Origin of the sequence: Hymenobacter sp. H14-R3 (genome assembly GCF_030063445.1) — a bacterium.
Classification (GTDB): domain Bacteria; phylum Bacteroidota; class Bacteroidia; order Cytophagales; family Hymenobacteraceae; genus Hymenobacter.
The window spans coordinates 340,937-398,607 of sequence record NZ_JASITD010000001.1 but is presented as its reverse complement, the minus strand read 5'-3'; the positions used below and the strand labels follow the sequence as shown (position 1 = coordinate 398,607).

The window sequence follows — 57,671 nt, the reverse complement described above, 5'->3', positions numbered from 1 at the left end:
TTCTCTTTTGAGGGTATCAGCAAAGGGCAGGGCGAGGAGATTGAGAAGAAAATTAAGCTCATCCGGGGCAAGGTGGTAACCGACGCGTTGCTGTCGAATACCCGAACGCAAGTGCGTAAGTTTTACACTAACAAGGGTTTCCTCGATACCAAGGTGGTTATCCGCCAGGTGGCCGACTCAGCGCTTTCCAACAGCGTGGCCCTGAAAATAGACGTGGATAAGGGCCAGAAGGTCCGCATTCACGACATTGAGTTTGAGGGCAACGAGGCGTTTAAGGATGCCAAGCTGGCCAAGCAATTTAAGAAGACCAAGGCCCGCAAGTCTTATAAAATTCTGACTCCAGGTAAGTTTCAGCGGTCTGACTTTGAAGACGATAAGAAGAAGCTGGTTGACTTCTATAATGACCAGGGCTACCGCGATGCGGTAGTCGTATCCGATACCATTGAGCGGGACGAGAAAGGGCTGATTGTCAAGCTAAAGGTGAATGAGGGGCGTAAGTACTACTTCCGCAATATCACCTGGGCCGGCAACTACCTCTACGACAGCAAAACGCTGTCGTCGGTGCTGGGCGTAAAACGAGGCGCTGCTTATAGCAAGGAAAGCCTCGACAAGCGCCTGCACTACAACCCCACAGGGCAGGATGTAGAGTCGCTCTACATGAACGACGGCTACCTGTTCTTCCAGCTCGACCCGGTGGAAACCAAGGTGGAGGGTGACTCCATTGATATTGAAATGCGCATCACGGAGGGCGTACAAGCCCGGGTGAAGGACATCAATATTTCCGGCAACACCAAGACTTCGGACCATGTGCTGCGCCGCACGCTGCGCACGTTGCCGGGCGACAAGTTCAACCGCGAACTGCTCATTCGCTCGCAGCGCGAGATTGCCACGCTGGGCTACTTCGACCCCGAAAAAATTGGTATCAACCCCGTGCCCAACCAGGCCGATGGTACCGTAGATATCAACTACACGGTGGTAGAGAAGCCGTCGGACCAGATTACGCTTTCGGGCGGCTGGGGCGGCTACGCAGGCTTTATCGGTACGGTAGGCCTAGTGTTCAACAACTTCTCGCTGCGCAAGGCGGGCGATTTCCACAACTGGACACCGGTACCGGCCGGCGATGGCCAGCGCGTGGCCCTCAACGTGCAGGCCAACGGTTTCCAGTACCAGGCGTATTCGTTCAGCTTTACCGAGCCGTGGCTGGGCGGACGCAAGCCGCAGTCGCTGTCTTTCAGCCTAAACCGAAGCATTTCGCGCCTGGGTACCAATTTCGACGCCACGACTGGTCAATTCATTAAGGTAAACAGCGCCACTATTGGCCTGGGCCGCCAGCTGCGCGTGCCAGATGACTATTTCTCGCTCAGCAACTCGCTCTCGTTCAGTCAGTACCAGTTGCAGAACTACGCCATTTTTGCTGACTTTACCACCGGCCGGGCCAACAACATCACGTTCAATACTACGCTCTCACGCAATAGTATTGACAACCCGACCTACACGCGGCGCGGCTCGTCGCTCAGCTTGAGTGTGAACCTCACGCCGCCTTACTCGGCGTTTCCGGGCGCGCACCCGAATACCTACGAGTGGGTGGAGTTTCACAAGTGGATGTTTGACGCCTCGTGGTTTACGCCCATCGTAGGTAAGCTGGTGCTAAACACGCGGGCGCACTTTGGCTATATCGGTACTTATACTAAAGACCGAGAGCCAGGGCCTTTCGAGCGTTTCAAAATGGGTGGTGCGGGCCTGGGCTACGGCGGCGGTGGCTCGTTCCTGGTGGGCACCGACTACATTGGTCTGCGCGGCTACGACGACCCCAACGGTGCCTACGCCATTCCGACGGCCCAAACAGGCAAGAGCGGCGGCGTAGCCTACAACAAGTACGTGGCCGAGTTGCGCTACCCTGTGAGCCTTAACCCCGCCGCAACGGTTTATATCTTGGGCTTTGCCGAGGCCGGCAACGCGGCCGATATCTACAGCCAGTACAACCCTTACAAGCTGTACCGCTCGGCAGGCTTCGGGGCCCGAATTTTCATGTCGGCCTTCGGCTTGCTGGGCTTCGACTATGGCCGGGCGTTTGATACGGTAACGCCACCGCTCAACACCAATACGCCGCAGGACTTCAATCACTTCCACTTCATCATTGGCCAGCAGATTCGCTAGCTAGCTGCGGGGCTGAACGTTTTAGCCCTTTTTGTTGGTTTACCTAGTTGGTTGAGAAGCCAGCGGTGCTACCCTTCAGCTAACGAATAGACTAAACCGTTTGGCCCGTTCGTTGCTACTACGCTGCCGAAGCTGATTTCGGGCTGCTTTCTCCCTTTTCCTGCCCATGACCCACATTGCGCGTTCCCTGCTGGCGCTGGCGCTGCTTTTGGCCTGCGCTCCGGCTTGGGGCCAGAAATTCGGCTATATCGACACCGAGTTTATTATGGGCAAGATGCCGGAATACGCGCAGGCTCAAACGGAACTGGCAAAGTTGACCGAAACCTGGCAGAAGGAGATTGAAGTTCAGAAGAAGGACCTTGATAAGCTTTACCGCACCTACCAGGCCGAAGAAGTGGTGCTGACGGAGGCGATGAAAAAGAAACGCCAGGATGAGATTCTGAAAAAAGAGCAGGATATTAAAGCGTACGAATCCAAACAGTTTGGCTACGAAGGCCAGCTGTTTAAGAAACGCGTCGAATTAAATAAGCCTGCCCAGGACAAGATATTTGACGCCGTAGAGAAAGTGGTGAAGGCGCGGAAGCTGGACTTTATGTTTGACCGTAACGGCGACCTGACCATGCTCTACGCCAACCCCACGCACGATTACACCGAATTTGTGCTGGAGGAGCTGGGTCTGGGCTCGCCTACCCGCAACCAGCCCGGCCCTAAAGGCCCCGTAAAAACGGTGAAGCCTCCCAAGACGCCCACGGCCAGTGCCGACCCGGCCTTCGAGTCGGATTCGGGCACGCCCGACCCGGCCAGCACTACCGAAGCCGCTGGCGCTACCAAGGCCCGCCCTACTAAGGGCGCCAAGGCCACAAAGGCTGTTGCGGGCGAAAAGCCCTAACTGCCTTAACTTTGCAACCAGATTTTTTTTAAGACCCTTGACCTTCTTCGTAAACCGCGTGAAAAAACTTCACCTGACCTTCGCCACCGCACTACTCGTTGCCGGTTCTTTCTTCGCTTCCAGCGCCCAGGCGCAGGCCCCGCTCAAAATCGGCTTCACCAGCGTAGAGTACGTTCTGAGCCAAATGCCCGAGAGCAAGCAGATTGAGTCGGACCTGAAAACCTATGGTACTCAGCTCGAAGCGCAGCTGAAAAGCAAGCAAGCGGCTTTTCAAACCAAGCTCGATGCGTACCAGAAAGGTGGCGCGGCGATGACGCCCGTAGTGAAAGCCGATACGGAAAAGGAACTGCAAACCATGCAGCAGGGCCTGCAGGAATTTCAGCAGACGGCCCAGCAGTCGATGCAACAGAAGCAGCAGACGCTGTTGCGCCCAGTGCTTGATAAGATTCAGAAGAACATTGATGCCGTGGCTACCGAAAACGGCTATACCTATGTGCTGAACTCAGACTCGGGCAGCAACCCCATCCTGTTGCACGGCCCCAAGGACGGCGACATCTCGGACATTATCCTGAAGAAAATGGGCATTACGCCTACTGCGGCTGCTCCGGCACCTACCACGCAGGCTCCTAAAACCCAGGCTCCTATGGTGCCGCCCGCTCCCGCTGGCAAAACGAAGACCAAGAATAAATAACGCTCTGCCACTTAGTGGCCAAAAAGCCGGAGCCTGTGGCTCCGGCTTTTTTCGTGCCTATCTTCTTATAGAATAGCTACTTATGCAAGTACCGCCCGCTGCTGACCTCGACCCTGCCGAGCTTGACCCCATCGAAATAAACGCCGACCTGCTACCGACTGACGGAGAGGACGAGGAGGGGGAAGGTGATGAGCTATATGAGCACCACCGCTTTGTGGGCGACCGCAAGCAGGAGCCGATGCGCCTCGACAAGTACCTGCTCAACCGCCTAGCCAACGCGTCGCGCACCAAAATTCAGGATGCCATTCGGGCCGAAGCGGTGCAGGTGAACGGCCGCGCAAGCAAGTCCAGCTACCAGGTGCGGCCGGCCGATGTTATTACCATCGTTCTTTCGGAGCCGCCGCGTATTGGCAAGGTTATACCGCAGGAAATGCCTCTGGATATCCGCTACGAGGATGACGATGTGCTGCTGGTAAACAAGCCCCCGGGCCTAGTGGTGCACCCCGCCTATGGTCACTGGGAGGGCACACTGGTGAACGGCCTTGCTTACCACCTCGCCAACCTGCCCACGGGCCGCAACGGTGAAGTACGCCCCGGCCTGGTGCACCGCATCGACAAAGACACGTCGGGTCTGCTGATTGTGGGCAAAACGGAGTGGGCCATGACGCACCTCTCGCAGCAGTTTTTCCACCACACCATTGAGCGCGCGTACTTGGCCTTGGTCTGGGGCAAGTTTGAGGAAGATGAGGGGACCATAACTGGCCACATCGGCCGTAGCCTGCGCGACCGTAAGGTGCAGGCCGTGTACCCCGATGGCTCGCAGGGTAAGCACGCCATCACGCACTACCGCGTGTTGCAGCGCTTCGGCCCCGTCACGCTGCTGGAGTGCCGCCTCGAAACCGGCCGTACGCACCAGATAAGGGCGCACATGCAACACATTGGCCACCCGCTGTTTAACGATGCCGTGTATGGCGGCAGTCGCATCCGGGTAGGGCAGTCTATTGGTAGCTACAAGTCTTTTGTGGAGAACTGCTTTGCCCTGCTGCCCCGGCAGGCGCTGCACGCCCGCTCGCTGGGCTTTGTGCACCCCACTACCGGCGAGCACCTGAGCTTCGAGATGGAGCTACCCGCCGACTTTGCCGCCGTGCTGGCCAAGTGGGAAACCTGGGCAGCCGCCCAGTAACGCAAAAAGCCCCGACGTTGTAGCAGCGTCGGGGCTTTTCACTATTGGCCGTTAGGCGTTACTTCTTCTTAGCGGTCGTGGTTTTCTTAACCGTAGTAGTGCGTGGTACCCCTTTGATGATTTTCATCGCGTTGGTAGCATCGGCATTCGTGGGGTCAAGCTCCAACACCTTCTGGTAGTAAGGCGTGGCGGCTGCCTTGTCACCCTTTTTCAGGTTATAGTAGCCGAGGTAGTTGTTGCTTTCGATTATGCCACCGCGGTACTTGGTAGGGTCGGCGCTGGCTAACTCCAAATACTTCTCATAAAACGGCTTGGCTGTGCCTTTAGTCGATTCGGGGTCGAGGCCGAAGTTGGCTTCGGCACGGGCCAGGTAAGCCGGTACGTAGGTAGGCTTGGCCGTAATGATGATATTGTACACGCTGTCGGCCTGCGCGTACTGCTTGGTGCTGCTATACGCGCTACCCAAGCGGAACTGGTCGGCCAGGTCGCCGTAAGGCGTAGCCACAATCTGCTTCAGCGTCTTGATGGCGTTAGGATAATCTTTCTGCGAGTTATAGGCCGTATACAGGTCGTGCATCACCTCATTCTTCTTGGCCGGGTCGGTAGTGGTAGCTACCGACTTCTGCAGGATGTCGACGGCATCGCCACCCTTGCCCATTTTCAAGAGAATTTTGCTGCGATAAGCATTGTCCTCGGACAATACCTTGTCGGCGGGCGCAATTTTCAAAAACTGGTCCATTGCGGCCAATGAGCCGGGGTAATCACCGGTTTCATATAGGTTGAACGCCTTCAAGCGGTTCATAGTGAAGTTGTTGGGCTCTACGGCCAAAACCTTGTTCACCTCTACCAGCGACTCGGGGTACTTTTTGCTCAAGTACAGGAAGGAAGCATACTCGGCATCCGTAGTGCTCGACTTCTCAGCCATGCCCTTGTACTGCTCGAAGGTGCTTACCGCCTTTTCGTACTGGCCGCTCGAAAAATACATCTCTGCCAGCTCCTTGTAGGCCGGGGCATACTGCGGGTTGATGGCGATGGCCTTATCAAGGTTGGATTTTGCGTCGGCACCATTACGGCTACGTACGTTGAGCACCCCTTTTTTATAGAATGCTCCGGCATCCTGCGGATTGGCAGCCGTAGCGCGGTCGAAGCTACTCATAGCTTCGCCACCACCTTGGTCGGTGAGCAAGTAGATGTCACCACGGGCTACCATCAGCGTCGGGTCATCCTTGCCCTTGCTCAAGGCTTCAGCCGTCTTCACGTAGGTGAGGGGCTTGGTGATGTCTTTTACGTCTGATTCGCCGTAGGCCTGCGCAATCATAGTCAGCACCTTGGTATCCTTATTTTTGGTGGCTTTGGCGGCCGCCTCAAACTTGGCTTCGGCTTCAGCATTTTTACCTTTGGCGAGCAGGGCCCGTCCCTCAGCTACCATACCGGCGGGCGTAGCGCCCCCGGCCCGGTTGAAGTAGTAGGCGGCTGAATCAGGTATTTCGCGCATCTGATAGAGGCGGCCCAATTCAAAGTTGGCTTCGGGCGAGCTAGCGCCCCGCAACAGCCCGCGGGCTTCGTTATAGCGCTCCAGCTCAATAGCTTTCTGGGCAGAAGCAACATTCTGGGCGGTGGCGGCCGTAGCGCCGGCCCCTACGGTGAGGGCGGTCAGCAGCAGCGGTTTCCAAGGCTTAAGAGGCATAAGAAGGGAGGGAAAAGTTAAGATTAGGTGAAAGAGAGTGTGGCGTTATTACGCGATTAAGGCCAAGGTAGTTCCTATCGCTTGTTGGTGGTCACGATGCGGGCCTGCATATTGGCCGGCATCAGCCCCGATTTCTGGAAGATGAGCTGGCCCTTTTGCCCAGCAATGAAGGATACAAAACCCGAGCCTAAACCCGCGCGCGCCTCGCGCTTCACGGCATAAATATTACGGCGCAGCGGGTAGTTCTGCAACTCAGGGTGGGCCTTTAGCAACTCCGCCGATTTAGGGGCTAGGTATACCTGGTAGGGCTGAATAAAATCGTCTTTGGTGGGGTTGGGCCTGGCCGTAATGCCCGCCACCCGAATGCGCTTCAGAAAGCCCCGCACGGTGGGGTCGTCGAAGTCGGAAATCCAGTTTACGCCTACCACGCCCACTGCGTTGGGGTGCGTGGCCACGTAGTCGAGCAGCTTGGGGTTAGACTCTGCTGCGAAGGCCTTGGGGCTGAGGGCGGCCCCCATCAGCAGCGAGTCCTTGATAAAGCGGCTGGTGCTGCTGCGGTTGGCATCAAACACTACGTTTACGCTGCCCAGCTTCTTCTGGCCGCTTACCTGGCTCCATTGGGCCGTTTGGCCCCCAAAAATACCGCGCAGCTGCGCCAGCGTCAGCAAAGAGTCGGGGTTAGAAGGATGCAGAATGATGGCCAAGCCATCGATGCCGATGGTGGTGGTGATGGGTACCATTTGCTGCTTGTCCATCTCCACGACTTCGGCCGCGTTCAGCATGCGGGCGGCAATGGCCACTTTCACCTTGTCGTTGAGCAGGTCGAGAAAAACGCTGTCTTCGGGCTGGTACGCTACCTTGAGGTGAGCATCGACGTAAAGCTTCTGAAACGTATCGACCTGCGACTGCATCACGGGCGCAAACGTTTCGTCGACGCTGATGCCCACGTGGCCGCTGGTGGGCGTGTCCGTAAAGTCTTCGCTGGTACCAGCCGAGCGGTCGGGGTGGCAGCCCGGCAGCAGGCAGGCCGCCAGCAGCAGGGCCCCCAGCGCGGCGCGGCCGGGCTGGGGCGAGGGGTTAGTTGAGGTCGTCATCGGGCGGGGGCTGGCGAAACTGGGTGCGGAAAGTGCGCACCAGGCGGAAAATTCCATAGAGAACAAAGATGGCGGCCAGCGCGAGCCGCATGTTTGGGCCAATCTGCAACAGAGCGCCAGGCTGCGCGGGAGTAATCCAAAGAAAAACCCCGAGCCCAATGGGCAGCGCCGACCGCACAAGCGCAAATAAACGCGGCACCGATAGCGGGGAGCCCAGCCGGTCTTTGGTGGAGGGAGCAGGCATGTAGTAGGAAGTGAGGTGAATACCGATAACCCACGCCGAGCCCCGATTTGTTCGGGCCCGGCGTGGGCTGGCTATCAGACTGCAAAAAAGGCTATAAAACCCGGCTTTCCTACAACGCTAACTTGCGGCTATTGGTATTGAAAGGTAATCGGCAGGGTAAAGCGCACTGGCACGGCGTGCTTGCTTTGGTAGCCGGGCGTCCAGGCGGGCATCTGGCGCACTACGCGCAGGGCCTCCTCATCGAGGCCGTAGCCCAGGCCTTTGAGGATAGTTACCTCTGAAATTACACCATCGGCCCCTACCACGAAGGTCAGAAACACGCGGCCACCCACGCCCTCGGCCAGCGCCTTGCCGGGGTAGTGCAAATGGCTGCGCAGGTACTTGAGCAAGGCCGCCTGCCCGCCCGCAAATTCCGGCATCTTTTCCACGTATACAAAGGGCTCGGTCGAGGCCGGGGCAGTGGTAGCGGTGCCCGGGCCGTCGCTGTCAACTGCGCCGGGTAGCGCGGTAGGGTCGCCCAGTGCCGTTGCCCCTGGCGTGGCGGGGCCGGTGGGGCCATCTACTACATCGGTAGGCTGCGGGGGTGTGAGATGCGGCTGGGGCAATTCTACTTTGGTTACTTGGGTGGGGATGGCCGGGGCGGGGTGCATAGCCGCGGCCCGGGCGCGGGGTGGCGCCTGCACCGCCACCTTGGGCTTTTCGATAATTGTTGGTGGGGTAATATCTATCGGCATCAGGCAAACAGGATTAGAAACAATTGCCGCAGCCACCGGAGTAAAGTGCTGCACGGCCACCCAACCCAGCCCCAGCACCGCGCAGAAGGCCAGCGTGAGGCCCCCGGCCGAAGTAAGGTTGCGCTGGTAGTCGTGGCGCAACTGGTAGGCCCCGTAGGCCTGGTTGCGGCTTTCAAAAACAACCTCATCGAGGCTATCGGTTAAAAAAGATGGAAGCAGTGACATACAAAAAGGATGAAAAATGAGGGAAAGGCCACCAGTATCACCCGGCTACTAAACTGATGCCGACCCCGGTCTTTTTGCACATCATCCGCTCACTTATTTCTACAAAAAAGCCAGACGCTAAAACGTAAAAAAGCCCTGACTACCAAGTAGTCAGGGCTTTTTGCACAAGCTGGGTAGCTTATTGAATCTTGTAGGTTACCGGTACGGTAAACGATACCTTCACTGCCCGGCCGTTCTGCTTGCCAGGAATGAATTTTGGTAGCGTTTTGATGGCCCGCATGGTTTCGGAGTCAATCGTGCCGCTCAGGCCTTTCACGATTTTCACATCCGATACATCGCCGTTTTCATCAACTGTGAAGCTGGCGAAAACTTTGCCTTCTACCTGGTTGCGCAGGTCAGCAGCGGGGTAGCGCACGTTTTTCTGGATGGCATTTACAATGGCACCCATGCCGCCGCCACCGGGGAGGGCTGGCATTTGCTCTACGTAGGTGTAGACTTTGGTTTCTACTACCTCTTCTACCACTTTGTTGCCTTCGCCGCTCAGGCCGCTCAAGTCGGGGGCGTCCGTGTTACCTTTTACGGTTACGGTAGCTACCGTCTTGTCTTCCAGCTCTTTCTGGTCGGGCACCTCTTCCTTCTTCACTTCCTCATCCTTTTTTACCACCGGGGGGGTAAACTTGATGGTGGTCAGCTTGGGGGGCGGGGGTGGTGGCGCTTCGGGGGGCGGGGGCGGGGGCGGGGGCTTGGTGTTGTCCAGGGGAGGCGCGTCCATGAGCACGTTCTCCTTCAGGTTCAACACCTCCTTGGGCTTGCGGTCTTCCAGCATCTTGGCGATGGCCGGAATAAATACCAACAGCGCCAGAATGGCCGTGCCGATGACGATTGCCCGCGTTACGTTGCGCCCATAGACGCGACGTAGCTCAAACGCGCCATACGCTTTGTTACGCCCCTCGAATACGATGTCGTTCAAGCTAGCCTTGGCTAGCTGCGCATTATCCATCATAGCAGGTTCTGTTTTTTAATGAGGTCAATGTCCTTCTTTGAGATGTCAATCAGCGCATACTTCTTCTGATTGGTGATGTTCATCTCGTCCAGAATATCTACCATGTTCTTGTACTTCGCCTGCTTGCCATCGTTGACATAGGGCTCGATAAGAATGATAGGCTCTGGCTGTTGCTTCTGACGGGCGAGGAGTACCTGGCGGATACCGTTGGCCGAAAAATCGGTCACTTTAATCTCGGGTACGGCCACGCTTTTGTCATTAGGCTCGTTCAGGCCGAAGTAGTAAAACACCTTGTCGTCGGGGGCCAGGATGATAGTCACGGCCTGCGACGCTTTGATTTTGGTCTGCTCCTCGGGGTTCGGGTTCTTCTCCTTCACCGGCATCGTGAGCTGCATCACGTTGGGCTTGGCGAAGGTAGTGGTGAGCATGAAAAAGGTCAGCAGCAGGAAGGCCAAGTCTACCATGGGCGTCATGTCGATTTTGGTCGACATTTTCTTTGCCCGTTTCTTGCCTCCCTTACCGGAGTCGCCTTTTTGTTGGATTTCTGCCATGATTCAAAAAGGTTAGTTTACGGTCGTGGGCTTCATCTCAAGGCTAGTTTGCAGGTTAAAACGGTTGATGTCTTTTTCCTGCAATACCTTGATAATTGTCTGGATAGTCTTCACATCCGCGTCACCGTCGCCCTTGATAACCAAGTAGGTTGGCTTCTGAAACTGGGTGGCGTTGGCCTTACGGGCGGCTATCACCCAGTCAATCATCTGATTGTTGAGCGAGTCGTACGGAATGCCGGGAAGCGTAGGGTTGAGCGCCTTGCGTTGCTCGGTATCCTTGTCGAGGTAGCTACCTAGCTGGGCAATTGGCACTCCAAAGTTGGGAAGGAGGGCAAACTGCTTAACCTGGGTGGGGGTGAAACTGACGCCATATTTAGCGCCTACTTCCTTGATGATGGCTTCCTTAATAGGAGCCTTGTCGTAGCCGAAGAAGACCCGCTTTTTGGAGTCAACTATCAGCGTCAAGATGTCGCTATCGGGGGCGCGCAGGTCCGACGTCGAAGACGGCGGGTCCACTACCACAGCTTCATCGGGGCGAAACTGCGTGGTCAACATAAAGAATGTTACCAGCAGGAAGGCCAGGTCGACCATCGGCGTCATATCGAGCGACGGCGAGGTGCGGTGCGGTTTTACTTTAGGCATTGCCGGGAGAAGTTAAAATGACTGGACGGGCCAAATGCAAGGGGTTAAATCGGTGATACCATCAGCGGGTTGCGGGCCCAAAAGCCTGGCGAGAGCCGCTCACTGGTATTGATGCCGACAGCGTACCGATTGCACACGATACCCGAAAAAAAAATTGGGGCGGGGACGGCAAAACGCCTCCGCCCCTTTTTTTGTGCCAGCAGCTCCTTACGACTCCTGACCTTTGGTGCCGTGCTGGGCAGCGAAGGTTTGGATGATGCTGAAGCCAGCCTCGTCGATGCTGTAGGTCAGCTCGTCGATTTTGCTGGTGAAGAAGTTGTAGGCTACGATAGCTACGGCCGACGTACCGATACCGAGGGCGGTATTGATAAGGGCTTCCGAGATACCCGTTGCCAGGGCAGTAGCGTCGGGGTTACCGGCCTGAGCAAGTGCCGAGAAGGCCTTAATCATACCGAATACCGTACCGAGCAGACCTACCAGTGTGGCGATAGAAGCCAGCGTGGAGATGATAACGAGGTTCTTCTCCAGCATCGGCAATTCCAGGGCGGTGCTCTCTTCGATTTCTTTCTGGATGGCCAACACGCGCTGGTCGGTGTTCATCGTGGTTTCGCGGCCCATTTCCTGGTATTTCTTCAGGCCGGCGCGTACTACGTTGGCAACCGAGCCCTTCTGCTGGTCGCAGATAGCGATGGCACCGGCGATGTCGTTCGAGTTCAGCTTCTGACGAACGCCACGCACGAACGACTCGATGCTCTTACTGCCTTTAGCTTTGCTAATGGTGAGGGCACGCTCAATCGAGAACGTAATTACCATCAGCAACATCGACAGCAGAATTGGTACGATAATACCCCCTTTGTAAACAATGCCCAGGTAGTCGCCCGGTTTGGGGTTGTTCTCGGGGTTACCGCCTATAAAGTGGCTCGGGTCGCCAAGTACATACTTGAAGATAATAAGGCTAGCGACGTAAGCAAGCACGATAACGATGACCGAAAACAGCGAGGCACCACCGCTGCTCTTGGCGGGTGCGGCCGAGGCGGCCGGCGCAGCGGGCCGAGCGCCCGGGTTTACAGCATTTTTCTGTTCCATGTGTCCAGTTAGTGTAGGAGGTGGGGGGTTGGTTGAGGGTAAAAAAGAAAACGGTAAGGGCCTGGCGAGTCGGTTATGAAGCCGGAAGCCACCAGCGGAAAAAGGAGTTTCGGGGCCGAATCTACGCCGAAGCCAGTAAAATCCAGGCTTTATGAAATATTTTTTGTGTAGAATAACCTTCGCCCAAGGTTGGTAAGTACTCGATGAACCCAGCAACTTTCCTGCTGAATTTCTGATGAGGGGCCAACGTAAGAAATTGGTTTAGGGTTGATGAAGCAAATTTTGCCAGCAGCGGATTTGCACTGACCTAGCGGGCGGCTTGCGCGCAGTATCAGTTCATTACCGGCTGTGTGCTGGCGGTTTGTTCAGCGGCCGGCGGCCTTAGCTTCGTTCCAATACACATCCATTTGAGCCAGCGTAAGGTCGGGCAGGGCTTGGCCGGCTTTAGTAGCGGCGGCTTCGAGGTATTGGAAACGGCTGATAAATTTTCGGTTGGTGCGTTCCAGCGCCTCTTCGGGGTTGATGCCGGCAAAGCGGGCGAAGTTGACGAGCGAAAACAGCAGGTCGCCAAACTCCTGGGTGGCGCGCTCGGCCTGGGCGGCATCGGCGGGAGGCTGACCGTGGCCATACTCGTCGCCAAACTCGCCCAACTCCTCCTGCACCTTGAGCCACACCTGGGCAGGGTCATCCCAGTCGAAGCCCGCGCCCCGCGCTTTTTCCTGAATGCGCATGGCCTTTACCAGTGCGGGCAGCGAAGTGGGCACGCCACCGAGCACGCCACCCGTGTTGCCTTTTTCTTTCAGCTTGAGCTGCTCCCAGTTGCGCTTCACGGTGGCTTCGTCGTCGGCCTGCACGTCGCCGTAGATGTGCGGGTGGCGATAGATGAGCTTCTCGCACTGCGCGTTGAGCGAGTCGGCAATGTCGAACGCGCCCTGCTCGGCGGCAATGCGGGCGTAGAACACCAGGTGCAGCATCACGTCGCCCAACTCCTTTTTCAGGTCGGGCAGGTCGTTGCGCAGGATGGCATCGCTGATTTCGTAGGTTTCCTCAATGGTGAGGTGGCGCAGGCTTTCGAGGGTTTGCTTTTTATCCCAGGGGCACTCTTGGCGCAGGCGGTCGAGCACATCGAGCAGGCGGCCGAAGGCTTCGAGCTGGACCGGGCGGCGGGAGGGGGCAAGCAGGGGGTTGTCCATAAAAAACGCTGATAAATGATGAATAAGCTGTTCGTTTTAAGCAGAATAGCTAATGGGTAGTCAGGCAGAATAACTGCCCAACTGGGCCGGTTACTGGTTGCCGCACGTAGGTATTAAGTACAGATAACGGGCAAACAACCGGCCTGCCAACCTACTTTTGCAAAGCTAAAGCAACGAATTGTGACCCTCATAAAATCTATTTCCGGCATCCGCGGCACCATTGGTGGGCCGGCTGGCCAGGGCCTGACGCCCCTCGACGTGGTGAAATATACGGCCGCCTACGGCACCTGGGCGGCCTCACAGGCCACTACCAGCAAGCTGATAGTGATTGGCCGCGACGCCCGCATTTCGGGCGAAATGGTGAGCCGCCTCGTGGCGGCTACGCTGCAAGGCCTTGGCTTTGACGTACTTGACCTGGGCCTGAGCACCACGCCCACCGTAGAGATGGCCGTGCCCGCCAAGAAAGCGGCCGGCGGCATCATCCTCACGGCTTCGCACAACCCCAAGCAGTGGAACGCCCTGAAATTGCTCGACGCGCACGGCGAGTTTCTGTCGGCCGCGGCGGGCGAGCAGGTGCTGGCCCTGGCTGAAGGCGACAGCATTGAGTTTGCGCCCGTGACCAAGCTGGGTAAGTACGCCACCGACGATACGTTTCTGGCCGAGCACATTGCCGCCATTCTGGCTTCGCCGCTCGTGGATGTCGAAGCCATCAAGGCCAAGAACTTCCGGGTAGTGGTAGATGCCGTGAATAGCAGCGGTGGCTTTGCCGTGCCGCAGCTGCTAACGGCGTTGGGCGTGGAAACCATTGAGAAAATCCATTGCGAGCCCACCGGCGACTTTGCCCACAACCCCGAGCCGCTGCCCGAGCACCTGCGCGACATTGCCAAGGTGCTGGAAAAAGGCGGCTTCGACCTCGGCATTGTGGTGGACCCCGACGTGGACCGCCTGGCGCTGGTGAGCGAAAACGGCGAGATGTTTGGCGAAGAATATACGCTGGTGGCCGTGGCCGACTACGTGCTGGGCTACCACGGCGGCGGCAACACCGTGAGCAACCTCAGCAGCACCCGCGCCCTGCGCGACGTGACCGAGAAGCACGGCGGCACCTACAACGCCGCCGCGGTGGGCGAGGTGAACGTGGTGACCAAGATGAAGGAAACCAACGCCATCATTGGCGGCGAGGGCAACGGGGGCATCATCTTCCCCGAACTGCACTACGGCCGCGATGCGCTGGTAGGTATTGCCCTGTTTCTGACCCACTTGGCTAAGTCGGGCCTGGCCATGAGCCGCCTGCGCAACTCATACCCGAGCTACTTCATCTCGAAAAATAAGATTGAGCTAACGCCCGATATCGACACCGACCTCGTGCTGGTGAAAATGGAAGAGCGCTACGCCAAGCAGCCGGTAAACACCATCGACGGGGTTAAAATCGAGTTCGGTAAGGAGTGGGTGCACCTGCGCAAGTCGAACACCGAGCCGATTATCCGCATCTATGCCGAGTCGGACTCTAATGCCACGGCCGACCATTTGGCCCAGAAGATTATTGCCGATATCAAGGAGATTATCTCGGCTAAGTAGTGCGTGTGCGGTAAGCTTTAGCTTGCCGTGTTTAAGGAAAAAGCGCTGAATCTTTATCTAAAACCGCAAGCTAAAGCTTACCGCACATCATATTATGCACGCTTACTTCGACAACGCCGCCACCACCCCCCTCGACCCCGAAGTGCTGGACGCCATGCTGCCCTACTTGGCGCAGCACTTCGGTAACCCCAGCTCGCTGCACGGCCCGGGCCGGCAGGTGCGCTCCGCTATCGAGCAGGCGCGGAAGTCGGTAGCCACCTTGGTAAACGCCGCGCCGAGCGAAATCAGCTTCACCTCGGGCGGCACGGAGGCCGATAACTACGCCATTTTTGGCAGCGTACGTAGCCTGGGGCTGAAGCACGCCATCACCTCGCCCCTGGAGCACCACGCCGTGCTGCACCCGCTGCAAGCCCTGGCCAAAAGCGGTGAAACGTCCCTGAGCTACCTGCGCCACGATACCCAGGGCCGCCTCGACCTGGCGCACCTGGAGGAACTGCTGGCCGCGCACCCGCGCACCTTCGTGAGCATCATGCACGGCAATAACGAGTTGGGTAATCTCAACGATATCAAGCAGATAGGTGAAATATGCGCCCGTCACGACGCGGTGTTTCACACCGACACCGTGCAGACGATGGGCCACTACAAGCACGATGTGCAGGAACTCAGCAACCACTTTCTGGTGGGCTCGGCGCACAAGTTCCACGGGCCCAAGGGCGTGGGGTTCCTCTACCGGCGTGGGGGCGTGGAGGTGGCGCCGCTCATCCACGGCGGCTCGCAGGAGCGCAATATTCGCTCGGGCACCGAGAACGTGTATGGTATTGTGGGCCTGGCCAAAGCGTTGGAAATTGCCTGCCACGGCATGGCCGAGCACCGGCAGCACATTCAGAGCCTCAAGGACCGGCTTATCGGTCAGCTCGCGGCGGGCATTGCCGATGTGCAGTTCAATGGCCTGTCGGCCGAGGCCGACCAGAGCCTTTACACCGTGCTTAGCGTGAGCCTGCCGCCGTCGAGCATCAGCGAGATGCTGCTCTTTAGCCTCGATATCAATAAGGTAGCGGCCTCGGGTGGCTCGGCCTGCACCAGCGGTGCGCAGCTAGGCTCGCACGTGCTGGAGGCCTTGGGCACGGCCACCGACCGGCCTACCGTGCGCCTCTCCATGAGCAAGCTCAATACGGAGGCCGAAGTGGATTACGCTGCTGCCCAGCTCATTAAGCTTTACCAAAAGTAAGTTAAAGAGTAAATATTCGGAAGAAGTTGAACAGAGGAATTACTTTAGCCGGTAATTCCTCTTTCTGTTTTCTTTCGTTACTACTATGTCTTTGCCTGGCAACCGCTGGCCGGCCTGGCGCTGGGTGCGGCGCTACTTCGGCTTTTCGCGGGCCGAAACGCGGGGCTTCGTGCTGCTGCTACTGATAGCGCTGGCCGCAGCGGTGCTGCCCGTGCTGCTGCGTCCCACCGACCCCGCCTACCTGCCCGCCGCCGACCAGCGCCAGCTCGACGCCTGGAGCCGCGACCTCAGCGCCCGCCTCGACTCGGGCCGCGCGGCCAATGACCGGGCCTACGCCGCGCGCTACCCGGCCCGCAACAGGGCGGGCGGCGCGGCCGGCGGTAGCCGCTACCCCGCCGTGCCGCAGGTGCGCCTCGCCCCCTTCGACCCCAATAGCCTCGCGGCCGAGGGCTGGGAGGCGCGGGGCGTGCCGCACTTCGTGGCCGGCCGCATCGTCAACTACGGCCAGAAGGCGGGCGGCTTCCGGGCCAAAAGCCAGGTGCAGCGCATCTACGGCCTGCCCGATTCGGTGTATCAGCGCCTCGCGCCTTTTATGCAGCTGCCCGACGCCCTGCCCGCCCGCGGGGCCGCCGGCTACGCGGCGGGCCGGCCGCCGTTTGAGGCGGCTAGTGGCGGCGTGCCCGGCCGCTTTCCGCGCAAGCCGGCGCATTTGCAGCCCTTCGACCTCAACCTGGCCGACACTACGCAGCTAATGCAGATAAAGGGCATCGGCCGGGGGCGGGCCAAGTACATTGTGAAGCAGCGTACTGAGTTGGGCGGGTATATTGCTGAAAATCAGTTGGAAGAGGTGTTTGTGCTGCGCGATGCGCCCGACTTGGTCGATAGCCTGCGCAAGTACACGTTTGTGGCGGCGGGCTTCGTGCCCCGGTCGGTGCACGTCAACTCAGCCACGTTTGACGAGCTGTGGCCGCACCCCTACGTGGGCAAGCCGCTGGCCCGGCTCATCGTGGCCTATCGCAAGCAGCACGGTCCTTTTGCCACGCCCGACGACCTGCGGCAAATCAAGATTCTGAAAGAAGAGAACTTCGTCAAACTTCGCCCCTACGTGCGTTGCGAATAGGCGTCTGTCGAGTAATTATCTGAACGTTATTTGAAATCGTTCTAAATTGCAGCTTCATTCGCTTGTTCGCTGCTCAATGAAAGTGCTTCTTCGCCGTATTCACCTCTACCTGGCCCTGGCGGCGGGCCTGGTTTTCTTTGTGCAGTGCCTGAGCGGCACGGTGCTGGTTTTTGAGGAAGAGATAACGCATGCCCTTCATAGTGAGCGTTATAGCGTACCGGTGCCGGCCGGGCAGCCGCGGCTCTCGCTGGCGCAATTGGCCGCGCAGTTTCAGCAGGCTACGCCCAGAGCTAAGCTGTTGGGCTTCAAGGTGTACGCTGACCCGACGCGCACCGTGGAGCTAATCTTTCGTGATGGTAACACCAAGCCGGGTGGCCCACGTCTCGGTGAAGGGCGTGGAGAGAGCCGTAGCCAGGGAGAGGGCCGTAGCTCTGGGGGAAGTGGCCGGGGCGAAGGCCGCGGGCGCGCTGAAGGCCCCGGCAAAGGCCGCCCCGAGCGCGGCAGCACGGCGTTCCTCAACCCCTATACCGGGCAGGTGCTGGGGCTGCAAAAAGAGAAGCAGCTACCGGTTTTTAAACTAGCCGAAGATTTGCACCGGCGGCTGCTGGCTGGCGAAGTGGGCAAGGCGCTTAGTGGGCTGTCGGCGCTGTTTATCCTCGTTATTACGGCGACGGGCATTGTGCTGTGGTGGCCCAAAACGCGGGCTCTGCTCACGGGCCGCCTGCGCATTAAGTGGGGCGCCAGCTGGAAGCGCCTCAACCACGACCTGCACCTTGTGCTGGGTTTTTACTGCTCGCTATTCCTATTCGGGCTGGCCCTCACGGGGGTTGTCATGTCGTACCGCTGGGCTACGGAAGGGCTGTTTAAGATTACGGGTACCAAGCCCACGGTGGGCATGGCCGCGCCCCGGTCGGCAGCGGCCGGCAGCCCGCGCGCCGTGGCCTACGATGCTGCCCTGCGCACCGGCCAGGCCACGTACCGCACCGCCGAGTTTTGGCGGGTGGGCGCGCCCAAAGACTCGCTGGCCGCCGTGGCGGTGAGCGCGCCCAGCACCCTGCCGCTGCGTCAGCTGGGCCTCGACACCCTGTTCGTGGACCGTAGCACGGGGGCCGCGCTGGGCCAGCACCTCTACAGCCGGCAGTCGGCGGGGGCACAGCTGCGCCGCCTCACTAAGCCGCTGCACACCGGCGAAATCGGGGGCATCTGGACCAAAATGCTGGCGCTGGTAGTCACGCTGGCCAGCCTCACCTTCCCGATAACGGGCGTTATCATGTGGCTGAACCGCACCCGTAAAAAGCCTAGCCGCCCCAGTGCTGTAAAGACGTTGGAGGTAGCGTAATTCATTGATTTACAATAATTTGTAATTAAGTAGAATCGTCTGTCCTTGCGAGCGCAACGCAGTGGAGCGCGGCAATCTTTCCTGGTCGTTTGCTTCATTAGGTTAGTATTCCTGACGTGAAGGAAGGATTGCCGCGCTCCACTGCGTTGCGCTCGCAAGGACAGACGGCCGACCAATTAACTACTTCTTGCCCGCACCCATTTCCAAGGTGCGCAGCTTATCGGCGCGCCAGGCGGTGAAGCCTACAATCACCATCGTCATGATGCCGCCAAATACTACGCTCGGAATGGTGCCCATGGCTTTGGCCGTGGCCCCGCTCTCGAAACTGCCGATTTCGTTGCTACTGCCGATGAAAATGCTGTTTACGGCCGATACGCGGCCCTTCATGTACTCGGGCGTGTAGGTGTGCACGAGGGTAGAGCGCACGATAACCGACACGGCATCGAACACGCCGGTGAGGAATAGCAGGAACAGCGATAAGTAGATGTTGGTGGAGAGCGCGAAGGCGACCGTAGCGGCCCCAAAGCCGCCCACCGCCCAGAGCATTTTGCGGCCCGCGCCTTTTTTGAGGGGCGAGAAGGTGAGGAAAACGGCCATCAGTACCGAGCCCACGGCGGGCGCGGCGCGCAGGCTGCCAAACGAGCCGGGGCTGTGCAGCACGTTGGCCGCGAAGAAGGGCAGCAGCGCCACGGCCCCCCCGAAGAGCACGGCAAACATGTCGAGCGACAAAGCCGCCAGCACCAGCTGATTGCTGAAAATGAACTTGATACCGCTGGTAATGCTTTCGGCGAGCCCCAGGCGCTCACCTTCGATGGGTGGCAACTCACGGCTGGCAATGCTCACGAAAAATAATAGGGCCAGCACTTCCAGCACCGAATCGACGCCGTAGGCAAACTCGATGCTGATGTAGGTCAACAGCAGCCCGCCAATGGCCGGCCCCAGCACGGCCGAAGCCTGCCAGGTGGTTGAGCTCCAGGTGATGGCGTTAGGCAGGGCGGTGCGGTCGGGCAGCAGCTGGGGCATGAAGGCAAACAGCGCCGGGCTGAGAAAACCGCGCGCAATGCCGCTGATAAAAATGACCAGGTATAGCGGCCACACCACGGTGGCGTGCAGAGCGGTAATGTTGAGCCGGCCCCGGTCTAGCAAAGCCGCTTGCAGGGGGTGCGCCAGCCACCACAGCGTGAAGGCGCACAGCACCAGCACCAGCACGGCCGGCACCACAATGCGCTTGCGCCGCACGGAGTCGGCCACGTGGCCGGCGTAGAGCGACACGGTGATGCTCGGAATGGCCTCGGCCAGCCCGATGAGGCCCAGCGCCAGGGGGTCGTTGGTGAGCTTGAAAATCTGCCAGCTTACCACTACGCCCTGAATTTGGGTAGCTACCGAAAACAGCGCGCGGGCCGTAACGTAGCGCCGAAAATCGGGAATACGCAGGGCCGCGTACGGGTCGTGGGGGGCAGCAGAGGGGGTATTGGGGCTCATGGGCAACTACTTCGGAGGCGAAAGCCCACTTAACTAACAGGCCGCGCAAAAGTATAGCCGCAACTGGCCGAAAACCACTTAACTTGCCAACGGGCCGGCTGCTGCCCGCCCGCCATCGCCCCATGAACCACGGCCTCGACCTGCTCCATCGTGCTGACTTGCCGGCCCTTATTGCGCGCTGGCACCGCGAGGTATCGCCCAGCGAGCTGAAAGCCGGCTACGAGTCGCTACTGGCTGCGGCCGATGCCGCCGGCTGCGCCCGCTGGCTGCTCGACCTGCGCCGCCGCGAAGACCTCACCGAGCCCAGCGTCAACGCCTGGTTCGGGCAGGTGTTTGCCCCCACTCTGCGCGGGCGCTACCCCGAGGCCGTGCGCCTCGCCTTTTTGGTATCGCCACTGCGGGCCGGGCAGCCCGTCACGGCCATGATATCAGCCGATAGCACCGATTGTCAGATTGCTACTTTTATTGATGAAGCTGCTGCGCATAACTGGTTGTCTAATAGATAATTACTAATTATCATTCACGCCATTTGCGCCTTTGTCAAAGCCTCGTTGAGGCAGATGGCGGCCTGGCAGCCAGCTGCCGCAGCCAGCAGCGCCTGCTGCTGACCGGGGGCCGTGTCGCCGGCCGCGTAGAGGCCGGGAATGCTGGTTTGGGAGTTTTTATCGACCCACACGGCACCCTTGCCCGTGATGCGGGCCCCTAACTCGGTGGCCAGGGCGCTGCGCTGCTCCTGGGGCGCGTGCAGGAACAGCGCCTTGCGCTCCAGGTAAGTGCCATCGGTGAATTCGACGCAGCGTAGCAGGCCATCGGGGCCACCCACCAGGCGAGCTATTGGCTCCTGGCTTAGGCCAATATGCAACTGCCGCAGGCGCTGCCGGCCGTAGGCGCTTATGTTGCCGGGGCCATCGGTCACTACGGTTATATCTGAGCTCCAGTTGGTTAGTAGCAGGGCTAGGTTCACGGCCGCTTTGCCGCGGCCGTAGATGGCCAGCGGCAGGTCGCGCACCTCGTAGCCGTGGCAGTAGGGGCAGTGCAGCACGCCCGAGCCCCAGTACTCGCGAAAGCCCGGCAGGGCCGGCAGCACGTCTTCGACGCCGGTGGCCAGCACCACCCGGCGCGCCGTGCCGCTCCAGGCGTGGCCCTGGCCGGTGGTGCCGGTGGCTTGGAAGCCATCGGTAACTTGCTTGATACCAGTTACTTTTAGCTCGCGCAGCTCCACGGTGGGGTAGGGGTCAAGCTGCTCGCGGCCCAGCGCCAATAGCTTGGTGGGCCGCACACCATCGCGGGTCAAAAAGCCGTGCACAGCCCCCGAGGGCGCGTTGCGCGGCGCGCCCCCATCGGCTACCAGCACGCGGCGGCGGCAGCGCCCCAGCGTGAGGGCCGCGCTCAGCCCCGCGCTGCCCGCGCCAATAACCAATACGTCGTAATCCATAAAATATAGCGAGTCGAATGCGGCCCTAAAACCCAGGCGCGCCGCGTAATAAGGGCCAGATGGGGCGAAAGGTTATGAGGTAGCCACCGCGGCCGCGGTGGGCTGCGGAGGTTACTTTTAGCCAGCGGCTTTCCGGCTGCGTACTCTCAGCTGGCCTCTCCTTTATTATGCACGAGCTTTTTGCCGAAAACCAAGCCTTCCGTGCCCACGGCCGCCTCTGGATAGAAGGCCCGGCCGACCGCTTTCTCGGCATTGGCCGGCTCGAACTGCTGGAGCGCATTGCCACCACCGGCTCCATCTCGCGGGCGGCCAAAGAGATGGGCATGTCGTATAAAAAAGCCTGGGACCTGGTGAGCTCCATGAACACCCAGGCCCGGCAGCCGCTGGTGAGCACCCAGGCGGGCGGCGCGCACGGCGGTGGCGCGGCCCTCACCGAAGCCGGCGCGCAGGCCGTGGCCGAGTTTCGGGCCATGCAGGCGCGGTTCGAGGCTTTCTTGGCTGATGAAACGGCCCGATTGTACGAATCCAAGTAAGGCGGGACTGCCAGCGGGCAGGCTGAAAGAAAGGTAAACCTTCTACTCAGTCAGGCGTTATGTTTGCCAAAGTATAACGCCTCGATGGTAAAGAAACAATACGCATTTTTTGACTCCCCCTGCCTGCTGCCGCGTGCTGGATTCAGCTGCCTGGCCTGTGCCTTGGTGCTGGCCTACCCGGCCGCCGCGCAAACCACCAGGCCGCCCCGCCCCCCCGCGCCCACCGATACGCTGCGCACGGAGCTCAATGAGGTAGTGGTGTCGGCCTCACGGGTGGAGGAGAGCTTTTTGCAGTCGCCGGTGACGGTGGAAAAGCTGAACGCCCGCGCCATTCGGCTGTCGCCGGCCGCCTCGTTTTTCGATGCCATCGAGAACCTGAAGGGCGTGCAGGTGATTACGCCCAGCATCGGCTTTAAGGTGATAAATGCGCGGGGCTTCACCAACACCACCAACGTGCGCTTCGCGCAGCTCGTGGATGGCGTGGATAACCAGGCGCCGCACATTGGCGGGCCCATCGGCAACGTGCTGGGCCCGAGCGACCTGGATATCAACAGCGTGGAGATTGTGCCCGGCACGGCCGCCGCGCTCTACGGCCTCAACGCCATCAATGGCCTGGCCAATTTCCAAACCAAAAACCCCTTCACGTCCGAAGGCCTGAGCGTGCGCCAGCAAACGGGCGTGAACCACGTGAACGACCCCAATGTGCAGACGTTTGGGCAGAATGGCTCGCCCACCAAGAGCTATTCCGAAACCAGCGTGCGCTATGCTAAGGTATTGGTAGCTGATAAGTTAGCTTTCAAGGTCAACGGTACCTACTTGCGGGCCTACGACTGGGTGGCTAATGACCAGACCGACATCAACCCCAATGGTAACGCCACCACCGGCCTGTTTGGAGCTGATAACCCGGCCCAGGACCAGGTGAACCGCTACGGCAATGAGTCGTCGGACCGCACCACGCTCACGCTGGGTGGCAAACAGTACTCCGTGGCCCGCACCGGCTACAACGAGCGCGATTTGGTGGATTATAACGTGCGGACCCTCAAGGCCGATGCGGCCGTGCACTACCGCTTCCGGCCGGGCGTGGAGCTGGCCTACACCTACCGCGTGGCGAGTTTTGACAACGCGTACCAGCGCTCGAACCGCTTCCGACTGCAAGACTATCTACTTCAGCAGCATGCCTTTGCGCTGACCACGCCCGTGGTGCAGGCCCGCGCCTACCTTACCCAGGAAAACACCGGCCAGAGCTACAACCTGCGCTCGATGGGCGAAAATATCGACCGCAGCTACAAGCCCGATGCCCGCTGGAACACCGATTTTACCAACGCCTGGAACACCGCCGCGGCCGGCGGCCAGGGCGTGGCCGCCGCCCTCGCCACGGCCCGCACCGCCGCCGACGCCGGCCGCCTCCAGCCCGGCCCCGACGCCTTCAACCAGCGCCTGGGCACCCTGCAAGCCGTGAACAATTGGGACGTGGGCGCGGCCCTGCGCGTGCAGGCCCGCCTGCTGCACGCCGAGGCCCAGGTGAACCTGGCCGAAGCCCTGCGCCGCGGCGGCACCGCCCTGCCCGCCCGCCTCGACCTGCTGGCCGGGGCCGACCACCGCACCTACGTGGTGGTGCCTGATGGCAACTACTTTGTGAACCCCAATCCCGGCCAAGACGCGCTGGCCGATAACCTCACCTACTCCAAAACCGGCGGTTTCGTGCAGGCCGGCGGGCGGCTGCTCGATGAGAAGCTGCGCCTCACGGCCACGCTGCGGGTCGATAAAAACGACTACTTCAACGTGAAGTTCAACCCGCGCTTCACGGCCGTGTTCTCGCCCACCCAACGCCAGAATTTCCGCCTCAGCTACCAGAGCGGTTACCGTTTCCCGAGTCTGTTTGAGGGCTTTTCGAACGTAAACAGCGGCCAGGTGAAGCGCATCGGCGGCCTGCGGGTGATGAGCGACGGCGTGTTTGAAAACAGCTACACCCGCGCCAGCATCGACGCATTTAACGCGGCCGTAACGGCCAATATCAACGCCAATACTTCGGCGCAGACCACGGCCCAGAAGCGCGCCGCCGCGATTTTGGCCAACCAGGGCACGCTCGCCAAGAACCCCTACACGTACCTCAAGCCGGAGTACATCAAGTCATTGGAAATTGGCTATAAGGCGGCGTTCGGGGAGCAGGGCCGGCTGCTGGTCGATGTCGATTTCTACTATAATTCGTACCGCGACTTCATTGCCCAGGTGGAGGCCTACGTGCCGATTGCCACCCCCACGGGCGGCACCACCATCCACGACCCGCTGCCCGCCACCTACGTGCCCGTGAGCGGCGACAACCTTGATGCCGTGGCTACCGCCCTCAACACCCGCGCCACTCAGGCCCGCTACCGCCTCTGGACCAATTCGCAGAGCCAGGTGTACAACTACGGCGGCTCGGCTGGGGTGCGCTACAACCTGGCCGGCGGCTACCTCGCCGGGGCCAACGCCACCTACACCCGCCTCGACCGCACCGAAAACGGCGACGGCCTCGAAGACGGCTTCAACACCCCGCGCTGGATGTATAACCTGAGCTTCGCCAACGAAAAAGCCTACCAGAACTTTGGCTTTGGGGTCAATTTCCGGTACCAGGTCAGCTACTACTCGCAAACCTTTTTGGTCAATGGCATGGTGCCGGCCTTCAGCAGCCTCGATGCGCAGCTGAGCTACCACCTGCCGGCGGCGCAGGTGCGCTTTAAGCTGGGGGCCAGCAATGTGCTTAATAGCTATTACGTTACGTACCTGGGTGGCCCCAGCGTGGGTGGGCTGTATTACCTCACGATAGCCTACGGGCTGTAGGAACCAACCAGTTAAGTGGCGTCTGTTATGGCGAGGAGGCACGACGAAGCAACCTTTCCTGCCGTTTGCGCTTTTTGCATCAAGCCAACGACAAGGAAAGACTGCTTCGTCGTGCCTCCTCGCCATGACAGACGTTATTTCTTTAGCCACCGCTACCCCCGTTGCTTTCACTCCTGCCGAGCGCCAGCGCTACCGCCGCCACCTCCAGCTGGCCGAAATCGGCGAAGCCGGCCAGCAGCGCCTGCGGGCGGCGCGGGTGCTGGTGGTGGGCGCGGGTGGCCTGGGCTGCCCCATTCTGCAATACCTGGCCGCCGCCGGCGTGGGCACCCTCGGCCTCGCCGATGCCGACCAGGTGGAGCTCACCAACCTGCCCCGCCAGATTCTCTACGGCCCCGACGACGTGGGTCAGCCCAAAATCGAAGCTGCCGCCCGCACCCTGCGCCGGCTCAATGATTTGGTAACCTATGAGTTGCATAATATCCGAGTGAACCCCGATAACGTGCGGGCGCTGGTAGCCGGCTACGATGTCGTCGTCGATGGCTCCGACAACTTTCCGACCCGCTACCTGCTCAACGACGCCTGCGTGAGCCTGGGCCGGCCGCTGGTATCGGGGGCCATCTACAAGTTTGAAGGGCAGGTATCGGTGTTTAATTACGAAGGCGGCCCCACCTACCGCTGCCTGTTTCCCGAGCCCCCGAGCGCCGACGAAGCGCCCGACTGCAACACCACCGGCGTGCTCAATGTGCTGCCCGGCCTCATCGGCACGGTGCAGGCCACTGAGGCGCTAAAAGTGGTGCTCGGTCTGGGCGACGCCCTAAGCGGCCGGCTGTGGGTACTCGATACGCTGAGTTTTCAGAGCCGCACCCTGCGCTTCCAGCGCGACCCGGTGCAGAGTGTTATCAACCTCGATACCGCCAACCCGTCCGACTATTTCGACGCTAGCTGCGCGCCCGCGCCGGTATATAATTCATTGACCGCAAGCGTACTGCAACAGCAACTGGCTTCGGCCACCCCGCCGCTGCTGCTCGATGTGCGCGGGCCGCTGGAGTTTCAGCGCCGCCACTTGCCCGGCGCGCAGTTGCTGCCGCTGCCCGAGCTAGCCGCCCGCGCCGCCGAGGTGCCGTGCACCCGCCCGGTGGTGGTGTATTGCCAAAGCGGCGTGCGCAGCGCCCAGGCGGTGGCGCTGCTGCAAAGCCTGGGCTACGCTAATGTGCAGTCGCTGAGCGGCGGGCTGGAGGAGTTTTAGCGGCTGTGCGGTAAGCTTTAGCTTGCCGGGGGGGAGATGCAGCGCAGGTGCCGGCTACCCTCCCCCCGGCAAGCTAAAGCTTACCGCACATTTCGTTATCCCCAACCTTATACAACGCTGTGAAGTTGCAGGGAATGAAAACACGCGGGCCGTGTTTAAGGTAATGCACTGCCCGGCGCGCCGGGTTTACCCTAGTTTTTAGCATGAGCAGTCTTTCCTCGTCAACCACGCTACACGATGCCCACGGCCGGCCCCTGGAGTACTTGCGCCTGGCCATCACGGACCGCTGCAACTTGCGCTGCTTCTACTGCATGCCCGAGGAAGGCATCAAGTACATGCCTAAGCACGAGCTGCTTAGCTACGAAGAGATGCTGCGCTTGGTGGAGATAATGACCCACCTGGGCGTGCGTAAGGTGCGCCTCACCGGCGGCGAGCCCTTCGTGCGGCGCGACCTGGTGCCCTTCATCGAGCGGCTGGCCGCCCTGCCGGGCCTCGATGATATTAGCCTGACTACCAACGGCGTACTCACCGCGCCCCACGTGCCCACCCTGGCCCGCCTCGGCGTGAAGGCCGTCAACCTCAGCCTTGACACCCTCGACCGCCAACGCTTTTTTGAGATAACCCGGCGCGACGAGCTGCCGCAGGTGATGCAAACCTTCCACGCGCTGTTGGAGGCGGGTATCCAGGTGAAAATCAATGCCGTAGTGATGGACGGCCGCAACATCCAGGACCTGGTGCCGCTGGCTGAGCTCACCCGCGAGCTGCCCGTGGAAGTGCGCTTCATCGAAGAAATGCCCTTCAACGGCGGCAGCCACGTGGCCACCCCCGAGTCGCTGCCCTGGAACCACCGCCGCATCCGCCAGCACCTGGAGGCGCACCTGGGCCCCATGCTGCCCGCCTCCACCCCCACCGGCGCCACCGCCGACGAGTACACGCTGGCCGGCCACCAGGGCCGCGTCGGCATTATCGCCGCCTACTCGCGCACTTTCTGCGGCACCTGCAACCGCCTGCGCCTCACGGCCGAAGGTGGCATCAAAACCTGCCTCTACGACCAGGGCGTGCTTGACCTGCGCACCATGCTGCGCGGCGGTTCTACCGACCAGGAAATCGCCGACGCCTTGTCGCAGGCCTTCTACCACCGCGCCGCCAACGGCTTTGTGGCCGAGCGCGAACGCCCCACCCACCAGCTCAACTTCGAGAGCATGGCCACCATTGGTGGCTAGGGCGTTAAGTATAAGTTAGCAATCATCAGTTATCAATTGGTGGTAAATAGCTGATAACTACATGACTGCTCATTGATAACTGAAAGCATGAACCTAACCATTGCCCTTTTTGGAATTGCCCGCGAGATTGTGGGCCAGTCGTCGCTGGCGCTGACCGTGCCGGCCGGGCAGTCGGCCGCCGGCTTGCTGGCCGAGTTGCGTACCCAGTACCCCGGCCTGGCCGGGCTGCGCAGCCTGGCCGTGGCCGTTAACAACGAGTACGCCACCGGCGACGTGCCGCTGCACGAGCGCGACGAAATTGCCCTGATTCCGCCCGTGAGCGGGGGCTGAGCTGCCCGCCCACCTAAAAAGTTTGTGATGCTTATCGACTTAGTTGACCACGCCATCGACGTGGCCTCCGTGCTGCAAGCCGCCGAATCGGAGGAAGCCGGGGCCGTAAACGCCTTCATCGGCACGGTGCGCAACCGCAGCGACGGCCGCCGCGTGGTGCGCCTGCACTACGAAGCCTACCCGCCCATGGCCGTGCACCAGCTGCGCCGCGTGGCCGAAATGGCCCAGGAAAAATGGCCCATGCTGCGCCAGGTAGCCATCGTGCACCGCCACGGCACCCTCGAAATCGGCGACGTGGCCGTAGTAGTCGCCGTGTCCACGCCGCACCGCGCCGACTCCTTCGCCGCCTGCCAGTACATCATCGACACGCTGAAGGAGGTGGTGCCCATCTGGAAAAAAGAGGAGTACGAAGACGGTACCGTCTGGGTCGCCGCCCACCCTTAGGTGAAGGAGTGAATGAAAAAAGGGTAGCCAACGCCAGTTTATAACAATGCATTGGCTACCCTTTTTTCATTCACTCCTTCACTCCTTCACTCCTTCACCAACTCACTCCTTCACTCATTGTACTGAAAGTCGGACTTGCCGCCGGTCTTTTCGACCAGACGGATTTCCTCAATTACGATGTGGTGCGACATGGCTTTGCACATGTCGTACACCGTGAGGGCGGCTACGGAAGCCCCGGTGAGGGCCTCCATCTCGATGCCGGTTTTGCCCGTAACGCGGGCGGTGCACTCAATGAGGAGCGAGTCGGGCTGCACGGCTTCGATGGTCACCTGGCAGTCGTCGAGGCCCAGCGGGTGGCAGAGGGGAATGAGGTCGGCCGTTTTCTTGGCGGCCATCACGCCCGCAATTATCGCGGTTTGAAACACGGGCCCCTTGCGGGTAGGCAGGTCGCCGGCGGTTACGAGGGCCAGGATATCGGGCCCGACGCGCACCCGGGCGCGGGCACGGGCGACGCGGGCCGTAATGGCCTTGCCGCCCACGTTGACCATGGCCGGCAGGCCCGTGGGGCCGATGTGGGTAAGCTGCGGGGAAAGGGAATCGGACATAAAGCTGGATAAATAAGCAGCGGAGCCACAAAGTACGGGTTAGCAGCGTGGGCCGGCTAAGCAAGGGCAGTTTGTGTAAATGCAAAAAAGCCTTCCTGCACCAGGCAGGAAGGCTTTTTTGCATTTACATAAACGAGAAAGTGCCCTACTCCTTCATTAGGTGTAGCACTTGGCGCAGCGTGCTGCCGTCGGGCTGCGTGCCGCTAACCAGCACCAGGTAGATACCAGCCGCCAAGTCAGCTACTGGTAAGGGCTGGGGCTGCCCACCGGCCAGCACCCACTGCCGCAGCGCCCGGCCAGTAGCGTCAACTATGCGCACCTGGTAGGTATTGGTAGCGGGTAGCTGGCTGAGGTCGAGGCTGGTGCCGGGACCCGCGGTGGGGTTCGGATACAGACTCAGGATGGCGTGGCTGGCGGCAAACGATATGATACGCACCGGCGAATAGCTACTGGTGCCGCTGGCATCGACCTGGCGCAGGCGGTAGTACACCAGCTGGCCCACTGCCACCGCATTGCGGTCAACGAAACGGTAGGCGGTAGCGGTAGCTAAGGAGCCGTGGCCGGCCACTTTATCAATAGCCACGAAGCTGGTGGCTAGCCCGGTAATGCTGCGCTCAATGGCGAAATACGCATTGTTGAGCTCGCTGGCAGTTATCCAGTCGAGTTGGGCGCTGGTGCCAGCGCGGATAGCCGTAAACGTAGCCAGCTGCACAGGCAGCGGGCTTGAGCTAACTGGAATAGTGTAGCTAGCAATGTTGTTGGAGCCTGCGTTTTCCGTGTCGGTAGCGGTGTAAGTAAACGTGGCATTACCCGAAAAGCCCGTGGCCGGCGTGTAGTATAGCGCGCCTTTTTGTGCGTAGGAAATAACCTGCCCCAGCGTTACAACGGCACCGGTTGGGCTGCCCAGGCGCAGCGTGCCCGAAGCAGGAAGCGACTGAATGGTGAACGAAGCTACCGCCGCGCCGGGGCCCGATACGGTGGCATCGAGCGGGGCGATGCTGGTGGGCGGAGCCAGAGCCGGAATACCCGGCGCATTCATGATGTTGGCGGCCACCAGATTTACGCTGCACGTGCCAAAGTACAGGTCATCGAGGCCGAAGTCGTTGCCGCCCGTCGCCCGGTTGATGTCGCGCACCTCAAACGTAGCCGTATTGCTGTTGCCCGAATACCATACGCCCGAAAACTGCACGTAGTCACTGATGGTAGTAGGAAGAGTAGCCGAGGCCGAGGTCGATTTGCCATTAATCACAAAGCCCAGAATAGCCGGGCTAGCTGAGTTGACCGACGAGGCCCAGCCCGAGTAGTTGTAGTAGCGGTTGGCAACTACGTTCACAGTTTGCGCATAAATCTTACTTTGGTTGGCCGCGCCATTGACAATCATAAAGTTGCCGCTGCCCCCACGCGCCAGCCCCTTAAAGCTGGGGTGATAGGTATTGGCATTCGCATCCACCGCATAGGTGGTTTCGGGTACCAAGCCCGTGTTACCACCCCCCGTAGCCGCGTTGGCAGCCGCTGAAACGTAGTTGTAGGCCGAGCTAAAAACACTGTTGCCTTGCTCGAAACCGGGGTTTTGAAGCAGGTTGGGCCCGTTAGTTGAGTTGCAGACCAGCACCGGGTCATACAGATTAATTGTGACGGTAGCCGTGTTGGAGCACACGCCCGCCTGGCACACCTGATACTGGAAGCTGTCGGAGCCCAGGCGGTCGGTGTTGGGCGTGTAGGTATAGGTGCCGTCGGTGTTCAGCGCCAGCGTGCCATAGGTAGGGCCAGTACCCACTTGGGTTACGGTGAAGGCAGTAGTTGCGTTGGCGGGTTGGGTGTCGTTGAGGAGTACGTTGCCTTTCGTAGCCGTGTTCTTCGGCACATCAAGGCCATCGTCGTTGGCCACGTAGGGATTGTTGCTGGCAATAACTGGGATGGTGTAGGTAGCCGTGTTGCTGGTGCCGGCGGTGCCTCCCGCTGCATTGGAAGCGAAGAAGCTGAACGTGCCCGCCGCCGTCGAATTGACGGTTGGCCGGAAGGTCAGCTGGTTGGTATTGGCAACCGGTATGAGCTGCCCGCCCGTAGGAATGGCGGCATTGTTGTAGAGCAGCGTGCCATTGGTGGCCGGAAACACCGTAAACGAGATAATGCTGCTCACCGGGTCGCTGGCCGCCTGCGGCACCGTGAGGCCAGGGTTGAGCGCGGCGGCCACCGAGTTAGCGGCCACGTTGAGGTTGGTAATGTTGAAGGCCGTGGGCCCGCTGGTTACCGGCACCACGCCCGAAAACTCTGATGTGCCAAGGCTAGCCAAACTAGCCGTGCTGGTCAGGTATGCGCCGCTGGCCGTGAGGCTGGTTCGCTGAGCGGCCGTGAGGCTACCAAGCGAAATGGTAATGGTGAAGGTATTAACATTGGTGCCACTACCCTGGTCAATGCCATTGGTAGTAGCAGTGACCCCCGAATAGCTGCCGGTGCCCCCGCTGGTGGTAAGTACCGTGGAGTTGATAAACGACGCGCCTTGCCCAAAATTGTTGCCCTGGGTGGGGTTGGCCACGGCATTGCGGGTAGCCAGGAAAAGCTCGACCGTGAGCCCGGCGGCAGCTATGCCCGTCACTACGAGGCTGCTGCCATTAATGCGGGCGGTTTGCAGGATGGGGTAGTTGAGTAGGCTGTTGGCCCCACCCGTAGTGGTGCTGTTCAGCGTTACGTAGGTAGGGGTGCCGGTTGCTTCAGCCTGCCCGGTAGCCAGCAGGTCGATGCCCACCTGGCCGCTGGCGGCTCCGTTGTTGGCCGCCACTCCGGCACCATTGTCATAAATGGCGTTTTGGCTGATGATATTTTTGGTAGCCCTTGGCGTAACCATAATACCAGCTCCGTAGTTGCTGTAGATGATATTCTGGCTGATGGTGCTGTTTGTACCATACACCCGCACGCCCGCCGTTTCGCCGGTGCCGCCGCTGGTGCCGCTGGTGCCGCCGCCGTTGCCCGTCACGGTATTGCCGCTCCAAGTATTGCCGCCCGCCGTTTGGTAGCCGTCCATCCCCACACCCGTATTGTTGATAAACAAGTTGTCGCGGATAATAGAGGCGCTCCCCTGCAGGTCGAGGCCGTCCCAGGCACTGTTGTCCAAGCCGTTGCTCCGAATCTCGTTTACACTGATAGTGGCCCCGGTTACCCCGCTTCTGGTGGTGATGCCCTTGCCCGAGTTGAAGCCGATGTAGTTGTTAAGCAGGCGTAGGCCCGTGCCGCTGGTCACCCGGATGCCATCGGCGCTGGAGCCACCAGTCGGCCGCGCAAAGATGGTAGCCGAGCTGCCCACCAGCGTGCCTTGCACGCTCACCTGGCTAGCCGCAATGCGGATATTGGCATAGTTGTCGTCGTTGCCGCGGGTGCCAAACCCATAGATGGCTAGCCCTAGGATGCTGCTGCCCGTGGATGCGTCAGTTACATCGAGGCCCACCGCCACGGCTGAAGTACCGGTTATCTGTACTTCGGGGCCGTTTACTTGAGGCAATATAGAGCCATCGGTACCGGTAGTGCCGCCCAAGCCCAGGGTTACATCGTTGGTATTGCCTATGTTAGCGCCCTGCGTCCAGCCATTAATAGCCGTAGCCGGGCCCGAAATGGCCGGTAGTGGCAAAGTGCTGGTTGGGGTGATAATAGCTACCCCATTGGTCAGTTGGCTAGCCGGGCCGCCGGTAGCCGTGCCATCGGCGGCCCGCAAGCCCGACCGCGCTTTGCCGCTCGGTACCATAAAAATGCTCGTCTCGACCCCACTTGGTAGCGATGCATTAATGGGGTTGGCGCCCACAATCTCATTTAAGTACGAGCCGGCTTGCGCGAGCTTCGCTTCGTCACCTAAGGCATTAGCGTTCAAGACGAACTGCCGCAGCGAGCCTTGCCCTGAGTTGTTCGTATTGACAACCAAGTCGAAGTTGAAGCCGAAGTCTACGCCGCTGGTAGAGGAAGTAGTGCTGAGCGTTACCGTACTCTGCGCCTCCACGGCCTGGGTGGTAGTGGTGAGTAGCGACAGCGCAGCAGTGCCGGCGTTGGCCGGTGCATCGGGCAAAGCAGGGTTAGATCCGCCTACTCGGTCAGTGGCTCCATTGAGGTACGTAACTACTGGCAGCAAACCCGACGCCGAACCCGTGCGGGCCGACGTGACGGTGCCGCTCACTACGCGCACGGTATACGTACCGGGGTTTTGGTTGGCAAAAGTGTAAGCCCCGGTGGCGTTGGTAGTGGTGGTCGCGGCCAGTACTCCGGCGCTGGTGTACAGCTCAACCGTCGCGCCCACCCGCCCAATGGCCGCCAGAAAGCCTGAGGCGGTAGCCGAGCTGGCCGCCGTAGCTAGCGACCGGCCCGCGCCGCCACCGTAGTTCACGTCTTCGAAAACGGTGCCCTTGATTGTGAGCGGCACCAGGGAAATATCGTCGATGCCAAATACATTGCCGTTACTTGCAACAGTGATATCCTGCAGGCCTAACGTGAGCTGGGTATTGGTGCCCGAGCTTACAGTATAGACAACCGGCTCCCAGTTTGCGGTAGCAGCCGCATAGCCAGCTGCGGACGCCGGCGCAACGGGAGTAGCCGTCACAGTGGCTGTGTTGTTGCCCGTGCACAGCAGCCTGATGGTAGCAGGATTGGCCGTCACCAAATTGCGTTGCCAATAGGCGAAGGTATAAACCTGGTTCGGCTGCACTGCGATAGTCTGCTGCCAGGCCGTATTGTTGAGCGTTGCAGCGCTTGGGCCATTCACGGCCAGAAAGGCGCCGGTGTTCGTGCCAACAGTGTGGTCGAAAAAGGTACCATAAGTGGCTACTACTGCATACGTATTGTTGTTTTTGGTTGGGTCACCGCTTGGGATGCTGGTAGTAAAGTCGGCTGGTGCCGCTGCCAGGCTGGTAGACGTGCCAAAGTCGGGCTTCCTCACCAGGTTTTGCGCCCACAACTCGCTCGCTGGCATAAGTAGCAAAACAGCCGACGTAATACGAAAAAGTTTATTCATGAGCCTGTTAGCTTAAAATAGATAGTAAAAAACAGTGGCAAAGTTATCACTAAAGGGTATTGTGGATATGCTGTAATCGCCACATGAAGACTGCTGCAATGTTCTATTTAAAAAAAAGATAGTATTATTCATATTTTAAATGTGCTTCTGTAAATAGTTAAAAACGTAATGTATTAAAAATCAGCTACTTAGCTAGACACTTTATTAAATCATTAATTCTTAAAAATCAGAACAAAAAAAGCGGCTCTGCCCCAGGAGGGCAGAGCCGCTTTTTTTGTTCTGGCAGCTAAGCCGGGGTAGCCTATTCCTTGGTGAGGCGGATTACCTGGCGCAGCGCATCGCCGTTGGCCAGCGTGCCAGTCACCAGCACCTGGTAGGTGCCGGAAGCCAGGCCCGTCAGGTTTAGGGTTTGCAGCTGGCCACCACCTACACTTACCGTGCGTACGGTGCGGCCGGTAGCGTCAAGCACCAGCACCTGGTAGGTACCCGTGGCCGGCAGGGCGCTCACGTCGAGCGTGGTCGCGTTCTGGGCCGGGTTGGGGTAGAGGCTCAGGGCAACTGTAGCCACCTTTGTGAAGGAAACCGTGCGCACCGGCGAGTAGCTGGCCGTGGCATCCAGGTCAACCTGGCGCAGGCGGTAGTACACCGCGCCGTTGGCACGAGCAGCAATGCCCGCGTCGGTGAACGTGTAGTTGCTGGTGGTGGCCGAGTTCCCCTTGGCAGCCTGCTGGCCGATTTTGGTGTAGTTCGTGCCGTCCAGGCTACGCTCTACTTCGAAGTAGGCGCTGTTCACTTCCGAAGCTGTGGTCCAGCTCAGCAGGGCATCGCGGTTCTGCACGGCCTGGGCCGTGAGCGCCGTGAGTACTACCGGCAGCGGAGCACCGGGGATAACGAAGCTTACTACTTGCGTAGCGACGCCGCCATTAACATCGGTAGTCGTGATAGAGATAGAATAGCTGCCCGTGCGAAGCTTGGGCGCGGCTACCGTGCCGGGGTCAGATACAACAATTCGGCCGTTGTTATCTACCGTCAGGCCGAGCGCAGCGAAGGAGCCAACGTCAGTGCGCGAGCTGGTGAAAGCACCCGCTACGGCACTTGCTACGCCGTTGTTAGCATTGGCCTGGAGCACGCCAGTGCCGGTGTATACCAGGGAGGTGGCCGCGTTGTACACGGCACCGTTGGCGTCCACTACGTAAGCAATGATGTCACCAACTCCGTAAGAGTTGTTAGTGCCACCCTTGAGCGGCGTCTTCATATAAGCCGGGGCGTCAGCGTCCGTCTCAATCGGAATGGTGTAGTTGACGATGGGCGACACATTGCCAACAGCGTCGGTAGTCAAGTACGTGAAGGAAGCGTTGCCGACGTAGCCGGTGGCGGCTTTGAACTTCAGGGTCTGGGCCTGCGCGTCGGTCAGGGTCTGGCCGGCGGCTACTGTTGCGTAGGTAGTGCCCGTCGTGTTGTAATACAGCGTGCCTTGCGTCGCGTTGGGCGCTGCCACAACGGTGTACTTCTGCATAGTCGGCGTATTAGAGAAGGCAATCTCGGGGTCCGAGGCATTCAGCGGCGAGATGAGCAAGCCGTTGGGCAGGCCACCGGCATCGTTCGACTGCGGGCCCTGGAGGGTGTTCACTACGGCGTAGGCCAGCGGTGCACGGTTGGTCACCGGGGTCGTAATAGTTGCCGAGTTATTGCCCGTGTTGCTCTCACCAGTCACGGTTACGTTGGCCGTCACCGTGGTACCGCCCGCGGGCTGCACAATGGTGAAGCTGTTGGCTACTGCGCCGTTGGCACCAGCGGCCTGGCCGGTTGGAACCGTCCAGGTGATGGTGTTGCCCGTCTGGGTGCCGCCGGGGCTGATGTTGGTAACTGTCACGCCGGCCGGCAGCGTCACCGTCTGCGTGGTCGGGTTACTCGTTGCCGAAGAGCCGTTGTTGGTCGTCGTCACCACGTAGGTCACGCTGCCGCCAACCGGGGCCGAAGCCGGGCCGCTGAGGCTCGTTACCTCATCAAACGATGGCGTGATGACTACGCTGGCGCTGAACACGTTGTTCGCTTGGGCAGTCGTAGTGTTCGGCTCGCTCGTGTTCGAGGTGGTGGCCGCAACTGCTACAACAGGACCGTTGGCCGGGGCCGTCACGTTCACAACGTAGCTCACATTGCTGGCCGTGCCAACAGCTTGGCTGGCAACGGTTGGGAATGTAACCAAACCCGTTTGCTGGTTATAAACTGCGCCGCTGGTGGCGAAGGTGATGAGGCCGTTGCTCAGCGTGCCAGTCTGGGTACCCAGCTTTATGGTGGCAGTAGTGAAGCCGGGAGCTAGCTGCAAGGTGGGTACCACGTTCACGGCCGGGTCGGTGCCCAGGTTGCCGTACACCGCCGTGAAGGCAATGGTTGAGCCGGGCGCGGCCGTGCCAGCCCCGGCCGTTACGCTCGCCGTGATGTCGGCCGAGGTTGCCGTGGCAGGCGCCACGCTGGTAGCTACGCTCGCCGTGTTGTTGCCAGCCGTAGGGTCGGTCACATCCGAGGTAGCCGAAGCCACGCCGGAAGTCTGGCCGTCAGCTACGTTGGGCATCACGAACGTTACGTAGTTGGTCGTGGTCGTGCCAGCTACCTGGCTAGCCAGGGTGTTGAACGTTACCAGGCCGGTGCCCGAGTTATACGAGCCATTCGGCACGCTTACCGTAGTTAGGTTTTTGTCCAACTGCAAAGTCGTTACCGTGTTAGTAGCGGTCGAAGGCCCGTTGTTAGTCGTGGTAACTGAGTAGGTAACGGCGCTACCTATTACAGCGGTAGCTGGGCCAGCTACCGTGGTAGCTAAGTCAGCGCTCGCCGTCATGGTGGTTGTTACGCTAGCGTTATTGTTCTTCGGCACGGCATCAACAGTGCTTGAAGTCACGTTGCTGCGTACCACCAGGGTCTGCGATGGAGCCACAAACGTGATGTTATACACTTGGCTGGCACCGTTGAGGTCCGTAGGCTGCGTGGGGAAGGTCACGAGGCCGGTGGTAGTGTCGTAGCTCGCGCTAGTCACCACGCCGCCGGCGGGGTCCGTGATAACTACCGCGCCTGCGGTCAGGCCAGCGGGTAGCTGCGCCGTTTCAAGCACGTTGGTAGCCGTCATCGGGCCATTGTTGGTGAAGGTAGCCGTGTAAGTAACTGACTGCCCTACCAGGGCCGAAGTGGGGCCGGTGATGGTGGTGGCTAGGTCGGCTGATTGCAACAGCGTAACGCCTACCGAAGCCACGTTGTCGGCCGGAACCGGGTCGGTGTTGGTAGTGCTCACGGCGGCCATTGCCAGCAGCTGGCCGTTGTTGCCGATGCTGGCCGGGGCCAGGAACGTGATGGTGTTGCTCACGCTCGTGCCGCTGGTGCTCCCGTTGGCGCCGTTGGTCAGGGTTGGGAAGGTCACAATGCCCGTGGTGGCATTGTAAGTGCCGCCGTTAGAGATTGTCAGGCCCGTCAGGCCGGGCAGCAGCTGCACCTTCTGCACTACGCCGGTGGCTGCACTGGGGCCGTTGTTGCCCGTTACTACGGTCAGCGTTATGGAGCCGCCCACCGTAGTGGAGGCTACCGATGAGGTGATGGTCGTGTACGCATTGGCTATGCCAGCAACGGGAGCTACTACGGCCAGGGTGGTGCTGCTGGCAGCCCCGTTGAGGTAGGCCGTATTGTTGGCCGGGTTCGTATCGCGGCCCGTTGTAGTAGACACCAGGGCCAAAGGCGAGTACGCCGAGGCGGGCTGCGAGAAGCTTATCGAGTTGGCTACGGTTTGGCCGCTGGGCAAGCTGCCGATGGTGGGGAACACCACCTCGCCGGGTGCTACCGAGTAGGTCACGCCGTTCACCGTGAAGTTCTTGGTGGCATTGGTGCCGTTGTAGACCCCGCCGTTGCTTACGTACACGTTTTCCAGGTTCTGCGGCAACTGCTGCACGGTTTGCACGGCGTTGGACGCGGCGCTCGGGCCGTTGTTGGTCGTTGTCACGGCCAGGGTCACCAGGGCACCAGGGGCCGCTGAGGCCGGGCCGCTGATGGTCGTTGTCAGGTCGAAGACCGGGCTGATGTTGATGGTGGCACTTGCCAAGTTATTGCCCGTGTTGCCTGCTTCATTAGTCGTCGTCGAGATGAAGGAGGTAGCTACTACCGGGCCGTTGACCGGTGCGTTGAAAGCAATGCCCGAGGTAATAGTATTGCCACTCGTAAGCGAAGTGCCCGTGTACGTTACTACCCCTGTCATGGAGTCGTAGGTACCCGCTGTACCCGTGAAGGTCACACCCGTGAGCCCAGTGGGCAATTGCACGGTGCGCGTCACGCCCTCGGCCGCAACCGGACCGTTATTAGTAAAAGTTACGGTGAACTTGGGTGGGTTGGTAGCCGTGGCCAAAGTACCGGCCTCTACGGGTGTCGTGTTGGCTACAATGGTCGTGGCCACATCGGCTACTGGTGTTACCGTGGCGATAATAGTCGACGCATTAGGAGCCAAATCGGTGCCCTGCGAGGTCGTAGTGGTTACGTTGCTCGTAATGCTCAGGGTGCCAGTAGCCGTAGCGGCCGGCGTGAAGCTGAACGTGAATGCGTTGCTGACACCACTGGCCAGGGTAGTAGCCGTGCCGAAGTCGATTACGCTACCCGAAATCGTAGCACCAGCGGGAATAACTACGTTGGTAGCGCCAGCGGGCAGCGTAACCTTGCGGGTTACCTGCAAAGCCGCCTGTGGGCCTTCGTTGGTGAACGTAGCCGTGTAGGTGCCCGTGGCCTGGCCCGGTACTACCGTAGCGGGGCCGGCCAGGGCCGTGGTCACATCGGCAGCCAGGAGGGTATTGCCCGAAAACTCGGAAGTACCGCTGTTCGCAATAGTAGCGGTGCTGGTTAGTACCGCCGTGCCACTTTGCAGCGTTGCTATCTGGGCGGCCGTGAGGCTGCTCAGGGAAATGGTTACCGTGAAGGTGTTTGTATTGTCAGTGCCTTGGTTGAGGCCGTTAATAGCGGCCGGGCCATAGGTAGCACTGGCCCCGGTTACCACGTTACCCGTAGTGCCTGGGGTTGTGCGTTGCGTGAAATTAGTGAGGTAGCTAGTACCTTCTCCAAAGCCAGTGGGGTCAGGCGTAGCCAAGTATAGCTCTACCAGGGCGCCAGGGCGTACGTAGCCGCTTACCACCAGGTTAGTGCCGCTGATGGCTGCCGTAGTCAGTATAGGGAAGTTAACCAGTTTGTTGGCCCCAGTGCGGGTAGCATCAGCTGTGTTCAGCGTAACGCCATCGCCATTGGCGTTGCCGGCATTGCCCAGGTCAATGGCCAGGTCGCCATTGTCGGAGAAGCTGTTTTGCGAGAAAACGTTGTTGGTGCCGGCGGTAGCCGAGATACCGTCGCCTCTGTTATTCGTGAAGGTGTTGCCGCTTATGGTGTTGTTGTTTGCCCCCGCACTGCGCAAGCCGATGCCAGCCGTCTGGAAGCCACTGGAGCTGTTCTGGCCATTGCGGCTGAACGTGTTGCCCGTTACGGTGTTGTTCGTGCTGGTGCCCGAGATAAAGTCAATGCCGAAGCCGGCGTTGTTCAGGAACTGGTTGTTTGCGATGGTATTATTTGAGGAGCCGGTAACTTCAATACCATCCGACTCGGCACTTATCGCATCCCGCGAAATGTTGTTCGAGATAGTAGCCCCGCCTACGCCGTTGATACGCAGGTTGGCGCCGTTCTTATAGAACGTGTTGTTTTGCACCACGGCCGAGGTAGCACCCGCCACAACCCGGAAGGCCGCCATGCTAGAGCCGCCTGTCGTGATGGCGTTAGTCAGGCTCAGGTTGAGCAGGCTGGTGCTGGCTGCACTGGTTTCAAAGCCGTTGAGGTTGTTGAAATTGATGGCTACCTCACTGCCGAGCGATTCGCTGCCCGTGGTGGTAACCGCCGCGTTGGAGCTGCCCGTGGCCCTGGTCTGGGTGCTGCCGTCGAGAGAGGTGAAGTTGCCCGTGATATTGGGCAGCACTGCTTGCAGCGTGATGGTTGCACTCGTGCCCGTGCCGCCGCCCGTGGCCGAAGTGGTAAAGCCGTTGGTCAGCCCCGTCCGCTGGCCGGCAATAGCCTGGCCGTTCGGAATCATGAAAATGCTCTTCTCTACCGCGGGTGTCAGGGCCGTAGCCGCGCCCGTGGCGTTGGTGTACACCTGGGCCAGCGCCGCTTCGCTGGTAAGGGCATTGCTATTGAGCAGAAACTGCCGCAACGAGCCTTGCGCGTTGTTGCCGGTTACGGTGGCTACGTCGTTGGTATTTACTACTGTGTCGAAGTTAAAGCCGAAGTCCGGGCCGTTGTTGTTGTTGGTGTTGAAAGTAGCCAGCGATTCGGGCGTAGTCACGCCGGGCACCGTCAGCGAGGCGAGGGGAAGCCCACCCGTGTTGGCAACGGCATCCACTAGGTTGGGGCTCTCGCCTCCTACCCGGTCCGTGGTGCCATTGTAGGTCTGCACTGGCACCAGCCCGGCCACATTATTACTGTTGCGGCTGCTGGTAACAGTGCTATTCACCACGCGCACGGTGTAGCCCGTATTGGCAAGGGTATTGAAGGAGTATTTGCCGGTCGCATCGGTGGTTGTCCGGGCCACAAAAGCGCCGGTGTTGGTGTTGTAAAGCTCCACGGTAGCGCCGACGCGGGGCGAAGTGCCCGGCGTGCTGAAAGGCCGCCCGGCTCCGCCACCGTAGTTCACATCCTCAAATACGTAGCCCGAAGAAGTGGCCGTAAAGATGATATTCAGGTTGGCCGCCGCCGAGGTAGCCCCCTGCACGTCCGTCACGATGAAGGGTAGTACTGCCGTGCGGCCGCCATCCAGCGGGTCAACCGCCACGCTCTGGCCAGTGGCTAGGGTACCATCACCATCGGTGGTCAGGGTGCGGGCCGTTACCGAGGCCGCGTTAAATGCGGCAGCACCGGTATACTTCGTGCCGTTAATCGTGATGCTGGTCGCGTTCGTCGGGAAGGTGGTTAGCGTCAGCGAGGTGAGGGTGCCAGGCTGCGAGTCAGTGCCCGCGAAGCCCGCCGAAACGTCACTTGAGTTGGTGCCACCGGGATTTTCAAACGTCAGGGTGTTGGGCGTGGCAACAGGGGCCGGAGTGAGCGCGGAAACGCTGATAAGCCAGGAGTCACCAACGTGCTGGGAGTTATCAGTAGGATGGATTGCTCCCCCAGCGGTTCCAGGGCGCAGGAATATTCTAAAGGTAACCGAAGCAATGCCGCTGTTAGGAGTATTAACCAGCACCGAGCCACTAGCGCCGCCGGAGCCAGTTTCCGCAGAAGGATTAGCGGTATTATTCAGAACTTGAGTTGAACTGACACCTAATTCAGCAGAACCATCGAGCTTTGAAAGAGTCACACCGGAGGTAACCAAGTCAAGCTCCGCAGCAAAGCCAAAGGCACCATAAGTGCCCCCCAAGCCCGTAAAATGCACGACTGGATTTACTACCAATTGGTTAAATGCTATAGTTATGTCTGCGTACCTATAGCGGGCATTGGCAGGCACTGTCGCCGGTAAAGGCTGAGCAGAGGTAAATATCTCGACTGCCCTATTCGTAGCTACATCAATGCCGCCACTCGTTCCGTTAGCTGAAGTATAATTGGCATTAGTGGAGGAGCCAATAGCATCTACTGTTTGAAACAACCCGCTATTTACTGATGCCGCGCCAGCGGTATTGATACGCGTTCCAAAGGCTACTCCTGACCCAGTGCTTAACTGGGTAGCAGGCAGCGTATACTGTTGATTACTTAAGCTAAACGTAGCCGTAGTAGTTGGCGCGAACCCTGTAAACGTGTTACCGCCAGGATTATTCGTGTTGTTTTGAAAGGTAATAACCTGGTTGGCAACAGATGGGCCATTGCCAGTAGGGTTACCCGCGCCTGCCGCAAACTCCAGCGTGGGAGTTTGCGCCTGCGCGCTGCCGGGGCGCAGCAGCGCGGCCCAGGCCAGCAAAAAGGTTAGTAATCGTAAGGTTGGTTTCATAAAGCTGAAGCGGAAGTTTAAAAGGAAAAAATAAAGTGGCAGAAACAAGTACTGAGCAAATCAGCCAGATACTATCAAGTATGAAAAAAGCACGATTTGTAGTGTCGCAAAAATACGACTACTGCGGGTAGGTTTAAATTTATTTCGCCAAACGGCCGTGTTTTCTCGCTGAATAAAAAACGGCTATTACCTGGGCAGTAACCCAGCCTACGGAGTAATTAGTGGGTTTGGATTGCGTTCGGGCAGAAAAAATTTCGTAGAGACTCAGTTTTTTTTCCTGGTCACTAAGTGCAACTAATACTAGCTCAGCGTTAACAAAATGATAATAATACTTGTTAAAATACATTTTTTTATCCTCCTAAAATATGAAAAATGAAATGTGATTTGTGAAGTAAACCAGGCACTCATCTTTTGCAGTAGAATCAGACAATCGGCCAGTCATGGGTGCCCGCTTAGGGTTTCCCATCCAGAGAGCAAATAGGGAAAAATACGCTACTGCCGAGGTTAACTGCTTTAGCAGAAAATTACATTATTGCAAGAAACCAGGTTTAAATAGCGTAAAAGAATAAAAGTGAGCCACTTGGCACTTTTAACCCATTACACTAGTTTGGGTAATGGCTTGGAATCGTTCATTTAAATCTTACGTGTATGCAATTGTCTCCCTGGTTGTTGAGTGGGTTTTTGTTGGTAGCCGCGCCAGTTGTGGCCGGCACGCACCCCGTAGTGAAAGCGTCGGTGGCCGCGCCGCCCGCCTTGGCCGCCGAGTTTGTGCGGGCCTGCACTACCCAACTCGACCTCACCGACGCGCAACGCACCAGCCTGCGCACGTACCTGGAGCAGGAAATTGCCTACATGAACGTGCAGGCTGTCAACCATTCGGCGGCCGACGTGGCGGAGTTGATACCCGCCGAGCGGGCGCAGCTCCAGGCCGTGGCCGGGCACCTGCTGTCGCCGGGGCAATTGCGGCAGTTCCGCGAGCTGGAGGCCACGCCGCCCATGAAAGCCTACCTCAAACAGATGTCGCTGGGCGAATAGATTTTTGCTATAATTAATTGATAATCAATTAATAAAAAAGCGGCCACCCAAACTGGGCGGCCGCTTTTTTTTGGCTTGTGAAGTAAAAGCCGAGTGGGCTAGTAAGCCGGGCCGCGGCCGCTGGCCTCCACCAGCGCGCGCACGGGCTCGTTGAAACCCACGGCTTCTACCAGCTCTTCGAGGGGCAGGTGGAGGCGGTACTTCCAGAAGTGCTGGGGGTTGCTGGGCACGTTGATTTGCTCGTCGTGCGGGTTGGCGCGGCGCAGGTGGGTGTCCATGCCCAGGAAGTCCTGGAGCGGGAATACGGCCCACATGGCCGGCGATTGCAGGTGCTGGTTCAGCACCTCGCGCACCACCCAGGGCTCGCAGTAGTAGGGGGCCAGCTGGCGCCAGTGGCCAAGGGTGGTTTCGAAGTAGCGCTGGGTGCGCACGTGGTCCTCTTCCCACCAGCCGCGCAGGGTACTCATGTCGTGGCTGCCGGTGGTCACTACCGACAGGTAGGGCGCATCGGCGGGGTGGCCAAACTCGGTGGCCGGGTTGCTGGGCATCCGCTGAATGTTAAGGCCCAGAATACCAAGCTGGTGCATTACGCCGGGCACCGAGGCGGGCACCATGCCCAGGTCTTCGCCGCAGATGAGCATATTGGTGGCGTAGCGCACGGCGGGCAGCTTAATAAGCCCCTGCTCACGCCAGAACTCCTCGTGGCGACGGAAGAAATAATCCACGTAAATGTCGTCGTAGAGACGGCGGCGGCTCTCGTCGTCGGCCAGCTCGGCAAAGCTGGCGGTTTTGTTGAGCGTAATGCGCGGGTGGTAGAAGTCGTTGCCGGCGGGTAAGAAAAGTACCTCATTCACAAAGTGATACAGGCCCGGCCGAACGCGCAGTAAGAACTCCTCGCGCGCGGGCTGCGCGGCAATCTGCGCGTTTACGTACGCTTCGACAAGGCGCTGGCTGCCCACTTCGGGCTTGAGCTGAATGGCGCCGTACTGGTCGGCGGTCATAAACTCATCGAACACGGCCTGGGCCTCGGCCCCGAAGGTGCGCTCCAGCAGGTGCCAGCGGATGTAGGGCTCGCAGAGGCGGCCATAGTCGAACCAGCCCAGGCGGCGCTGAATTTCGTGGCGGTGCAGGGGCAGGGCGGGGGCAAAGTGCCCCAGCAGGCCCTCGACCGAGTTCTCGGGCATTTCCCAGATGCGGAAAAAGCCCAGGATGTGGTCGATGCGCAGGGCGTCGAAGTAGCGGGCCAGGTGGCCCAGGCGCTCGCGCCACCATAGGTAGTTGTCCTGAGCCATGCGGGCCCAGTTGTAGGTGGGGAAGCGCCAGTTTTGGCCGCTGGTGGAGAAGTCGTCGGGCGGGGCGCCGGCCTGCTGGTCCATGTGGTAGAGCTCGGGCTGCGTCCAGGCATCTACCGAATGGCGGTAGATGCCGATGGGCAGGTCGCCCTTCAGCACCACGCCCTTGGTGCGGCCGTAGTCCACGGCGGCCCGCAGCTGCTGGTCGAGGTGAAACTGGGTGAAGAAGTGCAGGCCAAACTCGTCGAAGTCGGCCGCCTTCTCATTGGTGAGCGCCTCCAGCTTTGCGGGGGTTTGAAACTCGGGGGGCCACTGGGTGAAATCGGCGGTGCCGAAGCGCTCGCGCAGCGCCGAAAAAGCCGCGTAGGGCACCAGCCAGCCGGCCTGCTCGGCCCGGAACTGCTGAAAGGCGGGGTCGGCCAGAAATTTCTTCTTCTCCTGCTTATACAACAGCTTGAGAAACTTCCACTTGGCATTCATTACGGCTTCGTAGTCTACGAAGTCCTTGGCATTCAGCTCGGTGCGCAGCTGGGCCAGCTCGGCGCGGGTGGCTTTGTCCTTGAGCTCGGCAATGCCGCCCAGGTGCAGGTACTGCGGGTGCAGCGCAAACACCGAAATGGCGGCGTAGGGGTACGAATCGACCCAGGTATGGGTGGCCGTGGTGTCGTTGATGGGCAGAATCTGCACCATGTTGAGGCCCGTTTGCGCGGCCCAGTCGATGAGCAGCTTCAGGTCGGTGAACTCGCCCACGCCCAGGCCCTGCTCGCTGCGCAGTGAGAACACGGGCATGGCCACGCCAGCTCCGCGCCAGGGCTGGGCCGCGTAGCCAAAGCCCTCGTCGGCCAGCACGGTGAGGGTGCCGGGCTGGGCGGCGTGGGCGGGCAGCACGCGGTCGTCGCCGGTTTCGAGCTGCACTACGGTGCCGCTCTGGGCATTCCAGAAGCCGTATTTGTAGCGCAGCTCCTGGTCGGGGCTTTGCAGCGCCAGCTCGGCCTGCCAGGCGGGGTAGGCGGCATCCGAAAGCAGCAGGGGCCGGGTGTTGTCCCAGCTGCCGAGGGCAGCATCCGAGCCCAGCACGCACACCTGGTGGCGGGGGTCTACGCGCGGGGCTGCGAGCTGAAAGCGCACGGCAGCCGACGCGGGCGCGGGCGCGGCCTTTTTGGCTTTGGCGGGCGTTTTTTTGGCTGGTGCAGCGGCGGCAGGCGTAGTCGCCGGCCGCCGAAACAGCGCCTTGGTGAAGGCCGCCATGAACAGCTCGTTAGCAGCCTGGGCGGGAGCCCGCCAGAAGTCACGCACCGCCAGGTGCGCCGGGGCTGGGCCGCTGGGCAGGGTTGTATCCGGCAGGGCCAGGCTGCGGTTATCGCCCCACTCCCACACTACGCCGCCGCCTTCCATTAGCAGCACGTACTTATAGGTAATGAGGGCGGCCGGGTTGGCAGCTACTTCTACTTCGGCGCTCCAGCGGGTGGTGGCTTCATCGTAGGTGAGGGGCAGGGCGTGGGCCAGTTGCCAAAGGCCCAGGCTGGGCAAGGAGCCACAAACCACCAGGCGCTGGCCGTAAGTGGTGCGGTAGGGCAGAGAAAAATGCAGAGTCATGCGCGCAAGCGGATTGTAGCCCGCAAGATACTGCCCCGTTGCCCCGCAAAGCCCATTGGGCCAACGGTGAGCCGGCCTTCGCCGTATGGGGCTTCCTGCCTGCACGCTCGTGGGCGGGCCACTAGCCGCTTACTATCTTTTCTTTCTTCCTGCAATGCGCACCTTTTTACTCAGCCTGCTCCTGGGCACCAGCCTCAGCGCCGTAGCTGCGCCCCCCGGCTACCACTCGCCCCGGCGCTTCGTCACGCCCAAGGGGCAGCCCTACCACCGCCCGCGCATGCGCCTCAATTTTGGGGTAAACGCAGCTTATTACAACGGTGACCTCACCAACAGGCTCAGTGACAATAAGCTGCGCGTGGGTTTCAGCACTGGCCTGGCCCAAACGCTCAGCCCGCACCTCACCTTTGCCCTCGACCTCAGCTACTTTCGCCTGCGTGCCAAGGACGTATTTCCGAGCCGGGACCTGGCTTTTGCCAGCGATAACGGCCTGCTGGCCGCCCGCCTGCAATACAACCTGTTTGCCGATAAGAGCCTGTACATAGGCCTCAAGCACCAGGAAATGCCGGTGCTGGTGTACGTGGAGGCTGGCGCCGGTGCCCTGCTCTACAGCCCCGAAGCCAGCCAGTATGGCCTGCCACTGCTACCCGAAGCTGGTAACAGCTACCCCGGCCTGGCGGCGGTGCTGCCCGTGGGCGGCGGCGTTACGCTGCGCGCCGCCCCGCGCTTGGCCCTCACCCTGGAAGGCCTCTACTACTTCACCAGCACCGACTTGCTCGACGATGTGAGCCGCCGGGCCAGTGGCGACGCGCTCGATGGGTTTGCTACGCTCACGTTTAAAGTGGAGTATACGCTGGGTAAAAAGAAGCCTAAGGTATTGGTGCAAAATGACTAGGGTAGGGTGTGCGGTAAGCTTTAGCTGGCCGTTTTCCAATTACGGCCAGCTAAAGCTTACCGCACACTCTACTTCCTGCTTAGATAATCGGCGGCTAGGGTGGCCAGCGTCTTCACACCCAGCGGAAAAGCGCTTTCCTCGACCCGGAAACCGGCGGTGTGGTGGTCGGCCACGGTGGCGGGGTCGGCCCCGGGGGCCATGCCACCCAGAAAGAAGAACAAGCCAGGAATTTTTTCCTGGTAGCAGGCAAAATCCTCGGCCCCGGTTACGGCCTTGATTTCGTGCACGTTGTCGGTACCCGCTGCGCGCTGCAGGGTGGGCAGCATCTGGGCCGTGAGGGCGGGGTCGTTGAAGGTGACGGGTACGTAGGGCTCAATGCCCACCTCGGCGGTGGCCCCGTTGGCGGCCGCAATGCCGGCGGCCGTGCGCCGGATGGCCGCCCAAATGCGCTGCTGCGTTTCGGGGCTGAACGCCCGAATGGTGCCGCTGAGCGTGGCATCGGGCGGAATAACGTTGTAGCGCACGCCGGCCTGCACGGTGCCCACCGTTACCACGGCGGCATCCTGGGTGAGGTCTACCTGCCGGCTCACAATGGTTTGGAGGGCCGTAATGATTTCGGCCGCCGTCACTACCGGGTCGATGCTGGCCCAGGGCTTGGCCCCGTGCGCACCCTTGCCCATGACCTTGATGGTAAAGCGGTCAGAGCTAGCCATTTCGCCACGCGGCCGGTAGGTGAGCTGCCCCACCGGCGTGGAGGCCCAGATATGCAGCCCAAAAATGGCATCCACCTTGGGCTTTTCCAGTACGCCCTCCTGCACCATGAGCTTGGCCCCGCCCACCACGCCGGGCAAGGAGCCTTCCTCGGCGGGCTGAAAAATGAACTTGACGGTGCCGGGCAGGTCCTTTTTTACCTGGCTCAGTACCTCGGCCGCGCCCAGCAGCATGGCCACGTGGGTGTCGTGGCCGCAGGCGTGCATCACGCCCACGGGCTGGCCCAGGTAGGTGGCTTTTACCACGCTGGCAAAGGGCAGGCCGCTGGTTTCGGTGAGGGGCAGGCCGTCCATGTCGGCGCGCAGGGCCACTACGCGGCCGGGCTTGCCGCCGCGCAAAATGCCCACCACGCCGGTGCGACCTACGCCGGTTTGCACCTCCAGGCCCCAGCTTTTGAGCTGGGTGGCAATGAGCTGGGCGGTGCGGGTTTCCTCGTTGCCCAGCTCGGGGTGCTCGTGCAGGTCGCGCCGCCAGGCTACCACCTTGCTTTGCTCGGCGGCGGCCAGGGTGGCAATGCGGGTATTGAGGGCGGCGTTTTGGGCCTGGGCACCCGTGGTAGCCAGGCTGAGCCCCAGGCCGATAGCGAATGCGTTGGTAACAATTTTCATAGTGGCCAAGATACTGCGTAGCGCCCCGCCCCCGGCCCGCCGGGAACACGCGCCGGGCCGCCGGGTGTTACGCCCAGGTTACGTATCGTCCGGGCGGGCCTAATTTTGCTGGCTAAGCAACGCCTCGTCCTTACTCTAGTGTGCTCTCATGCGTGTTCTGCCTTCTGCTGCTGCCCCCACCTGCCCCGAACCCGCCGCTACCGCGGTAGTGGCCGCGCCGGCCGGCCGGGGGGCGTGGGCGCAGGCATGGGCCCGGCCGGCGTTTCGCTGGAGCTGGCTGCTGCTGCTGGTGCTGCTGTTTGGGGTGCTGGTGCCCATTACACCGGGCTTTTTTCAGGCCATTGAGCACCGCAGCGGCACCGTGGCCGCCGACCCGCTGCTGCACATGCTGCCGCGCCACGACGTAGCCACGCCCGTATTCGTGCTCATGTATGGGGGCGTGCTGGTGGCGGTGGGCTGGCTCACGCGCCAGCCGCAGCTGTTTTTGCGCGGGCTATGGGGCTATGCGCTGCTGCTGCTGCTGCGCATGGCCAGCATCTGGCTGGTGCCGCTGGCGCCACCGCTCGACATGGTACCCATGGCCGACCCCTTCACGGCTACGCTTTTCCACACGGGGGCAGGTATTACCAAGGATTTGTTTTTTTCGGGGCACACGGGCACCGTGGCTATTCTGGCGCTGGCGGTGCGCGGCCGGTGGCTGCGGCCCGCGCTGGCGTTGGTGGCGCTGCTCATTGGGGTGCTGGTGCTGGTGCAGCGCGTGCACTACACCTATGATGTGGTGGCCGCGCCGCTGTTTGCGTTGTTTGCCTACTGGCTGGCCGCGTTTATCACGCGGCGGGCTACCCGGCCGCTGGCCGACTAAGCGGCTGTTTGAAGTAAGCCAGGCTTTTGCGCCGAAAGCGAGCGTGCCGGGGGCGGGCGGTGAATAGCGCCATTTAGCATGCTGCTAATATTTAATTACTTGATAATAAAATAGTTAAGAATATTTACCCCGCTTTGTCTTCCGTGGGGCTGGCGGCCGCCACCTCGCCTGGCAGTGGGTCGGCCAGGTCGGTGCCTTTCCAGCTGCCGCGCAGGTACCAGAGCAGCGCCAGCGTGGCGGCCAGCACGTTGGCTATCACAAACGACCACCACAGCCCCCGAAAGCCCAGCGCCGTGTGCTGCGACAGGTACCACGCCACCGGAAACTGGAAAACCCACACGCCAATAATGGTTAATAACATGGCCGACAGTGTATTGCCCGAGCCGCGCAACGCGCCCGATACCGACTGCTGCGCCCCCGTGAAGCACAGGCTAAACACGGCAATGCGCACAAATTCCACGGCGTTGGTGGTCACGGTTTCGTCGCCCTTTAGGAAAAAGCTTACCAGCGGCCGCGCCGCCAGGTAGCCCGCCACCCCCACCAGCAGCAAGCCCCCAAAGCTGATGGCGATGGCGTAGTTGGCGGTGCGGACGGCCCGGCCCACGTTGCGGGCCCCAATATTCTGGGCCACCAGCGTGGAGCAGGCCAGCGAAATGCCCAGCGCCGGAATGATGCCCAGCGCCAGTATGCGCGACCCAATGCCGTAGGTGGCCAGGATGGTGGTGCCAAACGTGGCGGCCAGCACCGTCATCATCGACAGGCCCAGGGCGCGGGCCGACAGGTCGATGCTCGACGGCACGCCCAGCTTGAAGGTCCGCTGCATGAGCGCAAAATCGGGCTTGAAGCCCTTGAAGCTGAGCTGAATACCCGACTTGCCGCGCAGCAATATCACCAGGCCAATGGCCATCGAAAGTGCCTGCGTGCTGATGGTGGCCGCCGCCGCGCCCGCCACCCCAAACGCGGGCACCGGCCCCCAGCCGTAGATAAACAGCGGGTCGAGCCCAAAATTGAGTACCAGCGTGGTAATGTTGATGTAGAGCGGAATGCGCACCTCGCCCACGCCCCGCATCAGGGCCTGAAACATGAGGAAGCCGAAATTGAAGGCCAGCCCCAAAAACAGGGTGCGCTGAAACTGGTCGGCCTGCGTAAAAATGTCGGGCCCCACCCCAATGAGCCGCAAAATGAGCGGCGAGGCCACGTGCGCCACCACCGTGAGCACCAGCGCCAGCGCCGTTTCGAGCACCAGCGTTTGGGCCGCAATGTGGTTGACCATCGGCAGGTTGCGGGCCCCGAAGTTTTGGGCCACCAGCACCGAGCCCGCCACCGAAAAGCCCGAGCCCAGCGCCAGCAGCAAAAAATTGACCGGGAAGCTCACCGCCACCGCCGCCACCGCGCTGGCCCCCAGCCGGCCCACCCAATAGGCATCAACCAGCTGATAGCCAGTCTGGAGCAAGTTGCCAAACACGATGGGCAGTGCCAGCGTCAGCAGGGCTTTGAGAATGGGGCCTTGGGTGAGGTTGGGGCGGGCGCGGGTGGCAGTAGGAGACATACGCCGCTAGTACGGGTGCCGTGGGGCTTAGGCTGCCGCTGGTGCCGGGGCGTGGGCCGGCCCGGGGGCCGCCCGCCCGGCCCGGCCACCTAACTACCAGAAAACGATTGCTACTAGAGAAAAATACGGCTTAGCTTATTAAAAAATAATGCATAAAATAGTGTCATTCAGGTAATAAGCCGGCAACGCTGGGGCCTTGCTACGCCGTATAGCCGGGTGTTTTCACTCTTCAATTTCCCTTTTCCCATGGCCGAGCACGTTGCAGTAACTCATGAAGTAGACAAGCTTCTGAAGAAAATCAAAGAAGTGAAGTACGCCACCCTCACCACCCTCGATGCGCAGGGCCGCCTGCACGGCCGGCCCATGTACACCTGCGAGCCGGGCAACGAAGGTGCCCTGTGGTTTTTCACGGAGAAAGACGCGCAGAAAGTCAGCGAAATTAAAGCCAACAACCAGGTCGGGCTGGGCTATTCGGACCCCGACGCGGCTACCTACGTCACCATTGCCGGCACGGCCACGGTGGTCGAGGACAAGCAGAAAATCAAGGAGTTGTGGCGCGAGGACTTCCGCGGCTTCTTCCCCAAGGGCAGCGACGACCCCACCATTGCCCTGCTCAAGGTAGATATCGAGAACGGCGAGTACTGGGACTCGCCCAGCAACCTGTTTGTGCGGGCCTTTGCCTACGCCAAGGCCGTTACTACCGGCGAAAAGCACCAGCCCACCCCCGACGAGCAGGCCAAGGTGCAGCCCTAGCTCAGCCCGGGCTACTGCCCACAAAGAAGCCGCCAGCCCCGCCGGGTAGGCGGCTTCTTTGTGCGCGCCGCCCACTGCCCACTGCCGCCCGGCGCGCGTAAAAACTCGGCGGTAACGCGGTTTTTCGCGTACGTACTAGCTGTACCCAGCGAACGCGGGCGGGGCCGGAAAGCCGGTTGCCCGCCCGCGCTTGCCCATGAAAAGCTAGCGATACCCCGGATTTTATGAACGAAATTATTGAGTTACGCCATCTGCAAAATACTGATTATGAGGCCGTGAAAGCCGCTATGCTGCAAGCCTACCCCCAAATGGGTAGCTACTGGCGGCGCGAGCAACTGGCCCGGCTGGTAACCATTTTCCCCGAAGGGCAATTTGTGGTGACGGTGAACAACGAGGTGGTGGCGGCCGCGCTCTCGCTCATTGTTGACCACGCAAAGCTGGCCAACGACCACACCTTTCAGCAGGTAACGGGCGACTATACCTTCTCGACCCACGACCCGGCCGGCGATACCCTCTACGGCATCGAGGTATTTGTGGTGCCGGCCATGCGGGGGCGCCGGCTGGCGCGCCGGCTCTACGATGCCCGCAAGGAGCTGTGTGAGCGCCTCAACCTGCGGGCCATCAACTTTGGGGCGCGCATTGCGGGCTACCACGCCTACCAGGACACGCTGTCGCCCAAGGAGTACGTGCGCCAGGTGAAGGACCGCGCCATCGTGGACCCAGCCCTCAACTTTCAGCTGGCCAATGACTTCCACCCGGTGCGGGTACTACGCAACTACCTGCCCGGCGACGAGGCCAGCGGCGACTACGCCCTGCTGATGGAGTGGGACAATATGCTGTACGACACCCGCCCGGTGCCGCCCGTGGCCCAGAAAACGCAGGTGCGCCTGGGCCTGGTGCAGTGGCAAATGCGCCTCTACGACGGCCTGGACGACATGTTTCAGCAGGTGGAGTACTTTGTGGATGCGCTGGCCTCGTACCGCGCCGACTTTGCGCTCTTTCCAGAGCTGTTTCACGGCCCGCTGATGGCTGAAACCAACGAGCTGGCTGAGATTGACGCCATTCGGAAGCTGAGCCAGTTTTCGGACGAGATTCTGGCCCGCTTTACCAAGCTGGCGGTGCAGTACCACATCAACATCATCACCGGCTCGATGCCCGTGGTGGGCGACGATGGGCACCTGCTAAACGTGGGCTACCTCTGCCGCCGCAACGGCTCGGTAGAGCGCTACGAGAAAATCCACGTGACGCCCAACGAGGCCAAGTACTGGGCCCTGCGCGGCGGCACCCGCCTCCAGACGTTCGACACCGACTGCGGGCCCATCGGCGTGCTCATCTGCTACGACTCGGAGTTTCCGGAGCTGGCCCGCCTGCTCGCCGACCAGGGCATGAACATCCTGTTTATTCCCTTCCTCACCGATACCCAAACGGCTTATTCGCGGGTGCGGCACTGCGCCCAGGCCCGCGCCATCGAGAACGAGTGCTACGTGGCCATGGCTGGCTCGGTGGGTAACCTGCCCAGGGTCAAGAACATGGATATCCAGTATGCGCAGTCGGCGGTGCTCACGCCCTGCGACTTTGCCTTCCCCAACACCGGCGTGAAGAGTGAGGCCACCCCCAACACGGAGATGATACTCGTGACCGACGTAGACCTGACCATTCTGGACCGCCTGCGCCACAGCGGCAGCGTGCAAAACCTGCGCAACCGCCGCCACGACATCTACCAGCTCAGCGCCGCCGAAATGATGCCCAAGCACTAAGCCGGGTAGCGCGAACTCTGCGCGTTTGCGCGTAGAATAACCCACGCGGCGGTTTGCCGGGCTGCTCCTACCTTCTCAAAAAAGCCAATAGCTAATGGCTAATAGCTAACAGCCAGTAATTTATGATAAAGCACACGTATGACATGGGTGTGGTCGGCAACTGCGCCTTCCTGGCCCTCATTGGCACCGACACGGCCGTGCGCTGGCTCTGCTGGCCGCGCTTCGACAGCAGCTTTGTATTTGGCAGCCTGCTCGACGAGCAAAAGGGCGGCGAGTGCAGCCTGCGCCCCGCCACCGCCGAGTTTACGAGCCACCAGTACTACGTGCCGAACACCAACGTGCTCTGCACCGAAATAACCACGGCCGACGGCAGCTACCGCGTCACCGACTTTGCGCCGCGCTTTCTGCAATACGAGCGCTACTACAAGCCCCTCATGTTCATTCGCAAGGTGGAGCCGCTCAGCGGCGCGCCGCGCATTCGGGCGGCCGTGCGGCCCGTGGCCCAGTACGGCGAGCAGGAGCTCACGCGGCGTCGCAGCTCCAACCACATCGCGTTTTTGGGCATGGAGGAGGAAATTCGCCTCACTACCAATATTCCACTCACGTATGTGCTTGATGAGGAGGACTTTGTGCTCAACGAAACCAAGTACATTGTGCTCACCTACGGCGCGCCCCTGGAGGCTGCCCTGGAGAGCACCGCCGAGCGCTTTCTCACCAGCACCGTTGCCTACTGGCGGCAGTGGGTGAAGAGCACCAGCATCGGCAACTTTCACCAGGAGCAGGTAATTCGCTCGGCACTGGCCCTCAAAATTCACCAGTACGAAGACACCGGGGCCATTATCGCGGCCAGCACCACCAGCCTGCCCGAGGCCCCCGGCAGCACCCGCAACTGGGACTACCGCTTCTGCTGGATGCGCGATACCTACTACATCCTCACGGCCTTCAACAACATCGGCCACTCGGAGGAGATGGAGCGCTACTTCCACTTCATTGCCAATATTTCGAGCAAGGCCAAGGATAAGTTTCAGCCGCTCTACGGCATTGGGGGCAAAACCGACCTCATTGAGCAGGAGCTGCCGCTGGCCGGCTACCTCGGCAACCAGCCCGTGCGCATTGGCAACGATGCCTACACCCACATCCAGAACGATGTGTATGGCCAGGTGCTGGTGGCGCTGCTGCCGCTCTACGTCGATGCCCGCTTCCGCGACCCCACCCGCGCCGCGCCCCTGGCTTTGGTGGAGGAGTCGCTGCGCCTCATCGAAGCCACCATGGACCAGCCCGACGCCGGCCTCTGGGAATTTCGGCACATTGCCCAGAAGCACTGCTACACCTACCTCTTTCACTGGGCCGGCAGCCACGCCGCCATTCGGGTAGCCAAGTCGCTGGGCAACAAAGAGTTGGAGGCTAAAGCTCAACGCTTGCTCAGCGTATCGGAAGCGCATATCGAGCAGTGCTTCAACCCCGAGCGCGGCGCCTATTCCAACGCCATCGGCTCAAAGGACCTCGATGCCAGCACTATCCAGCTCATTACCATGGGTTACCTCGACCCCGACTCGGCGCGCACCAAGCACCACTTGGTAGAGCTGGAAAAAGAGCTGAAAACGCCCGAGGGCCTCTTCTACCGCTACCGCCACGAAGACGATTTTGGCACGCCCGAAACCACCTTCCTCATCTGCTCTTTCTGGTACGTGGAGGCCCTGGCCTGCGTGGGCCGCCTCGACGAAGCCATTGCCGAGTTCGAGCAGCTTATCACCTACGCCAACCACCTCGGCCTGCTGAGCGAAGACGTAGACGCCAAAACCGGCTCGCAGTGGGGCAACTTCCCGCAGGCCTACAGCCATGTGGGCCTGGTAAACGCCGCGTACCGCATCAGCAAAAAGCTCGATAAACCCCATTTTATAGGGTAAAAGCCACCGCCTGGCAATGCCAAGCCCCGGCTGAAGCCTGCTCTGCAAACGCTTGTAAAATAGCTGTTTACAGAGCAGGTTTCAGCCGGGGCTTTGTTGTGGCTCCAACCCGATGGCAACGCCCTGCCCTGCTTCAAAAGTGCGCCCGCCGCCAGTGGGCTTTCCCTGGCCCGCCCGCAGCGCACGCGCCAGCTGGTGGGCTGCTTTCAAATCGGCTGCCGCTGCATCTGCACTAGTTGGCACGTGCTTATAAAGTGTTATAAATAAGGTAGTTAACTATTATGAGTGATAATTAACCAGGCTTTGCTTGCCGCTTCCATACGTAGCCGTTTTATCTTCCCCGCTGCCTTTGGCCAGCATTGCTGTTCGCCAAGCGCTTCATTCCTGTTTTTTTCATGAGGTTCCGATTTCTATTTTGCCTGGGCATGCTGCTGTTTTGCCTGCAAGCGGCTGCGCAAGTGTCCGATTCTTTGGCCACGGCCCCTTCCACCGGAGCCGCCGTGGTGCTGCCCCCGGCCGATACCCTGTTTCGGGTTTATGGCCGGGTAGGCTCCTTCGGGCCAAAGGAGCGGGCCGATGCCATTCAGCGCCGGCTCGATGGCCTGCTGAAAGCCCCGTTGTTCACGCCCGACTCGCTGCTCGTGGTCGATGCCGAGCAGGATTCGGAAATCGTGTATGGCGACCAGCAGCTACTCAGCGTTGGGGTGGCCGAAGCGCAGGCCCTGGGCCTTGCCCGGCCGGCCGTGGCCCAAAAGTACCTGGCCATTTTGCGCACCCATCTGGTAGCGGCCCGGCAGGCCAACAGCCTGCCCGAGCTACTGAAGCGCGGGGGCCTGGCCGCGCTCACAATCGTGATGCTGGTGGGCCTGATATACGGGCTAAACCGCTTCTTTCGCACTATCAATCAGCGTATTCTGCGTTGGCGCGGTAGTCCGCTCAAGCCCTGGCGCATCAATGGCTACGAGCTGCTGACCCAGGAGCGGCAACTGGAAGTGCTGCGCACGGCCCTCAAGCTGCTGCGCCTGGCGCTGGTGGTGCTCACGCTGTACCTGGCGCTGCCGGTGCTGTTTGGGCTGTTTCCGTGGACGGAGGGCATCTCGCGCAAGCTGCTGGGCTACGTGCTGGGGCCGGTGCAGCGCGTGGTACTGAGTGTGGTATACTACGTGCCTAACATGCTCACTATCATTGTGATATACTTTTTCACAACTTACGCGGTGCGCTTCCTGCGCTTTCTGGCGGGCGAGGTGGCGGCGGGCAAGCTGGTTGTCGACGGCTTTTACCCCGATTGGGCGCTGCCAACCTTCAACCTGTTGCGCTTTGCGCTCTACGTGTTTATGTTCATCGTCATTTTCCCTTACCTGCCCGGGTCCGATTCGCCGGTTTTTCAGGGGGTTTCGGTGCTGCTGGGCTTCATTATTTCCTTTGGCTCTACCTCGGCCATTGGCAACGTTATTGCCGGCATCGTCATCACCTACATGCGGCCCTACAAGGTGGGCGACCGGGTGAAAATAGGGGAAATAACGGGCGACGTGCTCGAAAAAACGCTGCTGGTAACGCGCGTGCGCACCACCAAAAACGAGGACGTAACTATCCCCAATTCCAACATCCTCTCGGGCCACACCGTCAACTACAGCGCCGCCGCCAGCCACGAGGGGCTGGTGCTGCACACCACCATCACCATCGGCTACGACGTGCCCTGGCCGCAGGTGCACGCGCTGCTGCTGGCCGCCGCCCGCGCCACCGAGGGCGTAGAGGCCATCCCCGCTCCCTTCGTGCTGCAAACCAGCCTCGACGATTTTTACGTTGCCTACCAGCTCAATGCCTACACCCAGCTGCCGCACCGCCAGGCCGGGCTGTATTCGCTGCTGCACCAGCACATTCAGGATGCGTTTGCCCGCGCCGGAGTCGAAATTATGTCGCCCCACTACCGCGCCATGCGCACCGGGGCCGAGGCGGGCAGCACTATTCCGCCGGTGCCGCCTGGCTAGCGGGCGTTTCGGCGCCCCGCTGCGCGGCCGCAGCCGCTCGGTGCTCCTGCTGCGCGGCGGCCCGCGACTGGGGCACTTCGCTCTTGCCGGCGGGCCAGCCTTCGCGCTGGCTCTTGCGGTCGCCGTCGGTCACCTCCGTCTGGTCGTGCAGCAATATTTGCTGCGTGGGGAATGGCAGGTCGATGCCGTGGGCGGTGAGCGTGTTTTTGATGGCCTCCAGTACCAGGTCCTGCGCGCCCATAATGTCGGCGCGGCGGGGTGGGTTAATCCACCAGCGGGCGCGGATGTTGACGCTGCTGCCGGCCAGGTCTACCACCAGCGCCTCGGGCGCGGGGTCGGCCAGCACGCCATTTACGCTGCGTATGGCCGCCACTATGAGCTTGCGGGCCTCGCCAATATCGTCGCTGTAGCCAATCCCAATGTCGTATTGCAGGCGGCGCATTTCGTAGGCCGTATTCACGGTTACGGCGTTGATAAACAGCTCAGCATTCGGGATAACTACCCGGCGGCCATCGTAGGTTTTGATGGTAGTGGCCCGCGTCTGAATCGTTTCGACGGTACCCTCAAAGTCCTTGTACTGAATCTGGTCGTTGATTTTGAACGGCTCCGTAATCAGCAGCAGAATGCCGGCCAGGAAGTTCTGAAAAATGTCCTTGAAGGCAAAGCCAATGGCCACGCCGCCCACGCCCAGTGCGCTCAGCAGGCTGGCCGGCGTGAAGCCGGGTACCATAATCGTAACCGTGACCAGGATGCCGAGAATCAGCGCCGCTACGTACGATAACCGGCTCAGCAGCAGCTTCAAGCTCTGGCTCTGGCCCCGGTTGTGCACCAGCCGCTCGACCAGCGACTGCACGCCCCGCGCCACAAAAATGAACCCCACAAACACGACTATCCCGATGAGCAGATTGGGCAGCAGGGACATAAAGTCGCG

At 60.4% G+C, this 57,671-nt stretch carries 40 protein-coding genes (2 of these 40 running past the window's edge); 22 read left to right on the top strand and 18 right to left on the bottom strand.

Annotated elements, in window-relative coordinates; genetic code table 11:
• From bamA to QMK33_RS01790, 4 genes are all read left to right on the top strand, one after another.
• Nucleotides 1-2,157 carry the 3' portion of an outer membrane protein assembly factor BamA gene (gene bamA / locus QMK33_RS01805; RefSeq protein ID WP_283562831.1) on the top strand. 357 nt of this gene lie to the left of the window's left edge, so only the last 2,157 of its 2,514 coding nucleotides appear in the window; its start codon lies off the left edge, out of view; the stop codon is at nt 2,155-2,157.
• A 166-nt stretch (nt 2,158-2,323) separates the two neighbouring features.
• A complete protein-coding gene (locus QMK33_RS01800; RefSeq protein WP_283562830.1) occupies nt 2,324-3,046 on the top strand; it encodes an OmpH/Skp family outer membrane protein in 723 nt (240 codons plus the stop codon).
• 58 nt (nt 3,047-3,104) lie between these two features.
• Nucleotides 3,105-3,737 carry an OmpH/Skp family outer membrane protein gene (locus QMK33_RS01795; protein ID WP_283562829.1) on the top strand — a complete coding sequence of 211 codons (633 nt, stop codon included), beginning with the start codon at nt 3,105-3,107 and terminating at the stop codon, nt 3,735-3,737.
• Nucleotides 3,738-3,819: 82 nt separating this feature from the next.
• Nucleotides 3,820-4,920, top strand: a complete 1,101-nt coding sequence (locus tag QMK33_RS01790) for an RluA family pseudouridine synthase (RefSeq protein ID WP_283562828.1) — start codon at nt 3,820-3,822, stop codon at nt 4,918-4,920.
• A 58-nt stretch (nt 4,921-4,978) separates the two neighbouring features.
• On the opposite strand, the gene QMK33_RS01785 is transcribed toward QMK33_RS01790, so the two are convergent.
• The 9 genes from QMK33_RS01785 to mazG form a co-directional block, all read right to left on the bottom strand.
• Nucleotides 4,979-6,607: a tetratricopeptide repeat protein gene (locus QMK33_RS01785; RefSeq protein WP_283562827.1), complete on the bottom strand. Its 1,629-nt coding sequence runs from the start codon at nt 6,605-6,607 to the stop codon at nt 4,979-4,981.
• Between the two features lie 74 nt (nt 6,608-6,681).
• Complete coding sequence (locus QMK33_RS01780; RefSeq protein ID WP_283562826.1) at nt 6,682-7,701, bottom strand: PstS family phosphate ABC transporter substrate-binding protein; 1,020 nt, start codon at nt 7,699-7,701, stop codon at nt 6,682-6,684.
• Nucleotides 7,685-7,945 carry a hypothetical protein gene (locus QMK33_RS01775; RefSeq protein WP_283562825.1) on the bottom strand — a complete coding sequence of 87 codons (261 nt, stop codon included), beginning with the start codon at nt 7,943-7,945 and terminating at the stop codon, nt 7,685-7,687. The genes QMK33_RS01780 and QMK33_RS01775 overlap by 17 nt, the downstream gene beginning before the upstream one ends.
• Before the next feature lie 128 nt (nt 7,946-8,073).
• Nucleotides 8,074-8,904 carry an energy transducer TonB gene (locus tag QMK33_RS01770; RefSeq protein WP_283562824.1) on the bottom strand — a complete coding sequence of 277 codons (831 nt, stop codon included), beginning with the start codon at nt 8,902-8,904 and terminating at the stop codon, nt 8,074-8,076.
• 178 nt (nt 8,905-9,082) lie between these two features.
• Complete coding sequence (locus QMK33_RS01765; RefSeq protein ID WP_283562823.1) at nt 9,083-9,907, bottom strand: energy transducer TonB; 825 nt, start codon at nt 9,905-9,907, stop codon at nt 9,083-9,085.
• Nucleotides 9,904-10,458: an ExbD/TolR family protein gene (locus tag QMK33_RS01760; RefSeq protein WP_283562822.1), complete on the bottom strand. Its 555-nt coding sequence runs from the start codon at nt 10,456-10,458 to the stop codon at nt 9,904-9,906. Before QMK33_RS01760 ends, QMK33_RS01765 begins: the two co-directional genes overlap by 4 nt.
• Before the next feature lie 12 nt (nt 10,459-10,470).
• Nucleotides 10,471-11,100, bottom strand: coding sequence for an ExbD/TolR family protein (locus QMK33_RS01755; protein ID WP_283562821.1), 630 nt, complete (start codon nt 11,098-11,100; stop codon nt 10,471-10,473).
• A 207-nt stretch (nt 11,101-11,307) separates the two neighbouring features.
• On the bottom strand, nt 11,308-12,186 hold the full coding sequence (locus QMK33_RS01750; protein WP_283562820.1) for a MotA/TolQ/ExbB proton channel family protein: 879 nt from the start codon (nt 12,184-12,186) through the stop codon (nt 11,308-11,310).
• A 365-nt stretch (nt 12,187-12,551) separates the two neighbouring features.
• Complete coding sequence (gene mazG / locus QMK33_RS01745) at nt 12,552-13,379, bottom strand: nucleoside triphosphate pyrophosphohydrolase (RefSeq protein WP_283562819.1); 828 nt, start codon at nt 13,377-13,379, stop codon at nt 12,552-12,554.
• Nucleotides 13,380-13,559: 180 nt separating this feature from the next.
• Between mazG and glmM the strand changes: the two genes are divergently transcribed.
• The 4 genes from glmM (at nt 13,560) to QMK33_RS01725 (ending at nt 18,641) form a co-directional block, all read left to right on the top strand.
• Nucleotides 13,560-14,954, top strand: a complete 1,395-nt coding sequence (glmM, locus tag QMK33_RS01740) for a phosphoglucosamine mutase (protein ID WP_283562818.1) — start codon at nt 13,560-13,562, stop codon at nt 14,952-14,954.
• Nucleotides 14,955-15,048: 94 nt separating this feature from the next.
• Complete coding sequence (locus tag QMK33_RS01735) at nt 15,049-16,182, top strand: cysteine desulfurase family protein (RefSeq protein WP_283562817.1); 1,134 nt, start codon at nt 15,049-15,051, stop codon at nt 16,180-16,182.
• Nucleotides 16,183-16,267: 85 nt separating this feature from the next.
• Nucleotides 16,268-17,302: a ComEA family DNA-binding protein gene (locus QMK33_RS01730; RefSeq protein ID WP_283562816.1), complete on the top strand. Its 1,035-nt coding sequence runs from the start codon at nt 16,268-16,270 to the stop codon at nt 17,300-17,302.
• A 76-nt stretch (nt 17,303-17,378) separates the two neighbouring features.
• Nucleotides 17,379-18,641, top strand: coding sequence for a PepSY-associated TM helix domain-containing protein (locus QMK33_RS01725; RefSeq protein WP_283562815.1), 1,263 nt, complete (start codon nt 17,379-17,381; stop codon nt 18,639-18,641).
• A gap of 180 nt (nt 18,642-18,821) precedes the next feature.
• On the opposite strand, the gene QMK33_RS01720 is transcribed toward QMK33_RS01725, so the two are convergent.
• Nucleotides 18,822-20,123, bottom strand: a complete 1,302-nt coding sequence (locus QMK33_RS01720) for an MFS transporter (protein ID WP_283562814.1) — start codon at nt 20,121-20,123, stop codon at nt 18,822-18,824.
• An 83-nt stretch (nt 20,124-20,206) separates the two neighbouring features.
• On the opposite strand from QMK33_RS01720, the gene QMK33_RS01715 reads away from it, so the two are divergent.
• Complete coding sequence (locus tag QMK33_RS01715; protein WP_283562813.1) at nt 20,207-20,629, top strand: hypothetical protein; 423 nt, start codon at nt 20,207-20,209, stop codon at nt 20,627-20,629.
• A gap of 14 nt (nt 20,630-20,643) precedes the next feature.
• On the opposite strand, the gene QMK33_RS01710 is transcribed toward QMK33_RS01715, so the two are convergent.
• Nucleotides 20,644-21,558: an NAD(P)/FAD-dependent oxidoreductase gene (locus QMK33_RS01710; RefSeq protein WP_283562812.1), complete on the bottom strand. Its 915-nt coding sequence runs from the start codon at nt 21,556-21,558 to the stop codon at nt 20,644-20,646.
• Nucleotides 21,559-21,725: 167 nt separating this feature from the next.
• On the opposite strand from QMK33_RS01710, the gene QMK33_RS01705 reads away from it, so the two are divergent.
• From QMK33_RS01705 to QMK33_RS01680, 6 genes are all read left to right on the top strand, one after another.
• On the top strand, nt 21,726-22,091 hold the full coding sequence (locus QMK33_RS01705; RefSeq protein ID WP_283562811.1) for a winged helix-turn-helix domain-containing protein: 366 nt from the start codon (nt 21,726-21,728) through the stop codon (nt 22,089-22,091).
• An 84-nt stretch (nt 22,092-22,175) separates the two neighbouring features.
• Nucleotides 22,176-24,911: a TonB-dependent receptor gene (locus QMK33_RS01700; RefSeq protein ID WP_283562810.1), complete on the top strand. Its 2,736-nt coding sequence runs from the start codon at nt 22,176-22,178 to the stop codon at nt 24,909-24,911.
• 124 nt (nt 24,912-25,035) lie between these two features.
• Nucleotides 25,036-26,157 (top strand): molybdopterin-synthase adenylyltransferase MoeB, encoded by a 1,122-nt coding sequence (moeB, locus tag QMK33_RS01695; protein ID WP_283562809.1) that lies wholly within the window; start codon nt 25,036-25,038, stop codon nt 26,155-26,157.
• Nucleotides 26,158-26,360: 203 nt separating this feature from the next.
• A complete protein-coding gene (gene moaA / locus QMK33_RS01690; RefSeq protein WP_283562808.1) occupies nt 26,361-27,380 on the top strand; it encodes a GTP 3',8-cyclase MoaA in 1,020 nt (339 codons plus the stop codon).
• An 87-nt stretch (nt 27,381-27,467) separates the two neighbouring features.
• On the top strand, nt 27,468-27,710 hold the full coding sequence (locus QMK33_RS01685; RefSeq protein ID WP_283562807.1) for a MoaD/ThiS family protein: 243 nt from the start codon (nt 27,468-27,470) through the stop codon (nt 27,708-27,710).
• 27 nt (nt 27,711-27,737) lie between these two features.
• The gene (locus tag QMK33_RS01680) at nt 27,738-28,154 is read left to right on the top strand and encodes a molybdenum cofactor biosynthesis protein MoaE (protein ID WP_283562856.1); all 417 of its coding nucleotides are present in this window, start codon (nt 27,738-27,740) and stop codon (nt 28,152-28,154) included.
• Between the two features lie 110 nt (nt 28,155-28,264).
• Here QMK33_RS01680 and moaC read toward each other — a convergent pair whose 3' ends face one another.
• The 3 genes from moaC to QMK33_RS01665 all read right to left on the bottom strand — a co-directional run bounded on the left by moaC (nt 28,265) and on the right by QMK33_RS01665 (nt 41,106).
• Nucleotides 28,265-28,759, bottom strand: a complete 495-nt coding sequence (gene moaC, locus QMK33_RS01675) for a cyclic pyranopterin monophosphate synthase MoaC (protein WP_283562806.1) — start codon at nt 28,757-28,759, stop codon at nt 28,265-28,267.
• Nucleotides 28,760-28,904: 145 nt separating this feature from the next.
• Nucleotides 28,905-33,749, bottom strand: a complete 4,845-nt coding sequence (locus QMK33_RS01670; protein WP_283562805.1) for a beta strand repeat-containing protein — start codon at nt 33,747-33,749, stop codon at nt 28,905-28,907.
• Nucleotides 33,750-34,050: 301 nt separating this feature from the next.
• Complete coding sequence (locus QMK33_RS01665) at nt 34,051-41,106, bottom strand: right-handed parallel beta-helix repeat-containing protein (RefSeq protein WP_283562804.1); 7,056 nt, start codon at nt 41,104-41,106, stop codon at nt 34,051-34,053.
• 1,272 nt (nt 41,107-42,378) lie between these two features.
• On the opposite strand from QMK33_RS01665, the gene QMK33_RS01660 reads away from it, so the two are divergent.
• Nucleotides 42,379-42,765, top strand: a complete 387-nt coding sequence (locus QMK33_RS01660) for a hypothetical protein (RefSeq protein WP_283562803.1) — start codon at nt 42,379-42,381, stop codon at nt 42,763-42,765.
• Between the two features lie 98 nt (nt 42,766-42,863).
• Here QMK33_RS01660 and QMK33_RS01655 read toward each other — a convergent pair whose 3' ends face one another.
• Entirely contained in the window at nt 42,864-45,653 is a 2,790-nt protein-coding gene (locus QMK33_RS01655; RefSeq protein ID WP_283562802.1) for a 4-alpha-glucanotransferase, read from the bottom strand.
• Between the two features lie 154 nt (nt 45,654-45,807).
• Here QMK33_RS01655 and QMK33_RS01650 point away from each other — a divergent pair, with 154 nt between their 5' ends.
• The gene (locus QMK33_RS01650) at nt 45,808-46,545 is read left to right on the top strand and encodes a hypothetical protein (RefSeq protein WP_283562801.1); all 738 of its coding nucleotides are present in this window, start codon (nt 45,808-45,810) and stop codon (nt 46,543-46,545) included.
• A gap of 68 nt (nt 46,546-46,613) precedes the next feature.
• Here the strand turns inward: QMK33_RS01650 and QMK33_RS01645 are convergent, their stop codons facing one another.
• The gene (locus tag QMK33_RS01645; RefSeq protein ID WP_283562800.1) at nt 46,614-47,924 is read right to left on the bottom strand and encodes an amidohydrolase; all 1,311 of its coding nucleotides are present in this window, start codon (nt 47,922-47,924) and stop codon (nt 46,614-46,616) included.
• Nucleotides 47,925-48,072: 148 nt separating this feature from the next.
• On the opposite strand from QMK33_RS01645, the gene QMK33_RS01640 reads away from it, so the two are divergent.
• Nucleotides 48,073-48,786 carry a phosphatase PAP2-related protein gene (locus QMK33_RS01640; RefSeq protein ID WP_283562799.1) on the top strand — a complete coding sequence of 238 codons (714 nt, stop codon included), beginning with the start codon at nt 48,073-48,075 and terminating at the stop codon, nt 48,784-48,786.
• Nucleotides 48,787-48,910: 124 nt separating this feature from the next.
• On the opposite strand, the gene QMK33_RS01635 is transcribed toward QMK33_RS01640, so the two are convergent.
• Nucleotides 48,911-50,335 (bottom strand): MATE family efflux transporter, encoded by a 1,425-nt coding sequence (locus tag QMK33_RS01635; protein ID WP_283562798.1) that lies wholly within the window; start codon nt 50,333-50,335, stop codon nt 48,911-48,913.
• Nucleotides 50,336-50,581: 246 nt separating this feature from the next.
• Between QMK33_RS01635 and QMK33_RS01630 the strand changes: the two genes are divergently transcribed.
• The 4 genes from QMK33_RS01630 to QMK33_RS01615 all read left to right on the top strand — a co-directional run bounded on the left by QMK33_RS01630 (nt 50,582) and on the right by QMK33_RS01615 (nt 56,740).
• Entirely contained in the window at nt 50,582-51,088 is a 507-nt protein-coding gene (locus QMK33_RS01630; protein ID WP_283562797.1) for a pyridoxamine 5'-phosphate oxidase family protein, read from the top strand.
• A gap of 224 nt (nt 51,089-51,312) precedes the next feature.
• Complete coding sequence (locus QMK33_RS01625) at nt 51,313-52,845, top strand: carbon-nitrogen hydrolase family protein (RefSeq protein ID WP_283562796.1); 1,533 nt, start codon at nt 51,313-51,315, stop codon at nt 52,843-52,845.
• Nucleotides 52,846-52,967: 122 nt separating this feature from the next.
• A complete protein-coding gene (locus QMK33_RS01620) occupies nt 52,968-54,752 on the top strand; it encodes a glycoside hydrolase family 15 protein (RefSeq protein ID WP_283562795.1) in 1,785 nt (594 codons plus the stop codon).
• A 395-nt stretch (nt 54,753-55,147) separates the two neighbouring features.
• Complete coding sequence (locus QMK33_RS01615) at nt 55,148-56,740, top strand: mechanosensitive ion channel family protein (RefSeq protein ID WP_283562794.1); 1,593 nt, start codon at nt 55,148-55,150, stop codon at nt 56,738-56,740.
• Here the strand turns inward: QMK33_RS01615 and QMK33_RS01610 are convergent.
• On the bottom strand, nt 56,715-57,671 hold the 3' portion of the coding sequence (locus QMK33_RS01610; RefSeq protein ID WP_283562793.1) for a mechanosensitive ion channel family protein. It continues 42 nt past the right edge of the window; only the last 957 of its 999 coding nucleotides appear in the window; its start codon lies beyond the right edge, outside the window — the gene reads right to left on this strand; the stop codon is at nt 56,715-56,717. The two genes, QMK33_RS01615 and QMK33_RS01610, sit on opposite strands and share 26 nt — an antisense overlap.

Bases quoted from the DNA above. Each gene is read 5' to 3' on its own strand.
- QMK33_RS01730 (WP_283562816.1), top strand. From the start codon at position 16,268: ATGTCTTTGCCTGGCAACCGCTGGCCGGCCTGGCGCTGGGTGCGGCGC.
- QMK33_RS01630 (WP_283562797.1), top strand. From the start codon at position 50,582: ATGGCCGAGCACGTTGCAGTAACTCATGAAGTAGACAAGCTTCTGAAG.
- moaA (WP_283562808.1), top strand. From the start codon at position 26,361: ATGAGCAGTCTTTCCTCGTCAACCACGCTACACGATGCCCACGGCCGG.
- QMK33_RS01780 (WP_283562826.1), bottom strand. From the start codon at position 7,701: ATGACGACCTCAACTAACCCCTCGCCCCAGCCCGGCCGCGCCGCGCTG.
- QMK33_RS01710 (WP_283562812.1), bottom strand. From the start codon at position 21,558: ATGGATTACGACGTATTGGTTATTGGCGCGGGCAGCGCGGGGCTGAGC.
- QMK33_RS01615 (WP_283562794.1), top strand. From the start codon at position 55,148: ATGAGGTTCCGATTTCTATTTTGCCTGGGCATGCTGCTGTTTTGCCTG.
- QMK33_RS01765 (WP_283562823.1), bottom strand. From the start codon at position 9,907: ATGATGGATAATGCGCAGCTAGCCAAGGCTAGCTTGAACGACATCGTA.
- mazG (WP_283562819.1), bottom strand. From the start codon at position 13,379: ATGGACAACCCCCTGCTTGCCCCCTCCCGCCGCCCGGTCCAGCTCGAA.
- QMK33_RS01750 (WP_283562820.1), bottom strand. From the start codon at position 12,186: ATGGAACAGAAAAATGCTGTAAACCCGGGCGCTCGGCCCGCTGCGCCG.
- QMK33_RS01775 (WP_283562825.1), bottom strand. From the start codon at position 7,945: ATGCCTGCTCCCTCCACCAAAGACCGGCTGGGCTCCCCGCTATCGGTG.
- QMK33_RS01620 (WP_283562795.1), top strand. From the start codon at position 52,968: ATGATAAAGCACACGTATGACATGGGTGTGGTCGGCAACTGCGCCTTC.
- QMK33_RS01670 (WP_283562805.1), bottom strand. From the start codon at position 33,749: ATGAATAAACTTTTTCGTATTACGTCGGCTGTTTTGCTACTTATGCCA.
- moeB (WP_283562809.1), top strand. From the start codon at position 25,036: ATGACAGACGTTATTTCTTTAGCCACCGCTACCCCCGTTGCTTTCACT.
- QMK33_RS01720 (WP_283562814.1), bottom strand. From the start codon at position 20,123: ATGAGCCCCAATACCCCCTCTGCTGCCCCCCACGACCCGTACGCGGCC.
- QMK33_RS01790 (WP_283562828.1), top strand. From the start codon at position 3,820: ATGCAAGTACCGCCCGCTGCTGACCTCGACCCTGCCGAGCTTGACCCC.
- QMK33_RS01625 (WP_283562796.1), top strand. From the start codon at position 51,313: ATGAACGAAATTATTGAGTTACGCCATCTGCAAAATACTGATTATGAG.
- QMK33_RS01635 (WP_283562798.1), bottom strand. From the start codon at position 50,335: ATGTCTCCTACTGCCACCCGCGCCCGCCCCAACCTCACCCAAGGCCCC.
- QMK33_RS01645 (WP_283562800.1), bottom strand. From the start codon at position 47,924: ATGAAAATTGTTACCAACGCATTCGCTATCGGCCTGGGGCTCAGCCTG.
- QMK33_RS01680 (WP_283562856.1), top strand. From the start codon at position 27,738: ATGCTTATCGACTTAGTTGACCACGCCATCGACGTGGCCTCCGTGCTG.
- QMK33_RS01685 (WP_283562807.1), top strand. From the start codon at position 27,468: ATGAACCTAACCATTGCCCTTTTTGGAATTGCCCGCGAGATTGTGGGC.
- QMK33_RS01800 (WP_283562830.1), top strand. From the start codon at position 2,324: ATGACCCACATTGCGCGTTCCCTGCTGGCGCTGGCGCTGCTTTTGGCC.
- QMK33_RS01755 (WP_283562821.1), bottom strand. From the start codon at position 11,100: ATGCCTAAAGTAAAACCGCACCGCACCTCGCCGTCGCTCGATATGACG.
- QMK33_RS01735 (WP_283562817.1), top strand. From the start codon at position 15,049: ATGCACGCTTACTTCGACAACGCCGCCACCACCCCCCTCGACCCCGAA.
- QMK33_RS01760 (WP_283562822.1), bottom strand. From the start codon at position 10,458: ATGGCAGAAATCCAACAAAAAGGCGACTCCGGTAAGGGAGGCAAGAAA.
- QMK33_RS01725 (WP_283562815.1), top strand. From the start codon at position 17,379: ATGAAAGTGCTTCTTCGCCGTATTCACCTCTACCTGGCCCTGGCGGCG.
- QMK33_RS01655 (WP_283562802.1), bottom strand. From the start codon at position 45,653: ATGACTCTGCATTTTTCTCTGCCCTACCGCACCACTTACGGCCAGCGC.
- QMK33_RS01650 (WP_283562801.1), top strand. From the start codon at position 45,808: ATGCGCACCTTTTTACTCAGCCTGCTCCTGGGCACCAGCCTCAGCGCC.
- QMK33_RS01785 (WP_283562827.1), bottom strand. From the start codon at position 6,607: ATGCCTCTTAAGCCTTGGAAACCGCTGCTGCTGACCGCCCTCACCGTA.
- QMK33_RS01640 (WP_283562799.1), top strand. From the start codon at position 48,073: ATGCGTGTTCTGCCTTCTGCTGCTGCCCCCACCTGCCCCGAACCCGCC.
- QMK33_RS01700 (WP_283562810.1), top strand. From the start codon at position 22,176: ATGGTAAAGAAACAATACGCATTTTTTGACTCCCCCTGCCTGCTGCCG.
- moaC (WP_283562806.1), bottom strand. From the start codon at position 28,759: ATGTCCGATTCCCTTTCCCCGCAGCTTACCCACATCGGCCCCACGGGC.
- QMK33_RS01770 (WP_283562824.1), bottom strand. From the start codon at position 8,904: ATGTCACTGCTTCCATCTTTTTTAACCGATAGCCTCGATGAGGTTGTT.
- QMK33_RS01705 (WP_283562811.1), top strand. From the start codon at position 21,726: ATGCACGAGCTTTTTGCCGAAAACCAAGCCTTCCGTGCCCACGGCCGC.
- QMK33_RS01660 (WP_283562803.1), top strand. From the start codon at position 42,379: ATGCAATTGTCTCCCTGGTTGTTGAGTGGGTTTTTGTTGGTAGCCGCG.